48 protein-coding genes (1 of these 48 running past the window's edge) are annotated in these 57,671 nt (G+C 46.6%); 16 read left to right on the forward strand and 32 right to left on the reverse strand.

Annotated features, from left to right (window positions below; all coding sequences use genetic code 11):
* Nucleotides 1-48: 48 nt before the first annotated feature.
* The gene (locus JNUCC31_RS12660) at nucleotides 49-438 is read right to left on the reverse strand and encodes a nuclear transport factor 2 family protein (RefSeq protein ID WP_192271584.1); all 390 of its coding nucleotides are present in this window, start codon (nucleotides 436-438) and stop codon (nucleotides 49-51) included.
* A 168-nt stretch (nucleotides 439-606) separates the two neighbouring features.
* Here JNUCC31_RS12660 and JNUCC31_RS12665 point away from each other — a divergent pair, with 168 nt between their 5' ends.
* The 3 genes from JNUCC31_RS12665 (at nucleotide 607) to JNUCC31_RS12675 (ending at nucleotide 2,887) form a co-directional block, all read left to right on the forward strand.
* Complete coding sequence (locus JNUCC31_RS12665; protein ID WP_228469634.1) at nucleotides 607-924, forward strand: ArsR/SmtB family transcription factor; 318 nt, start codon at nucleotides 607-609, stop codon at nucleotides 922-924.
* A 61-nt stretch (nucleotides 925-985) separates the two neighbouring features.
* Nucleotides 986-1,804 (forward strand): hypothetical protein, encoded by an 819-nt coding sequence (locus JNUCC31_RS12670; RefSeq protein ID WP_192271585.1) that lies wholly within the window; start codon nucleotides 986-988, stop codon nucleotides 1,802-1,804.
* A gap of 123 nt (nucleotides 1,805-1,927) precedes the next feature.
* Nucleotides 1,928-2,887, forward strand: a complete 960-nt coding sequence (locus JNUCC31_RS12675; protein WP_192272963.1) for an MraY family glycosyltransferase — start codon at nucleotides 1,928-1,930, stop codon at nucleotides 2,885-2,887.
* Nucleotides 2,888-3,075: 188 nt separating this feature from the next.
* Here JNUCC31_RS12675 and JNUCC31_RS12680 read toward each other — a convergent pair whose 3' ends face one another.
* The 3 genes from JNUCC31_RS12680 to JNUCC31_RS12690 form a co-directional block, all read right to left on the reverse strand.
* Nucleotides 3,076-3,894 (reverse strand): carbohydrate ABC transporter permease, encoded by an 819-nt coding sequence (locus JNUCC31_RS12680; RefSeq protein ID WP_192271586.1) that lies wholly within the window; start codon nucleotides 3,892-3,894, stop codon nucleotides 3,076-3,078.
* Nucleotides 3,894-4,787, reverse strand: coding sequence for a carbohydrate ABC transporter permease (locus JNUCC31_RS12685; RefSeq protein ID WP_192271588.1), 894 nt, complete (start codon nucleotides 4,785-4,787; stop codon nucleotides 3,894-3,896). Before JNUCC31_RS12685 ends, JNUCC31_RS12680 begins: the two co-directional genes overlap by 1 nt.
* Before the next feature lie 130 nt (nucleotides 4,788-4,917).
* Nucleotides 4,918-6,261 carry an ABC transporter substrate-binding protein gene (locus JNUCC31_RS12690; protein WP_192271590.1) on the reverse strand — a complete coding sequence of 448 codons (1,344 nt, stop codon included), beginning with the start codon at nucleotides 6,259-6,261 and terminating at the stop codon, nucleotides 4,918-4,920.
* Nucleotides 6,262-6,730: 469 nt separating this feature from the next.
* Here JNUCC31_RS12690 and JNUCC31_RS12695 point away from each other — a divergent pair, with 469 nt between their 5' ends.
* On the forward strand, nucleotides 6,731-7,762 hold the full coding sequence (locus JNUCC31_RS12695; RefSeq protein ID WP_192271591.1) for a LacI family DNA-binding transcriptional regulator: 1,032 nt from the start codon (nucleotides 6,731-6,733) through the stop codon (nucleotides 7,760-7,762).
* Nucleotides 7,763-7,910: 148 nt separating this feature from the next.
* Here JNUCC31_RS12695 and cydC read toward each other — a convergent pair whose 3' ends face one another.
* The 4 genes from cydC to JNUCC31_RS12715 are packed head-to-tail and all read right to left on the reverse strand — an operon-like array spanning nucleotide 7,911 to nucleotide 14,153.
* Nucleotides 7,911-9,860, reverse strand: a complete 1,950-nt coding sequence (gene cydC, locus JNUCC31_RS12700; protein WP_192271593.1) for a thiol reductant ABC exporter subunit CydC — start codon at nucleotides 9,858-9,860, stop codon at nucleotides 7,911-7,913.
* Between the two features lies 1 nt (nucleotide 9,861).
* Complete coding sequence (gene cydD / locus JNUCC31_RS12705) at nucleotides 9,862-11,736, reverse strand: thiol reductant ABC exporter subunit CydD (RefSeq protein WP_192271595.1); 1,875 nt, start codon at nucleotides 11,734-11,736, stop codon at nucleotides 9,862-9,864.
* Between the two features lies 1 nt (nucleotide 11,737).
* Nucleotides 11,738-12,754 (reverse strand): cytochrome d ubiquinol oxidase subunit II, encoded by a 1,017-nt coding sequence (gene cydB / locus JNUCC31_RS12710; protein WP_192272965.1) that lies wholly within the window; start codon nucleotides 12,752-12,754, stop codon nucleotides 11,738-11,740.
* Nucleotides 12,738-14,153 (reverse strand): cytochrome ubiquinol oxidase subunit I, encoded by a 1,416-nt coding sequence (locus tag JNUCC31_RS12715; RefSeq protein ID WP_192271597.1) that lies wholly within the window; start codon nucleotides 14,151-14,153, stop codon nucleotides 12,738-12,740. The genes cydB and JNUCC31_RS12715 overlap by 17 nt, the downstream gene beginning before the upstream one ends.
* A gap of 418 nt (nucleotides 14,154-14,571) precedes the next feature.
* Between JNUCC31_RS12715 and JNUCC31_RS33290 the strand changes: the two genes are divergently transcribed.
* From JNUCC31_RS33290 to JNUCC31_RS12730, 4 genes are read left to right on the forward strand one after another with little or no spacing between them, the layout of a single operon-like run.
* Nucleotides 14,572-14,787, forward strand: coding sequence for a hypothetical protein (locus JNUCC31_RS33290; RefSeq protein WP_228469635.1), 216 nt, complete (start codon nucleotides 14,572-14,574; stop codon nucleotides 14,785-14,787).
* A complete protein-coding gene (locus JNUCC31_RS12720; protein ID WP_228469636.1) occupies nucleotides 14,774-15,550 on the forward strand; it encodes a glycosyltransferase in 777 nt (258 codons plus the stop codon). Before JNUCC31_RS33290 ends, JNUCC31_RS12720 begins: the two co-directional genes overlap by 14 nt.
* Nucleotide 15,551: 1 nt before the next feature.
* Nucleotides 15,552-15,878, forward strand: coding sequence for a hypothetical protein (locus tag JNUCC31_RS12725; protein ID WP_192271599.1), 327 nt, complete (start codon nucleotides 15,552-15,554; stop codon nucleotides 15,876-15,878).
* Nucleotides 15,875-16,546: a class I SAM-dependent methyltransferase gene (locus JNUCC31_RS12730; RefSeq protein ID WP_192271601.1), complete on the forward strand. Its 672-nt coding sequence runs from the start codon at nucleotides 15,875-15,877 to the stop codon at nucleotides 16,544-16,546. Before JNUCC31_RS12725 ends, JNUCC31_RS12730 begins: the two co-directional genes overlap by 4 nt.
* A gap of 174 nt (nucleotides 16,547-16,720) precedes the next feature.
* Here JNUCC31_RS12730 and JNUCC31_RS12735 read toward each other — a convergent pair whose 3' ends face one another.
* The 10 genes from JNUCC31_RS12735 to trhO form a co-directional block, all read right to left on the reverse strand.
* Entirely contained in the window at nucleotides 16,721-18,067 is a 1,347-nt protein-coding gene (locus JNUCC31_RS12735) for an MFS transporter (protein ID WP_192271603.1), read from the reverse strand.
* 70 nt (nucleotides 18,068-18,137) lie between these two features.
* Entirely contained in the window at nucleotides 18,138-19,316 is a 1,179-nt protein-coding gene (locus tag JNUCC31_RS12740) for a winged helix-turn-helix domain-containing protein (RefSeq protein ID WP_192271605.1), read from the reverse strand.
* A gap of 143 nt (nucleotides 19,317-19,459) precedes the next feature.
* Nucleotides 19,460-20,254: an ABC transporter ATP-binding protein gene (locus JNUCC31_RS12745; RefSeq protein WP_192271607.1), complete on the reverse strand. Its 795-nt coding sequence runs from the start codon at nucleotides 20,252-20,254 to the stop codon at nucleotides 19,460-19,462.
* A 2-nt stretch (nucleotides 20,255-20,256) separates the two neighbouring features.
* On the reverse strand, nucleotides 20,257-21,177 hold the full coding sequence (locus tag JNUCC31_RS12750; protein ID WP_192271609.1) for an ABC transporter permease: 921 nt from the start codon (nucleotides 21,175-21,177) through the stop codon (nucleotides 20,257-20,259).
* 91 nt (nucleotides 21,178-21,268) lie between these two features.
* On the reverse strand, nucleotides 21,269-22,318 hold the full coding sequence (locus JNUCC31_RS12755) for an ABC transporter substrate-binding protein (protein ID WP_192271611.1): 1,050 nt from the start codon (nucleotides 22,316-22,318) through the stop codon (nucleotides 21,269-21,271).
* A gap of 340 nt (nucleotides 22,319-22,658) precedes the next feature.
* Nucleotides 22,659-23,519: an aminoglycoside phosphotransferase family protein gene (locus JNUCC31_RS12760; protein WP_192271613.1), complete on the reverse strand. Its 861-nt coding sequence runs from the start codon at nucleotides 23,517-23,519 to the stop codon at nucleotides 22,659-22,661.
* A gap of 22 nt (nucleotides 23,520-23,541) precedes the next feature.
* The gene (locus JNUCC31_RS12765; protein ID WP_192271615.1) at nucleotides 23,542-24,114 is read right to left on the reverse strand and encodes a TetR/AcrR family transcriptional regulator; all 573 of its coding nucleotides are present in this window, start codon (nucleotides 24,112-24,114) and stop codon (nucleotides 23,542-23,544) included.
* A gap of 186 nt (nucleotides 24,115-24,300) precedes the next feature.
* The gene (locus tag JNUCC31_RS12770) at nucleotides 24,301-25,218 is read right to left on the reverse strand and encodes an Rpn family recombination-promoting nuclease/putative transposase (RefSeq protein ID WP_192272969.1); all 918 of its coding nucleotides are present in this window, start codon (nucleotides 25,216-25,218) and stop codon (nucleotides 24,301-24,303) included.
* Between the two features lie 188 nt (nucleotides 25,219-25,406).
* Entirely contained in the window at nucleotides 25,407-26,045 is a 639-nt protein-coding gene (locus JNUCC31_RS12775) for a helix-turn-helix transcriptional regulator (RefSeq protein ID WP_416234403.1), read from the reverse strand.
* A gap of 22 nt (nucleotides 26,046-26,067) precedes the next feature.
* The gene (gene trhO / locus JNUCC31_RS12780) at nucleotides 26,068-26,955 is read right to left on the reverse strand and encodes an oxygen-dependent tRNA uridine(34) hydroxylase TrhO (RefSeq protein WP_192271620.1); all 888 of its coding nucleotides are present in this window, start codon (nucleotides 26,953-26,955) and stop codon (nucleotides 26,068-26,070) included.
* Nucleotides 26,956-27,489: 534 nt separating this feature from the next.
* On the opposite strand from trhO, the gene JNUCC31_RS12785 reads away from it, so the two are divergent.
* Nucleotides 27,490-31,116, forward strand: a complete 3,627-nt coding sequence (locus tag JNUCC31_RS12785) for an InlB B-repeat-containing protein (RefSeq protein ID WP_192271622.1) — start codon at nucleotides 27,490-27,492, stop codon at nucleotides 31,114-31,116.
* Nucleotides 31,117-31,222: 106 nt separating this feature from the next.
* Here the strand turns inward: JNUCC31_RS12785 and JNUCC31_RS12790 are convergent, their stop codons facing one another.
* The 6 genes from JNUCC31_RS12790 to JNUCC31_RS12815 form a co-directional block, all read right to left on the reverse strand.
* Nucleotides 31,223-32,692 carry a YfcC family protein gene (locus JNUCC31_RS12790; RefSeq protein WP_192271624.1) on the reverse strand — a complete coding sequence of 490 codons (1,470 nt, stop codon included), beginning with the start codon at nucleotides 32,690-32,692 and terminating at the stop codon, nucleotides 31,223-31,225.
* Entirely contained in the window at nucleotides 32,652-33,824 is a 1,173-nt protein-coding gene (locus tag JNUCC31_RS12795) for a M20 family metallopeptidase (protein WP_228469637.1), read from the reverse strand. Before JNUCC31_RS12795 ends, JNUCC31_RS12790 begins: the two co-directional genes overlap by 41 nt.
* A gap of 393 nt (nucleotides 33,825-34,217) precedes the next feature.
* Nucleotides 34,218-35,126 carry a LysR family transcriptional regulator gene (locus JNUCC31_RS12800; protein WP_192271628.1) on the reverse strand — a complete coding sequence of 303 codons (909 nt, stop codon included), beginning with the start codon at nucleotides 35,124-35,126 and terminating at the stop codon, nucleotides 34,218-34,220.
* A 147-nt stretch (nucleotides 35,127-35,273) separates the two neighbouring features.
* Entirely contained in the window at nucleotides 35,274-36,383 is a 1,110-nt protein-coding gene (locus JNUCC31_RS12805; RefSeq protein WP_192271630.1) for a hypothetical protein, read from the reverse strand.
* A 55-nt stretch (nucleotides 36,384-36,438) separates the two neighbouring features.
* A complete protein-coding gene (locus tag JNUCC31_RS12810; RefSeq protein WP_192271632.1) occupies nucleotides 36,439-37,944 on the reverse strand; it encodes a sensor histidine kinase in 1,506 nt (501 codons plus the stop codon).
* Entirely contained in the window at nucleotides 37,941-38,651 is a 711-nt protein-coding gene (locus tag JNUCC31_RS12815) for a response regulator transcription factor (protein ID WP_192271634.1), read from the reverse strand. Before JNUCC31_RS12815 ends, JNUCC31_RS12810 begins: the two co-directional genes overlap by 4 nt.
* Nucleotides 38,652-39,041: 390 nt before the next feature.
* Between JNUCC31_RS12815 and JNUCC31_RS12820 the strand changes: the two genes are divergently transcribed.
* The 7 genes from JNUCC31_RS12820 (at nucleotide 39,042) to JNUCC31_RS12850 (ending at nucleotide 48,101) form a co-directional block, all read left to right on the forward strand.
* Nucleotides 39,042-39,221 (forward strand): gallidermin family lantibiotic, encoded by a 180-nt coding sequence (locus tag JNUCC31_RS12820; protein WP_192271636.1) that lies wholly within the window; start codon nucleotides 39,042-39,044, stop codon nucleotides 39,219-39,221.
* Between the two features lie 101 nt (nucleotides 39,222-39,322).
* Nucleotides 39,323-40,051: an ABC transporter ATP-binding protein gene (locus JNUCC31_RS12825; RefSeq protein WP_192271638.1), complete on the forward strand. Its 729-nt coding sequence runs from the start codon at nucleotides 39,323-39,325 to the stop codon at nucleotides 40,049-40,051.
* Nucleotides 40,048-40,842: an ABC transporter permease gene (locus JNUCC31_RS12830; RefSeq protein WP_192271640.1), complete on the forward strand. Its 795-nt coding sequence runs from the start codon at nucleotides 40,048-40,050 to the stop codon at nucleotides 40,840-40,842. Before JNUCC31_RS12825 ends, JNUCC31_RS12830 begins: the two co-directional genes overlap by 4 nt.
* Before the next feature lie 9 nt (nucleotides 40,843-40,851).
* A complete protein-coding gene (locus JNUCC31_RS12835) occupies nucleotides 40,852-41,622 on the forward strand; it encodes an ABC transporter permease (RefSeq protein WP_192271642.1) in 771 nt (256 codons plus the stop codon).
* Between the two features lie 37 nt (nucleotides 41,623-41,659).
* On the forward strand, nucleotides 41,660-44,866 hold the full coding sequence (locus JNUCC31_RS12840) for a lantibiotic dehydratase (protein WP_192271644.1): 3,207 nt from the start codon (nucleotides 41,660-41,662) through the stop codon (nucleotides 44,864-44,866).
* A gap of 173 nt (nucleotides 44,867-45,039) precedes the next feature.
* Complete coding sequence (locus tag JNUCC31_RS12845) at nucleotides 45,040-46,722, forward strand: ABC transporter ATP-binding protein (RefSeq protein WP_228469638.1); 1,683 nt, start codon at nucleotides 45,040-45,042, stop codon at nucleotides 46,720-46,722.
* A gap of 5 nt (nucleotides 46,723-46,727) precedes the next feature.
* Nucleotides 46,728-48,101 carry a lanthionine synthetase C family protein gene (locus JNUCC31_RS12850; RefSeq protein ID WP_228469719.1) on the forward strand — a complete coding sequence of 458 codons (1,374 nt, stop codon included), beginning with the start codon at nucleotides 46,728-46,730 and terminating at the stop codon, nucleotides 48,099-48,101.
* Nucleotides 48,102-48,598: 497 nt separating this feature from the next.
* Here JNUCC31_RS12850 and JNUCC31_RS12855 read toward each other — a convergent pair whose 3' ends face one another.
* From JNUCC31_RS12855 to JNUCC31_RS12890, 8 genes are all read right to left on the reverse strand, one after another.
* On the reverse strand, nucleotides 48,599-50,008 hold the full coding sequence (locus tag JNUCC31_RS12855; RefSeq protein ID WP_192271649.1) for an MATE family efflux transporter: 1,410 nt from the start codon (nucleotides 50,006-50,008) through the stop codon (nucleotides 48,599-48,601).
* Between the two features lie 347 nt (nucleotides 50,009-50,355).
* Nucleotides 50,356-51,243 carry a carbohydrate ABC transporter permease gene (locus JNUCC31_RS12860; RefSeq protein WP_379383797.1) on the reverse strand — a complete coding sequence of 296 codons (888 nt, stop codon included), beginning with the start codon at nucleotides 51,241-51,243 and terminating at the stop codon, nucleotides 50,356-50,358.
* 30 nt (nucleotides 51,244-51,273) lie between these two features.
* Nucleotides 51,274-52,155: a carbohydrate ABC transporter permease gene (locus JNUCC31_RS12865; RefSeq protein ID WP_192271650.1), complete on the reverse strand. Its 882-nt coding sequence runs from the start codon at nucleotides 52,153-52,155 to the stop codon at nucleotides 51,274-51,276.
* A gap of 30 nt (nucleotides 52,156-52,185) precedes the next feature.
* Nucleotides 52,186-53,505, reverse strand: a complete 1,320-nt coding sequence (locus JNUCC31_RS12870) for an extracellular solute-binding protein (protein WP_192271651.1) — start codon at nucleotides 53,503-53,505, stop codon at nucleotides 52,186-52,188.
* A gap of 121 nt (nucleotides 53,506-53,626) precedes the next feature.
* On the reverse strand, nucleotides 53,627-54,421 hold the full coding sequence (locus JNUCC31_RS12875) for a response regulator transcription factor (protein ID WP_192271652.1): 795 nt from the start codon (nucleotides 54,419-54,421) through the stop codon (nucleotides 53,627-53,629).
* A complete protein-coding gene (locus JNUCC31_RS12880) occupies nucleotides 54,408-56,177 on the reverse strand; it encodes a cache domain-containing sensor histidine kinase (RefSeq protein WP_228469639.1) in 1,770 nt (589 codons plus the stop codon). Before JNUCC31_RS12880 ends, JNUCC31_RS12875 begins: the two co-directional genes overlap by 14 nt.
* 295 nt (nucleotides 56,178-56,472) lie before the next feature.
* Complete coding sequence (locus JNUCC31_RS12885; protein WP_192271654.1) at nucleotides 56,473-57,300, reverse strand: carbohydrate ABC transporter permease; 828 nt, start codon at nucleotides 57,298-57,300, stop codon at nucleotides 56,473-56,475.
* Nucleotides 57,300-57,671, reverse strand: partial view of a carbohydrate ABC transporter permease gene (locus JNUCC31_RS12890; protein ID WP_192271655.1) — the 3' portion only. It continues 495 nt past the right edge of the window; the window shows 372 of its 867 coding nt (coding positions 496-867); its start codon lies beyond the right edge, outside the window; its stop codon occupies nucleotides 57,300-57,302. Before JNUCC31_RS12890 ends, JNUCC31_RS12885 begins: the two co-directional genes overlap by 1 nt.

Consider the following 57,671-nt stretch of genomic DNA (forward strand, 5'->3'; position numbering starts at 1 on the left):
GCATAAAGCTGCTGTGGAGTTATAGGTTGTCTACAGGTTACCAGTGAATCACTGCTTATATTTGCTGAATGCATCCTGATCTGCCTGCACATTTTCCAAATAAACAATCTGTCCTGCCTCATTCACGCGTGCAATATCGATGCCTGTTTTGGCATAGACCGTTCCATCCGCAGCTTGTCCGCATACCGCCCAGTTCGTTTGATAGCTGCCATCCGGTTGAAACTTCCATTGATCCCACATGTGTTTCACATCGCTATTGTATTCATAGAAAGCCTTCATAAAACCATCGAACCCTGTTCTGCTGTTGCCGTTCAGTACAATCTCTGCATCCGGGGTAAACAGGGACAACAGATCCTGCATCGCGCGTTCGTCTGTACGGGAAGCGTCAAATAAACGGAAATAGTTGTTTAACATTGTTGTAGTGCTGGTTGTGCTCATTCCTATTCCTCCTAGAATATATAATCCGGTTTTTCATTTTATAGTTCGAAAAAATTCAAACTAAATAACTGAGATGAAATGTACCACACTTTCCATCCCCGGAACAACCATCAGTTCGAAAAAAATCAAACATTGAAAGGAATTGTCGAATATGCTACCGTCATAGATATGAAAACTCCAACGATCCCTATGGCTTCGGAATTGAATCTGACCACGGTCTGCAACGCACTCGGTGATCCGATACGGATGAAAATTGCACACTGTCTGGCCAGCACTGGCGAGAAAAACTGCTCCGCCTTCGAAGTAGACCATATTTCCAAATCAACGTTGTCTCATCACATCAAAATCTTACGTGAAGCAGGCCTTATCCGGCCTCGCATTGAAGGCAAACAGCACTTTTATTCTATTCGGAAGGAAGACTTAAACTCCCGTTTTCCCGGTCTTGTGGAACTGATTCTGAATACAACCGAGGAATATGTACATTGAGGAAGCAGGCTTGAATCACGCGATACATCATCTTATGGATTGTATAGAGGAGGCTCATTTTTTGGATAAAAAAGCGGCAAAAATTTTGCTGGGCACCTTCTGGGGTAGCGGCGGCTGGAAAACGGTATCTCTTCCCTTCTCGGGGGATGACTTTGAATATGCCAAAAGCAGAGGTCTGATGTTCGATCCGCTGACCATTACCCATGATGAGATCGTCACCCGTTTACATGAGATTCATCAGGACAACAACTCCATCAAGCAACGGGTAGTATCGGCATTTTTACACAGTTTATCTACCAAAAAAGTATATCTACGCAGCGCGCTTTCCAGCTGGGCTTTAACATCGCAACTGCCTTTGCATACCTACGAGGAACGCCGTGCACTGCATGCCAACACCAGTTCTTGCGGGGATTGCAACTTCCTGCGCCTGCAATCGGACAAGGCGTATGCGGACATCGATCTGAACATATTGAACTTTGAACGGGTGAAATGGGGCGGGGTCCGTCACAACAACCTGTTATACTGCCTGATGGATCTGGATTTATTGCTGAGCAACAAGGAAGCTGTCTATGAAGTGACTGATGCAGATATCGCTATACTGGTCAGCATGCTTGAAGCAGCACAGACTTGTGAACCTCATGAGAGCGCACGCGGGTTGGAGAAACGGTGGAAAGGCCTATTTCCATCCAGCAAACAGGAACGCGACGCGATTCTCGAAATCTGGGGTGCATCCGGTCTGCTTGTTCCGCAGGATACGCCACGAAAAGGCAGAGGCGGGTACAGCGACTTCCACTTCGCCGCAACCTGGCAAGGCGATGACGGTTATAGCGCAGATGCGGCAATTTCCATCTTCGGCTCCTATTTGCCCCAGAAACTCTAAGCTAAATTTGGCTCTCGTACAAGTTTGAAGCAGGCTTAGGTTACAATAATGACATCGACAGATTTCTTGTTTAGCTCGTATAATAGGGAGAAATGGGTAGATAGGAGTGAATCAAGCGAATTTATGGTATACATACTGGCTTTTATGCTGTCTTTTGCTGTCGTAGTTCTGCTTATTCCGCCGCTTGGTCGACTGGCACATCGGCTTGATTTTGTGGACAAGCCCCGAGAAAATGTGGAGCGCAAGCTGCACAGGCAGCCCATTCCACTGACGGCGAGTTACGCGATATTTACCGGATTCTTCCTGACATACATTGTTCTTACGAAAGAAATTTCATGGGAAACCGCCGCTCTGGTCGCTGGCGGTATGCTCCTGTTAACGATCGGTACAGTCGATGACTGGTACAAAACCAAAGGCAAAGACTTCCCTGCCCTGCCCAAAATGATCATTCAGGTCTCGGCTGCAGTACTCGTATTTACTTCCGGTATTGCGTTCACCGGGTTCGTGAATCCCTTGAATTCCGAATATATTATGCTTCCGATCTGGCTGCAATTTATTCTGACGATTCTGTGGATCTTCGGTGTGACAACAGTCATTAACTTCACGGATGGCATGGATGGACTGGCAGGCGGTTTGTCAGCCATCTCAGCGATTACGTTGTTTATCGTCGCCATGACCAAAGGCCAAACCGATTCTGCCCTCATGGCCATTACGCTCGTCGGGGTAACCCTCGGTTATCTGAAATATAACAAAGCTCCCGCCAAGGTGTTCATGGGCGACGCGGGGGCAACGTTTCTTGGCTTTATCCTGGCGGTAATTGCCCTGGACGGTGCATTCAAACAGGCGACCATGCTGTCTATCTTCATCCCGATTTTGGCGCTCGGTGTGCCGATCTTCGACAACATTTTTGTGGTCATCAAACGTTCCATCCAAGGCAAAGCCATCTATCAGGCAGATGCAAGTCAAGCCCATTATCGCTTGCTGCGTGCAGGCCTGAATCACAAACAGGTGGTTGGCGTCCTGTATCTCGTCAGCACCTGCCTTTGCCTCTCTTCCATTATTTTGATGCTGGTGGAGATGTAAATAGTAAAAAAACGAATAGAAATAACAGAAAGCCACCTTCAACTCAATGAAGGTGGCTTTCTTATGATGTTCTTTTTGGACCGCATACCTTTTTTCGTACTCCATTCTGTAACAGGCCCCTCGTTTCCTGCTGCCTACGCGACTCCACCTAAATTACGCACTTTCACTTAAAGTTGCTTGCTTCAAACTTACGATTTAACAGCCCCGGCCATGGCCCCTCCAACAATGAAGCGTTGCAAAGAAACGTACAGGATAGCCAACGGCAATGTAACGATCAGAATGCCACAGGCGAGCAGCGGCCAGTTGTTCATGTATTGTCCATAGAAGGTGAAGAGTCCTTTGGTTACAGGCTGATAATTCGGATCAGACAAATAAATGGTAGGTCCAATAATATCATTCCATACGCCAATCGCCGTAAGAATAATGCCTGTTGCCAGTATAGGCTTCATTAATGGAACAAGGATGGTGAACAGATACCTTGTATACCCGCACCCGTCCATGGCGGCCGCCTCATCCAGTTCACGCGATATTGATTTGATATAACCCACAAACATGAGAAACGCAATGCCCGTCCCCGTCGTCTTCAGTAAGATGTACCCGATTTGGGTGTTGTAGAGACCCAGATTATTGATCAGCGAAAACTGCGGAATGAGCGGGTTGGGAAGATACATGGAGATCAGAAAGAAAATATAAATGAATGTGCTGAACTTCACGTATCTTCGTGCAAGCGGGAATGCAGCAAATACAGACAAAATCAACGTCAGCAGGGTGGACATCCCTGTATAGAGCACACTGTTCCACATATACTGAGAAAAGTTTCCTTTATTCCAAGCTTCGGAAAAGTTCTCAAGCCGGATTCCTTCGGTAAGGGCAACAGGATCAAGCAAATACTCTGTCTGCGTTTTCATGGATACATTGAACAGGTAGAACAGAGGGAAAACGTACAACGCAAGCATAAGCAGGACGATGACGTAGCTGACAACTCTCGACGTTTGACTCTGCTTCATTACGCTTCCACCTCTCTTCTGCGAAGATAAAATAGTGCGACCATCGATATCGTAAATACAAAGAGGAACTGAATCATCGCGACGGCCGAAGCCAATCCGTAATCTGCCGTTCCGGTGCCAAACGCTGTAGCATATACATCAAATGCAAGCGTCGTTGTATTGAACTTACCACCCGTGAGTACATAAATAATGTCAAAGGTTTGCAAAGCTCCGATGATGGACAACAGCATGTTGACCGTGAATGAAGGAGCGATCATCGGGAATGTAATGTTTGTGAATGCTTTCCACCCCGAAGCACCATCCATGTAACCCGCCTCATACAGATCGCTTGGAATGGATTGCAGACCGGCCAGAAAAATCGTCATGGAGTAGCCCATATACATCCAGATCTGAACAAAAATAATCAATTCAAAGGCAATATTATAATCACCAAAAAAATTGGAACTGGTGCCAAAGAAATTCAGAAGCGACTGAGCGGGTCCACCCAGCGGATTCGCCACAAGTTGCCAAATGAGTCCGGATACCGTAACACCCAGCACCACCGGTAAAAAGAATACCGCACGATACAATTTATCGCCTTTAAGCTTCTTATTGATCAAGATCGCCATGAACAAGCCCACTGCATTTTGTATGATCACGACAGCAAACGCAAAATATAGGGATCGCCCAATAGCATCCATTCGGTCTCCCGCATTGGATGCGCCAAAAAATGTTTTATAATTGTCAAAGCCGATAAAGCTCCATTCCTGGCCCCGAACGCCAGTAGCATCCGTAAACGAAAACAGTACCGTCACAAGTGATGGACCGAAGCCAAACACGACATAAAGCAGCAATGGAATGCTCAAATACAGATAAGGAATCAGCCGTGCCTTACCTTTTCCAAACGGATACATCGTCCTCACACCTTTCATGGGGTAAAACTAAGACAAAGGAAAACCGGAATAACAGCCTGGTCGGGCCTGAAGGCTCTGACCCGAGCGCTATTCCGGCTTATGCGGCACATCTTGTGCCATGAACGTTAATTTACTTTGGAGCAGCAGCGTCCCAGTCCGCTTGTGACTTGCCGGCAAGCTCTTCCGGTGTTGCAATCGGTCCGGCAGGCTTGAGCATCTCCGCGTGAACGCTGGCCTCAGCAATGTACTGTCCTACATTCTGACGGTTAATGAACAACTGATCCCAGGAAAGCTTGAAGTCTTCCAGATAGGGCTGAATCCCTTTAATAAACTCACTCGTCATTTCCACATCAGGCTGTGTCGGCAGGAAGCCGGCTGCATTCACAAAGTCCGTGTAGTTCTCTTTCTCCGATAACATTTCGAGCCATTTCATTGCGTAATCCTTGTTCGGTGATTTATCCACCACCATCCAGGTCATATCATATTTACCAGCCAGATTTTGGTTCTTGGCTGCATCGTTGCTACCCGGAATTGGGAAATATCCGAACTTCAGATCAGGGTTTGCCGTTTGAATCGTCGTTGCATCCCAAGTGCCGTCAGCAATCATGGCAACCTTGCCTGTAGCAAACAAACTTGGCAATGTTCCATAGTCAACACCCATGAAGCCAGGCATTGCACTGTTCATCAAAACCTGAGATTTTTGCAAGACTTCAATTTGGACCGGATCAGTCAGCTTGGATTCGCCAGTCCACAGACCTTTGATATAAGCAAGCTGATCATCATGAATAGAAGCCTGAAGACCTTGTACCGCCAAGCCTATTGGCCAAACATCTTTGCCTGCCAGACCCAGGGCTTCGACGCCATTGTCTTTAAACACTTTGATTGCATTTTGCAGTTCATCCCAGGTTTCGGGTATGTCCAGATTGTATTTTGCGAAGAGATCCTTGTTGTAGAACAGTCCTGTGAAAGCCACCTTGCCCATATTTACACCGTACACTTTGTCGTTGTACGTCATTGCGTTCTTTATGTCAGCTTCATTGTAGTTTTTGATAAATGATTGATCAGACAGATCACTGATCAACCCTGCATCAATCCACTGCTTCCACATCGGATCAGCAGCACCCTTGGACCATTCCTGCGGAGCGCCGACAAAACTTGATTTGAGTGGAATGATATCCACGTCTCCGTTGTTACCAGCATTCATCCGTGTTTGCATCAACTGATCGTAAGTCGCGTCTGCCGGAACTGTTGTATATTCCACTTTTACATCCGGATATTTCTCTTCAAATTTCTTATTGAACTCTTTGATGTAGTTGTTAATATTCTCTTGCTGCCAATGAATGATCTTCAAAGTCACTTTTTTACTGCCATCTGCAGTCTGGCTACCTTCTGATTCAGTAGAGCTGCTGCCACAAGCGGCAAGTACGAACAGTAAAGCGGTTACAAGTGAAATGGATAAAATCTTTTTCTTCATATCGCTTTCCCCCAACCATGTAAGATCGATTTACGAAATCAGTTTCGTAATTTACAACCTCATTATGACTCTACCTGATAAATTTGTAAACAGTTTATTTACTTTTTTTCAATTAATTAGATCGAAGTCGCCCTGGACAAGGGTTCTCGCATCTTTTTTTTCATTTATAACCGCACTCACTTTTACGAAACCCGGATGCATTCAATACGGTTTGCTGCGAAATATATACTAATTCCCCTTTTAAAACGGCATGAAATTTCTACAATTGTAAGGTGAGTCAGCTAAAATGTGATAGAATTTTCGCAATATTTATTTCTGAACAACTAAATTCTATTGATGCATATTACTTTAGCTCGGAAACACCCCTGTTCTGTTGACTCTCGGATCGTTGTAGCATAAAATACTTGCAAGAAAACAAAAATGACACAGCCGCAGTTTGCGAAACCAGTTTAGAATCCGAGGGATGTAAATGAATATCAAAACGATAGCCCGTTTAGCCGGCGTGTCTGTAGCAACGGTATCCAAGATCATCAACAACTATCCAGATATCGGCGAGGAGACTCGCCAACGAGTGCTCAAGATTATGGAAGAGACCGGCTATCGTCCTTCTTCTTCAGCCAAAACGCTCGCGACCAAAAAATCCAACCTTGTTGGCGTTGTATTTGCAGGGAAACTGAACGTCGATTTCAGCCACCCTTTCTTTGTAGAAGTCATCAATGCTTTTAAAAAACAGATTGGCTTGCTTGGATATGATCTGCTATTCTTCTCCAATGAGAAATTTCTGGATCAGGGCGAGGACTACTTGGCGCGATCGAAGTATTTTCAAGTAGATGGCTGCATTATTATTGCAGGGGATGAAGTGGAGAGCAGTGTATTCGACCTTGATGCAAGCCCCATTCCTTGTATCGGAATTGACATCGAGCTTACAGGACAGAGCTCCTGTTACATCATGTCGGATAACGAGAAGATCTCAACCAAGGTTGTAGAGCAATTTTATATGAACGGATACCGGCAAATTGGTTTTATCGGACTAGAGCGGGCCTCTCTAGTGATGCAACAGAGGGAGCAGGCCTTCAAACGTTCCCTAAAGCAGTTTAGTCTCGAGGAGAACCCCGAATGGGTGGTATACAGCAAAGATTATGCCGCGGTGGACGGATACGAAGCCGCAAAAAAAATGCTCACCTGTGAAGTCCTGCCACGCGCTGTATTTGCAGCCACGGATCTGCTTGCATTCGGAGCTATCCGCGCCTTTAAGGAAGCGGGGCTGCGCATTCCGGAGGATATTGCCGTTGCCGGTTGCGACGATATCGAGGCCTGCCGTTATACCGATCCGCCGCTAACCACCGTCAAGCAGGATACCGACAAAATTGGACGCCTTGCTGCCATGATTCTGTTCGATCTGATGAACAAACAGATGGATAACCGCTGCATTAAAGTAGAGCCGGAACTGGTTCTGCGTCAATCATGCGGCACAGCGATGTTGTTGGAACAGGAGATTTGAACGATGTAGTTGTATGGTCTGTATCAGAGGGTGTATGTTGCAAAGTAGATGCATGACAAAAACGAGCCTTGGAATGACTTCCATGGCTCGTTTGGTGTTTAGAAAGAATCGACATTCTCTCTAGAATGTTGTTATACCAGGAGTCCTGCTATTTGGAAGTGACAGGAGGCAGCTTCAACTCCGCTGTCAGCAAGTCAGACCACCCCGGTCGATCAAGTTCAACGAGACGGCGGTAACGCTCTTCCCGAGCCAGCAATTGTTCGTGAGAACCTTGCATCGTAATCTGTCCATTTTCCATAAAAACAAGTTCGTCCATTCGTTCCGCTCCCATCAGATGATGGGTGACCCAGATCATTGTTTTGCCCTGCATGCTCTCCAGAATAGTGCGCATGAGCGCTCTTTCCGTCATCGGATCAAGCCCTACCGTTGGTTCATCGAAAATAACGACAGGCGTCTCGCGAAGGAGTACCCGGGCCAGTGCAATCCGCTGTCTTTCTCCACCAGAGAAACGAAGTCCTGTCTCCAGCATCGGGGTATGATAACCCTGCGGCAAGGATTCAATGAGATCGGATAGACCTACTTGCGCAGCCACTCGCTGGATTTCTTCGTCTGTCGCATGCGGACGGCCGATTCTCAGGTTGTTGGCTACCGTTGTATCAAATAGATGCGGACTTTGGTTTAGCACTGCAATGACATCTGTTATATTTTCGCCCATCGATTGTACGGGAAGATCATTGAAGATTACATTCCCGGCGGATGGGAGCAACGCACCCTGAATGAGCTTCAGAAGGGTTGATTTTCCACCACCACTGCGACCGAGAATAGCCAAGCGTTTGCCCTGAGGAAGATGAAGGGATACCTCCTGCACTGCACACGGGGCATCTGGCGTATAACGATAACTCACCTGATCGATCTGAATGTCGGCTCGCAGCCTGGGCGGAATGCGCAAGCGGATACGTTGGGCCAAAGCTCTTTCCGTACGCTCCGGGGAACCCAGTTGCTCTCCAACTACTAGATTGCTGCCTGATAAGCCTGAGGTCTTATCCCCTTTGGCTCTGGCCGCTGCATCCGCTTCTTCGGTTCCAGACTGGTCTGGCTTATGCTCTTCACCTTCCAAGTGCTGCAATCGTTCCATCGATTCACGATACTGCGGGATATGCTCCACGGCATCTCCTACGGGCAGCAGTGCTTCCGTGAGTGGAAACAGCACCAGCACAAATGCAGCAATCATGACCGCAGGCAGCTGCCCGGCAGAAGCCACACTTCCCGCCCATAAGGTCACGGATACCACCATCAGCCCAATCACGCACTGGGCAGCCAGATCACGCCAGCGGGTCCATTGCCGCAAGCGCAGCCGAATCATATCTGTCTGCCCTTCAGCCTCTTCCTGCCGACGCACAAATTCTTCAGCTCGTCCACTCGCTAGCCAATCCCCAAGTCCAAGCACACCATCTGTCAGACGAGTGTACAACTTGGCATTCTCCCGCTTCAGCCGAACCCGTAACTTCCACGTCACTCGGAGGGATATGGCTGGCAGCACAGCGACCAGAAACAGCATATACAGACCCATCCACAGTGCAAAGCCCAGATCGATGCTGCCAAAAGTCACAACCGCGCCTCCGTACATCACAAGTGCGGTAACCGCCGGAAATACCGTACGCAGGTAAATATCCTGCAGTCGTTCTACGTCCTCTGCGAGAGCTCCAAGTACGTCTCCCGTCTGCATGCGGGAGCGCAGGAACAGTGCCTGCGGCTCCAGAATCCGATACAGCTTCACGCGCTGATCCGCGAGTATACGCAGCACCGCATCATGTCCGGCCAATCGTTCGACATACCGGAATACGGCACGGAAAATCCCGAATGCACGAACACCCACGATCGGTACATATACCATCAAAATATTTTCAGGACGGAGCGCCGACTTGGAGATCAGAAATCCGGAGGTGAAGAGCAGGAGGACAGCACATAACGTAGCGCAGATCCCCAGCGCAATGACTGCCACGAGTCTCCAGCGGTACTGAGCCGCATACGGAGTGATCCAGCTATTCTTTTTGTCCCCGCTTCGGGCTGTTTCTGTCTGCTCATATCCGGCTCTCATCTCACACCGCCTCCATCTGGGCCTGAATCATCTGGTAATATACACCTTGTCGGGCCAACAATTCCTCATGCGTTCCTGTCTCTGCAACCGTGCCGCCATCCATCACGATAATCCGGTCCATATGCGGCATCCAGTGCAGTCGATGTGTTGCCAGAAAAACCAGCTTGCCCTCAAATAGCGGCAGCATCGTCTGTTTCAGTTCATACTCCGTTTCCACATCCAGATGCGCAGTCGGCTCATCCAGCAGCAGGATTGGCCGTGCACTAAGCAAAGCCCTCGCCAGAGCCACTCGCTGCTCCTGTCCGCCGCTGAGCTGCCTTCCCCCAGCTCCAATAAACTCCTGCATCCCATTGGGCAAGGAGGAAGCAAGCTTATGCAAACCGGCTGCGTGAATGGCTTCGCCCACCTCCGCATCCGAAGCTTCAGGCATATAGAATCGAACATTATCCGCCAGACTTCCACTGAAGATGTATGGATGCTGCGGGATGGCCGCCGTTTGTTCTCTCCAATCTTCCATCATCTCTGGAGATAAGGACTGACCGTTGTATAAGACTTGGCCTGAAGTAAGCGGCTGAAAACCTGCAAGTACGTCAATCAGGGTTGATTTCCCTGCTCCGCTCGCTCCGATAATCCCTACTTTGCCAAGACCAGAAACCTGAAACGTTACATCATTCAGCGAACATGGCCCGTCTTCCTCATGCCTCACCTGCACATTGGTAAGTGCCAATCTGCTCGTCGCCTCCCATGAGAACGTCGATGAAGGAACGACAACGCCACCCCCTGCATTTTGCTCACCCAATATCACCCGTATCGTGGATGGAGACACATCACTTTGGCCAGAAGAAGGTTTAGTCGAAGAGGATTCTCCGTTCTTTTCTGACACACCATGTAGAACAGCACTCGCATACGCTTCCTTTTGCTTAAGCTCGGCTGCTTTCCCTCGTTCAATCATCTGACTGATCGCTTCCCCGGCCTCCTTACCGTCCAGTGTCGCATGGTAATCTGCACCTACCATTCGTACAGGCAGGAAGTATTCCGGCGCGAGAATCAGTACGGTCAGTGCTGGTCCAAGCAGCATATGCCCTTCCGTCAGACGCAGCCCCAAGCCAACCGCCACCGAAGCCACCGACAGCATGGTGAAGAAATCAAGTGCGAAGGAGGACAGAAAAGCCATGCGAAGGGTAGACATCGTAGCCTTGCGATAGCGCTGACTCACCCGGATAATCGTTTCCGCATGTTTGCCGCTCTGGCCCAGTGTTTTTAGCGTTTCCAGTCCACGCAGCGTATCTACAAAGTGGTTTGCCAGCGCTTTGTAGGACTTGAACTGTCCATCGATCTTGCGCTGTGCGGCCAAACCGACCAAAATCATAAACACGATCAGGATGGGCAGTGTCAGCGTCAAAATAACCCCGGACATCCTATCCAGCTTGAAGACATAGAACAGAATAACCATTGGCGTGAACCCCATCCCCAGCATTCGGGGAATAAACAGTTCCAGATACGTCTTATACTGGGCTGTTCCTTCGCGTGCCAGCGTTACCAGGTGCCCTGTTCCTTCCGTTTTGGCAAAACGCGGCCCCAGCCGGAACCACTGCTGCACCATCTGTCTGCGCAGATCGTTTCCTGTCTTCTCTGCGTACTGCGAAGCAATGAGCTGCAACCAGAAGGATAGGGCATAACGGGCGGCAAAAGCGGCCAGGAACAACAGCAGTACCGGGTACTGCTTCGTTACGGGCGAACCTTCAAACAGTGCCGTGATCGCCTGTGCCAGCCATTTGGCCTGCATGATTATCGTCATCGCCTGCAGCAGTACCAGCGCTGAAGCCAGCGCCAGTACAGGCCGGATGCCCGGCAGCTTCAGCAGCCCCCGTCCCATGTCAGTACTCCAGGTGATGCTGATCGTTCAGACGTTTGCGGAAAATGTAATAACTCCAGATCTGATAGCCGAGTACAAACGGAAGCAGCGTACATGCCACAATCGTCATCACTTTCAGTGAATATGCACCGGATGAAGCATTGTAGACCGTCAGATCAAACGCCGAACCCATTGAACTTACCATGACCCTTGGGAACAAGCCGATGAATACGGAGGCGAACGCGATTGCAATCACGGCTCCCGTCATACCGAAAGCCCAGGCTTCACGTTTCTGACGCACGAAGTAAGTGGCCAAACCCAATGAAGCAGCGCCCAGGACAACCATAATCCAGAGGGCCCAGCCTCGTACGGCGAACACATCAGTCATGAAGTATGTCATCACAGCGTAGACCGCAAGGATCGCGGCCAGCGGCAGCATCAACTTTTTAGCTGTATTCAGGGCACGTTCTCTGAGATCTCCGACGGTCCGCAATGAAGCAAACAGCAATCCATGCACCAGACACAACAACGTCACACTCAAACCACCTACTACCGTATACGGATTGACGATGTCCAGGAAGCCGGGACGAAGCTGCATCTGTGCATCGATAGGTAACCCCTTCATCAGGGTAGCGAAAACAACCCCGAACAGGAACGGCAGTAACGCACTGGAGACTACAATGATGATATCCCATGTTTTGCGCCAGCGTCCCTGTCTCATCTTGCTGCGGAACTCAAAGGCAACTCCGCGACCGATCAAGGCCAGCAGCACCACGACCAGCGGCAGATAAAAACCGCTGAACAGCGTGGCATACCAGTGCGGAAAGGCTGCAAACATGGCACCCCCCGCCGTAATCAGCCAGACCTCATTGCCATCCCAGAACGGACCGATCGAGTTGATCAGGGTACGACGTTCACGATCCGTTTTGCCAATAATGGCAGTGGACATGCCCACACCAAAATCAAAACCCTCCAGAAAGAAAAAACCAACAAACAAGACGGCAATCAGCAAAAACCACAACTCACTTAGTGACAACAGAATAACCCCCATCCACGCCGAACGGATCGGCCGATTCATCATGCTCCTCCGGCTTTTCGACTGCATATGGCCCTGCCTTGATTTCACGAACGAACAGATAGACCATCACAATTCCGAGTACCGTATAAGCTGCTGTAAAAGCAATGGTGGAGAACAAAATCTGTCCTGCGCTTACGTTGGGGGATACCCCGGCTGCAGTCGTCATATAACCAAATACCGTCCACGGCTGCCTTCCCACCTCAGTCATAATCCACCCAGATGTATTGGCGATAAACGGCAGGGAAATGGCGAATACCATCAGACGCATAAACCATTTGCCTGCTCCCTCCAGCTTCCGGCGCATCGCCAGGAATGTACCGTATAGAGCTAGCAAAATCATCAATCCGCCCGCAGCAATCATGATGCGGAAGCTCCAGAACGTCGTCCGTACCGGTGGAATATAGTCCCCTGGTCCATACGTTTGCTCATACTCGGCTTGCAGTTCTTTCATGCCTTTGACACTGCCGGAGAATTTGCTGTAGGACAGGTAACTGAGCAATCCGGGGATTTTGATCTCGCCGGAATTCTCCTGTTTGTCCGGATCGATAGCGGCCACCACCGTCCATGGCGCAGGGTCTTCCGTCGTCGTCCATGTTCCTTCACTGGCTGCCATTTTCATTGGCTGCGTCTCCACCAGATATTGCGCCTGGAAGTGACCCGAGAAGGCAACACCCAGTGAGGAAACCAGGCCAATAAGGATGGCAATGTTAAACGATTTGCGGAAAATCTCCACATCCTGCTTCTTCATCAATTTGAAAGCGCTGATCCCGGTCACTACAAATGCACCCGTCATCAAGGCACCAAAGATCGTGTGCGGGAACTCCACCAGCAGTTGACCATTCGTAATCAGTGCAAAAAAATCGTTCATCTCGGCGCGGCCATTATTAATCTCGAAGCCCACCGGATGCTGCATGAATGAATTGGCTGCCAGAATCCACAGCGCGGACAGGAATGTACCGACAAATACCAGCCAGATACAGGCCAAGTGCACTTTTTTGGACAAGCGATCCCATCCGAAAATCCAGAGTCCGATAAAGGTAGACTCCATAAAGAACGCCAGTAAGGCTTCCACAGCCAGTGGCGCACCAAATACGTCCCCGACAAAACGGGAGTACTCCGACCAGTTCATGCCGAACTGGAATTCTTGCAGAATGCCTGTGACCACACCGACAGCAAAGTTAATCAGGAATAATTTCCCCCAGAATTTGGCCATCGTTTTGTAAACTTCCTTACCTTTCACTACGTACAACGTCTCCATAATGGCTACCAGCAGTACAAGACCGATGGACAGCGGCACAAAAAAGAAATGGAAAATCGTTGTGAGCGCATATTGGATACGCGATAACATGATCGGATCCATACCGTTACCCCTTCTTTCTGTTCATATCGCAGTTTTCGTATTTGACATTGAAGCCCCTTCTTCAGTTTCTGTCAGCCAAACACGTATTGATGAACGTATTGTGCCAGATTGACTATTTTATACATGTGACAATTATCACAAAGCCTGCCATGACAGCGAAAAAAAGTGACGACGGTCACACAATAGATAAAATTAAGCCTAATCTTTGGGCTTGCCAGCTTCGTCTATTCACGGAAGATGCTCATGTTTGGGACGGAATGCCCATATGTTAGTGTCAGGCATTAAATATGCTGTGCAAAGAAGGGCATTACATATTGAGTCATTGGAATCAGTGGATTCATTGATATCATTCAAAGCAGCGCCAATCCGATGTTTATCAGGTGGTGCTGCTTCAATCCATGAACGGACAAAAATGCAAATGAAACGAGGTGATTTGTCGATGGAAGAGCTGTCTCCGATCCCGGACCCGGAGCCTCATCAAGGGGTAGATGCAGAAGAGTCAAGTACGGCTCTGCCTGCCTTTCGTTATATACTTTTCCCTCGGAAAGGAGGATGGTCGGCTTTTCCCTATAGATGGAGCTGCTGGATCATGCCGTCCAGCAACTGCTGGGGGAGATGCCATGATGCTGGATAATCATCAGGAAACAGACCTATGCAGAGAGCTGTTCTCCATTCGTCGTGTTCGTAAAAATCAGGGTAATAAATTGACCGCGATGCTGCAGGTTCGTAACGAGCGTGGGCGATATCTGGAGGAAGTACTGGACGATCTGAGTGAATTCGTGGATGAGATCGTCATTGTGGACGATGCTAGCACAGATGGAACACCCAACATATGCAGAGCCTATCCAAAGGTCGTTCGGCTGGAAGTACTGGAAAAGCCTTTATTTGCTGAGGAATGGCGATTACGCAACGCCCTGTGGCAAGCAGCCGTGGGTACCGATCCGGATTGGCTGCTCTCCGTAGATGCCGATGAGTTGTACAGTAAAGAGGCCAAGAACGCCATACGCGCACTGATTAATCAGGAGCATTCAGACTGGATCGCCTTCCGGTTTTACGATATGTGGGGTGGTCGAACCCACTATCGGGAAGATAACCTTTGGGGGCTGCACAGAAGGCACACCGCTTCGCTTGTCCGTTATATGCCGGGTTATCCCTATTTTTATCCGCAGCAAAATCATCATGTGCCTCGTCTCCCCTTGCCCTGTACCGTCTTGCCCGGAATCCGTACGGAATTGAAGGTTCAGCATCTGGGCTGGGCAGGAAGTCTGGAGGATCGGGTTCGGAAATATTTGCGTTATAAACGAATTGATCCACACGGCGAGTGGGGCAGCCTGGAGCATTATGAATCGATTCTTGATCCGGAGCCCCGGCTGATTCCCTGGAAGGAGGAAAGGTGAGATGGGCGTAGTCAGCATTTTGACACACAGCTTCACCGATGGCTATAACCGGGATTTCAGCCGGGTGTTCGGCGGAGGTTTGGAACGTTATATCCTTGACTTGTGCAGTGTGATCCTCGGATTGGGACATATTCCCGAGGTTCATCAGCTGTCCTATTTCGGAGCGTTTCAGGCGCGGACGGGTTGGCGGGCCGAACGGGAGCGGCTGGGTATCTATGCCCGCGAGACAGCGCTGTCCTACGACATATCCCATTGGCGGTGCAGGTGGAGTACGGTATTGGAATCTTTTCTGGCGGAAGCAGGACTGAAGGAGGGAATTCGGGGATGATGGATATGCCTAATACAACGGAATTCATCGAATCGAGATACATTCGGGAAAGTGATCCCAGAACGGATACGTTGGTCTTCCCACTGCATCCTGCGTGGTGGAGCCGCCCGTACGAATACGAATGGGCACGCCAGTTTGCATGCCAGGAAAACGTCGTACTTGATGCGGCCTGCGGCATATCCCATCCCTTCAAGTTCTGGCTGGCGGAGCACTGCCGGGAAGTTCATGCCTGTGATTGGGATGAGCGCATTTTGTCCAGAGAAGCGATTCGGCTGGATATCGCGTCTAATTTTGGTGATCAGGCAGCCCTTGACCTGCCGGAATCGAGCCTGGATCGACTGCATCTTGCGCAGGCCAATCTGGCTCAGCTACCGTATGAATCCGAGATGTTTGATAGCGTATTCTGCATCTCTGTGTTGGAGCATCTGGATACAGGCACCATGCTGCGGGCCTTTCGCGAATTCGCCAGAGTGCTGAAACCAGACGGACGGCTGATTACCACGTTCGATGTGCCCGAGATGCGTCCGGACCTGCTGGAGACGATTATGGCCGTTACCGGACTGAAGATTGAAGGCAAACTGAACGTACAAGAACCGGAGGATGCCATCTGGTCCGACATGTATGGCCCGCCTATCCGCTGTTTTCGTGCGGTTATCTGTAAACAGTAATTGGAATGGATGAACGGATCATAGATCAAGATCGACTCTATGGCCTCCACTGCCTACTTTGCCTGGTGGGAAGCGTACTTCCACAATCATTTCGCATGAAAATAGCCGCTTCCGAATCATGACCGAAAGCGGCTGTTGCTTGCTTCTATTCTGTTTAGACCATAACCATGCAAATCATGGTTGTCTGACCGATTCCTGCCCAAGTTCTCCTGTCGGCTCCAGCCGTCGGGGTTGTTTTCCCTCCCATAAGATTCGCTGCAGTATGATGCCTGCCAAACCAATAGTCAGTGTTGCCATGCCGATATATTGAAAAGTAAGACTGGCTCCTGTCGCCCGAATCAACGCTCCGCCTGCAAGTGGAGCAACGACCAGCACGACACTGGAAAGGGAGTTTTGAATACCGAATACACGGCCTACATAGGCAGGAGGGGTTTCTTTTTGCAGCAGATAATTCAACGTCACCATAAACAGGCCATTGCCAAGACCAATACACAAGCCCCAAATTATAACCCAAATCTCGGACGTTTGAGGACCGATCCAGCCCAGTGCAGCAATTCCCACACCAATCAGCAAATACCCTCCGCCCAGCCCCCAGCCATACCCGATTCGCGGCAGCCGATTTAATAGAAGAATGATCACAACTGCACCTGCTCCCGCCGATGATCCCATCCAGCCGATCAGGGCTTCGTTACCCGGCTTAATCTCCCGAAACAGCGTCGTAAACTGGTAATCAATCATGAGAATAGCCATTAAACCAACGCAGCCGAACAGGATCGTACTCAGTAGAGTACGGCTGCTTAGAATAAAGCGCCAGCCTTTCTGCCACTGGGTGAATAGGGGTTCCTTGGACTCCTCCCCCAAAGGACTCCCCTCCAGGGTAGAGGATTTAGAAGGTTCCCTCTTTTCTGTCAAACGCCGTAAAGGCCACAACACGGCTCCGGATATCAGGCGTGTGCAAGCGTTAATGAGAATGCAGACTTGCGGAGAAAATACGGCCAGAGTGACTGCACCTAGCAGCGGTCCCGCAACTTTGGAGCATTGGCTCACAAAACCGTTCAGTGACGATGCCTGGAACAGATGCTCCTCTGGTACCACCTGACGTGTCAGGGCTTGTTGTGCCGGCACGTGGAATACACCCATCATGGCTCGTAAAGCAAGCAGCGGAAGCAGCCATGCCGCACTCGGCGCGAACAGAACGGCAATCGTTAACAAAACGGTGACCACATCACATATCATCATCATTTTGACCTTATGCAAACGATCCGCCAATGCACCTGCTACTGAGCCAAGTACGATACCCGGAACAGCCATACATACCGGAATAAGGGCAATGATCAGCGGATCAGCCCCCCAACGATAAGCGACCATCACCTGGATGGCGAGCGCGTCAAACCAATCTCCAAAGGTCGCAAGTGCATATGCAATAAACATCCGCATGAAGCGGTTGTTGGTCCACAGGCTTTTGGATGAACCATTGGACGAATTCGAAGAGAGCGTGGATTCATTAGAGACGGTGTTCATTTTTGCGGTTCCTCCCCAGATTACAGCCTTGTTGGCTTATATATATTCCTTGGCTGTAATCATAAGGGCGTTATATCAGAGGAAGATCAGAGGACGAGGTAAAAGGAGATAAAAATGTGCGGATTTCACTCACGATTCGCTGTCCATAAGCAGGCACACCGTAATTTTTGGAGATTTCCGCATACAATCGACGGTATTTCCTTTGCAGGCGCCCTTCTATCCGATGGTGTGCCATGAACAGCAATATCTGGTATGCAGAATTCAAATATAGCGGAGCGTTCAGTGTCATTTTCAATACATCCAGACCATCGTCCATCCTCGGCTCTGCCTCACGTGTTCGGCCCTGTCTGAGCAGCCATAGTCCCTCCATCACCTGAAAGCGTCCGATTTCTCGCAGATAAGGCGCATCTCTCAACCCGGAGCGCAGGACAACCAACTGTTCCTCTACCGCTTCGCCGCTGCCACCCCACAGTTCCACATACAACTCTGAGAGCTTTACCGGAATTTTAAAATTGATCAGCTTATCCGACTCCATGATTTCATACGTCTCCAAGAGCTGCAGTTTGGCTCGTTCATACTGGCCCACCTCTGCATAGACTTCAACAATATTCAGAATACGAAGTTCACGATGCTGATCCGCAGACAATGCCGATGAATTCAGAGCCTTTTCGTACAATGGCAGACTCTCCGATGGTTCAATCAGGGCATGTGTAAAAATCAGCAGACAGTACAATCGTTCCTTGAATGGGATTTCCGTCGTTGTACTCAGCCATTCCAGATCCCCCTGGATAAAGTGGATGTATAGCTTATAAAATGGATCAATCTCAATGCCCAGCACTTCTTGCTGATCGAGCAGCGTGAGCATCGATTTCCCCTGCCCATACAGATGATATTTGCGGAACAGGCCATGAATCGCTTCTCGCATCTCCTGATCTTGAGCGGAAGGGTTAGAGGGCATTAACGCTATATTGGAGCGAATGGTAAGCCGGTACCCATAACCACGCACGGTATCCAGCACAATTTCTTCCCAATGTCTCAGTTTCTTGCGCAAACGGTATACATGATCATCCACAGTCCGTTCTACCGGATACTCCAGGGGCCACACCCGGTCTAGCAGTTGACTGCGAGTGAAGGCTTTTTCCTTGTTTTTGTACAGAAAATACAGCAGCGCAAATTCCTTCGCCAGTAGGCGAACGGAATCCGTACGCCGGATTACGGTATATGTCCCTTCATCAAATTGTAACGACATGCTTGGCCCCTCCTGTGTATGCTTGCTAATTTGTGGTCCTTATCCTGTCCAACATACCACAAAAACCCTTTGCGAGAACGCAAAAGGTTTTGTGAGAAAGGGGGACTTGGTCTTTTTTTGCTGAGCGCTAGGCACCCCCGGATTTAACCCAGCACCACGCGATCATCGGCCATTTTTTTACCACTGATGCGTTCAAATTCACCAAGCAGTTCGGATACAGTCAACGTGCGCTTGCGTTCTTCACTGACGTCCAGAATAATCCGGCCTTTGTCCATCATAATTAGACGATTGCCCAGACGAATGGCCTGTTCCATATTGTGTGTGACCATCAGGGTTGTGAGTCTCATCTCTCGTACAAGCGTTTCGGTCAGCTCTGTGATCAGCTCCGCACGAGAAGGATCAAGCGCAGCCGTATGCTCGTCCAGCAGCAAAATTTGCGGCTGGGTGAACGTTGCCATCAGCAGGCTAAGTGCCTGGCGTTCACCGCCGGACAGAAGGCCCACTTTGGCATTGGGGCGTTTATCAAGTCCGATACCGAGCTTCTCCAATTGGGCGTTGAAAATCTCCCGTCTTGCACGGGTAACTCCAAAGCCCAGCCCACGGCCCTTGCCGCGTTTGTACGCCATCGCCATATTCTCCTCAATGGACATATGCGGTGCCGTACCCGCCATCGGGTCCTGAAAGACGCGGCCAATCCAGCTGCTTCGCTTATGCTCAGGCAGGTTTTTGATGGAACGGTCATTGATCAGCACATCACCCATATCGGGCTTCATAACACCTGAGATAATGTTCATCAACGTTGATTTGCCCGCGCCGTTACTGCCAATCACCGTCACAAAATCTCCCGGATTCATCGTCAGGTTTACGCCGACCAGAGCAGTCTTCTCATCGGTTGTTCCCGGATTAAACAGTTTGGTTACTTGTGTAATCTCAAGCATGATCACATGCCTCCCTTCGCCTGTTGGCCCGACGAACGCATAAGCTCTTCGGTCCGTTTGCGAGCGAGACTTTTCTGCTTCATGGAACGCTGCATGGTTGGGAAAACCAGTGCGATAATAACAATCACCGCAGTGATCAGCTTCAGATCAGATGTGTCGAACCATTCAACCTGAAGTGCCAAAGCAACCACAATTCGGTAAATAATTGAACCGACAACGGCCGCAAGTGTAGCCCAGAATACGGTTCTTGCACCCAGAATGGCTTCCCCGATAATAACGGAAGCAAGTCCGATAACGATCATCCCAATTCCCATCGTGATATCTGCAAAGCCGGATTGCTGCGCGATAAATGCTCCAGACAGGGCGACAAGTCCGTTGGACAGACTGACACCAACAATGGTGGTCACATCCGTATTCGCTCCGAAGCTGCGGATCATGCGTTTGTTGTCCCCTGTTGCACGCAGTGCCAGACCGATATCTGTTTTCATGAACAGATCCAGCATGATTTTGAATACCAGCACGACCACGATAATGATGATCATGACATGCTCACCCGAGAAGGGGTTGTCCATACCCATTATGGATTTGTTCGGTGCGCCAAGAATACGCATATTGATCGAATACAGGGCAATCATCATCAAAATACCGGATAAGAGCCCGTTAATTTTGCCTTTGGTGTGCAGCAGACCTGTACAGGCTCCAGCCAACATGCCTCCAGCCATTGCTGCCAAGCAAGCGAGCCAAGGAGAGAAGTCGTTGGATATCATGACCGCCGCGATTGCGCCTCCTGTTGTAAAACTTCCGTCTACGGTGAGATCGGGGAAGTCCAGTATGCGGAATGTAATATATACACCCAGTGCCATCAGTGCATACAACAATCCAAGCTCGATTGCCCCTTCAATTGAACCCCAAGTCAAATTCACATTGCTTCCTCCCTGTCTATCGAAAAGAATGAGGCGAACCCGTCTGCACGTCCGCCTCGAATCCGTACTGCCGGAGATTCGTCCGGTCAGATTATTGAATAATGTTGGTATCCTGGTCCTTCACTTCTGCCTTCATCTCATCCGTAACGGTGATGCCTTGGGCTTCAGCCGCTTTCAGGTTCAGAATCAGATCCAGCTTGTCCGGCACGGTGACTTTCATGTCACCGGGTTTTGTACCATTTTTCAAAATGTCCGCAGCCATTTCACCCACTTGGTATCCGTGATCGTAGTATTTGAAGCCTACAGTTGCGAAAGCCCCTTTTTCCACGGTATCCCGGTCACTGGAGAAGAACGGAATTTTATTTTTATTCGCGGTCTGGATGATTGTATCCACTGCGCTAACTACCGAGTTATCCAGCGTGATATAGAAGGCATCCACTTTGCCAACCAGAGAATCGGTTGCCTGTTTGACTTCGGATGTATTCGTAACGGGTGCTTTGACCAGCTTGATATTATGTGTCGCCAGTGCTTTTTCCGCATTGTTCGCCATCACAACCGCATTCGGTTCGCCCTCGTTAATAACCAGACCCACCGTCTTCACATCCGGCAAATATTTGGCGATAAAATCAGCCAATTGCACAATTGCCTCGGGGTTCGTATCCGATGCACCTGTTACATTGCCGCCTGGCTTGTCCATGTCACTCACCAGTTTGGCACCCAGTGGATCTGTCACCGCCGCGAACAACAGTGGCTTGTCCTTTACTTGCTGAGCCAGGGCCAGTGCGGATGGTGTTGCAATCCCAAGGATCAAATCATTTTTGGAATCCCCGGCAATCTTCTGGGCAATGGACAGGTTGTTCGTTGAATCGCCCTGCGCGTTATTGTAGTCAATCGTCAGATTCTTGTTCTCTTCAAGACCAGCATCCTTCAGCGCTGCAATGAATCCTTCACGTGTGGCATCCAGCGATGGATGCTCAACGATTTGCGAGATCGCGATGCGATACGATTTTTCTGTTGTGCCTTCACCTGTTGTGCTGCCCGATCCCTCGGTCGTTGTGCTACCGCCGCTATTATTTCCGCAACCTGCTGCTACGATCATAGATGCAACCATCATCAGAGACATTAAGAATTTCTTTTTCATGTGTGAGAACCCCTCTCCATCTTCTAAAATGTTGATACCCTCATCGTTATCCAAGTGACACGATAGGGCGGGACAAAACGAACGCTTCAACGCATTGTTGCTTTGATCGACAAAAGCAGACAAATATAGACTTTTCTCATGCGACTGAAGTCCATGACTCGTGTTGGTATTTTATTGTTTCCCTAATATTAAGGTGCGACCTGTTTCCCGTCAATGGTTGAACCGCTTCCAATTTTCATTCATTGCAGATACGTGAGAGAAAACATTACATAAAATAAAAAAACCACCCACAACGTTCTGTAGATGGTACCGTTGGCAAAGCTAATAGATAGGCTATTATTCATGGATATGGAATATCGAGTCTTCTTCTAATTTCATCTATGAGCATTTTTTTCTCCTCATCCGATATCCCATCCGCAATCAGTTTACGCGCTGCAACAGGAACAATCCAGGGTTCAATGTCTGCGTAACCAATACCGGAAAGATTCTCATATTCTTCCATAAATATGTGGATACTTGCCTCTCTCGTAGCATCAAGAGCAACCATCGCCTCATGTGGCAGGTAAGGTGGCAGTATGGCATATCGAATCATAATGATATATTCGGCCAAGTCAGCTTCAGGATTTCCGGTAGAGGCATTGTTCCAGTCAATAACGACTGCATCATTGTCCCTAAGAAGTATGTTACCGGGATTGGGATCACCGTGACATAGCTGCTGCTTCATCGGTAATCGATCCAATTGGTCAATCACGGCAGCCTTCTCCGTTTCAGTCAGATATTGTGCTGCTAGAATATTATGCTTGAAAATTTCCCGCTGACTCGGCATATGGGCAACCGAATGCGAATGAATCTGGTGAAAGAGCTGTGCTGTAATTCGGGCATTTACAAAGTCCTCCCTGATATCCAAAGGCTGCTGCATACGGTACTGCTCTACTGATCTGTCTACAAAGCGCTTCATGATCGTCTCGCCATCAATCCGTTCAAATACAATACCTGATCGCCCCTCAACAGTCACCAGGTCATATGGCTGGGGAACCGGCAGCCCACACGCGGAAGCTATTCGACAGTGATGAAGTTCGGCCTCCAATGCAGCCGTAACGGTATTGGGCTTCGCCAGCTTGACGATCTTGCTTCCATCTTCCCATTCGAACACCTCCGCACATCCGCCTTCACCAATTTTGTGGCCAAGCCTATGGACCATGCTGCTCACTCCTTCAATGGATTTAATAAGTGAGACCTTCCTTATGCAGCAACATCTCGTACATTTCCCTGATCATTTCAATCGCTTCCTTTATATCCAGCTCCAAGGTGTGCGAGTACAGAAGTGTTCCGATGCCGATTAAATAGATCATGAGCTTTAAGAAAATGCGCTTGAGTTGCTCGACAGATACATTCTGTAACCGTTTGCTATATCGCATATAGAACGTAGTTAACTCTTCGCCCAGAAACTGATCTGTGTGAGGGTTATATTGCCGATAACCTGATAGATACAAGGCTCGAAATAGCTGCTTCTCGTTCTGTGCAAAGTACAGAAAACCGATGGTCAGGTTCAACGCAGGGGAATTGGCATCATCCTTATACTCCACCATACTGTGACGGGCAAATTCGGCAGCCTTGTCATACACGTTTGATTTCAACTCTTCGATGTTATTATAGAGACTATAGATCGGTTGGGTGGAACAATGGAGCGCCTGAGCAACGTTTCGTGCAGTTAGCGCCTCCAAGCCTTGGGTCCGTACAAGCTCAAAGGCGGCAGATAATACTTTGTCCTGCGTAATGTCGGATTTGGGTGGCATATACTGCTCCTTCCGTTGTTAATAACACGTGTTATATAACATATGTTATTATGAGTGGATTCATGTGTCAAGCGTACATACAAGATGAGATTTTTCATATTTAAAATTTTCAAAAAAAGAGGCGTCCCTCCCAATGTACTTTGGGTATGGTCGCCTTATATCAATCAAAAGATAGCTCCAGAGTGCTTATTCCTTTTCTTTTTGCAGTTCCTCTAATTCAGATGAGATTAGCCCGGTAGCCTTAATAATAGTAGCATGATCAAGACCCAAATTGAGCATATTCATTGCGATTTTCCGCTTGCTCTCAGCTTCACCTTCTTTAATTCCTTCTTTGATGCCTTCTTCGATTCCTTTTTGGATACCTTCCTCCATGCCTTTCTTGAGCCCCTCTTCTCGCGCGCCCTCAATCATGGAAACTTCATCCCACAGAAATTTCTGACGGTCAATATATTGTTGACGTGCTTGCTCATCCTGGCTCAGAAACTCCAATACACTCATGGCTTTTTTCAACGCCGGTTCCGGTTCGTGCATCAATAACGCCTCCCAGCTTGATCTAGTCATTCCTTTCAAAAATAACAGCCAGCGCACCAATCCATTCTTCATTTGAATATTTTCATCATTCAGCTTAGGTATTTCCATAAAATGAATCTCTATAACATCCGTCAAAGGAATATTGGTATGGTCTTCTCTTAAATGAAATACGTTGTGGTACTGGTCATTAGCAAGCATTTTGAAATTAACAATGTTTATTGCAACGCATTTTTTGAGTTGGCTATATCTCTGTCCCTCAAGTAATTGTCCGGAGTATTGTTTACCCCAATAGAACAAAGTCCTCTTCTCTAAATCATACTGATTAAACAACTGCATTTCAACATTAATTAGCTCACCTTGATCTGTTTTGGCCCGTATGTCCAGAATGGACTGTTTATCTCTCGGGGTATCCTTGTCCAAATAAGGGTTGATCAACACAATGTCGGTCAGTAAGGATTCACCTGCATTTTTGAAGGTGTGATTCAGAAAAGCCAAAAGCACATCCTTATTCTCTTCACTTCCAAAAATTCGTTTGAATACATAATCGTTCTTGGGATCAAGCAACTCTGTCATCATTATTCACTCCTACGTGCAAAATGAACAGGATATATCTGCTGAAGTATTAGCAAATATAAGGATGCGAACATAAACTAGATGTTAGCTCATTATAGCACGCATCGCCATATAAAAATAGCGTATCTGCGTAATTTTGGTCAAAAAAAAGAGACTGTTCCGAGTGATCGAAACAATCTCCATACATGCTAATTCCCAGCGGCCTCGCGAATCTGGTACGTGCATTTTTTGCCGCCATCAGCATAACATTCGGTGCGCTCCACATCAGCCTGCAGCAATGAACGGAACAGCTCCAGTTCACAGCGACAAGCCTGTTTATAGACACTGGCTACCTGCACAATGGGGCAGTTCAGCTCGGTAAGCACATAAGTGCCATCCTCTTCCTTGGAGGCATCGGCCATATAGCCGTTTGCATTCTGTATACGCGCAAGTTCCTCGACACGTCCGGCCAGATCCTGACCTTCCATCTGTGGCTGTCCGCTGCGAAGCAGCTTGTCCCGGCGGCTCTCGAACAATGCATCCACGACACCGCTGCCCGCTGAATCCGACAGTTCCTCCAGCAGCTCCAGGGTTAGTGATGAATATGATTTTGGGAAAAAGCTATCCCCGCGTACCGTCAGATGGTACACGGCAGATGGACGTCCAGCTGTCGCTCTGGCTTCTCTAACTTCAATCCATCCATCCTGCTCCAGTGCCGTGAGGTGACGGCGAATCGCCATGCCGGTCAGGCCAAGCTCAGCTGTCATTTCCCTTGCGGTCATTGTGCCTTGCTGCTTCAGCATGAACAAAATCCGTTCACGCGTCGTTCGTTCCTCTTCGCGCTTCACGCTCAGCACCTGCTCTCCCTGCTTATGCGGTTACCGGCGCTGCCTCCCGGCAGGCATCCGAGCAAAAGCGGTTATGCGTCTCTTCGCAATCCTCACAGCATACATGCTGCAGGTTGCAGGTTGGACAGTTAATATAACGGTCATGTGTCGTTCCACAGTGATAACAGCTGGCAATCACGATATCTTCATCCGTCCGGTTAATAGGCACGGAAATACGCTCGTCAAACACATAACATTTACCATCAAACAGACGACCTTGTACTTCTTCGTCCTTGCCATAGGTTACGATTCCGCCATCAAGTTGTGCCACGTCCTGGAAACCTTCATTAATCATGAACCCGGTCAGCTTCTCACAACGGATGCCACCAGTACAGTAGGTAATGATCTTTTTGTCCTTCATGTCGCCCAGGTTCTCCCGAATCCATTCCGGGAACTCGCGGAACGACTCAACGTCCGGACGAATCGCACCTCGGAAATGACCAATCTCGTACTCGTAGTCATTGCGGCCGTCAATTACAATGACATCCTCCTGTTGAAGATGCTCGTAAAATTCTTTCGGGGACAACCGTTTACCGCTAATTACGTTAGGGTCCAAATCGTCTTCCACGCGGAACGTAACCAGCTCGGCTTTGTGACGAACAAATATTTTTTTGAACGCATGCTCTTCGACATCATCAATCTTGAACACCATATCGCTGAACAGCGGATTGGCGTGCATATCCTTCATATACTGCTCGGTTTGCTCCGGTGTACCGGATACAGTACCGTTGATGCCTTCCGCGGCAATCAAAATACGTCCTTTCACACCAAGATCCTTGCAGTATTGCAAATGCTCCTGGGTGAATGTCTCAGGATCCTCAATCTTTACGAACTTATAATATAAAAGCACGCGGTACGCGCTGTTACACATGTGTATCACCTGTTCCTATTCCATGTTGTTATTGGCCGGATCATCCGGCAAGACTACAGCATTGCAACTTTGCTCATTAAAAGGCAATTCGCAAAATCCAAGGAGCGACTTCCAATCAGCAAGATATAGATCGAAATGATTCTATTCGTCTACATCTTGTACACGGAAGCGATCAATCGAATTATGCAATATGCTAAAAAAGAAAATAAACAGCCGCCCGAAACATGGTCTCGAACTGCTGCCCAACATTCGACTTTTATTCCTGCATTCTAGTTTATCGGAATTAGAATACCTTAGTCAATATAAATGTATAGAAAGGGATGAAAGTTATGGAACATTTCAACTATTAATGATGTATCTTTGGAAAATTCAAAAAAATATTTCAAATCCGAACTAAAATCGTATTCATTTTTGCTTTCATATCCATTAAACTATGCTCATCATTATATGACTTCCCCCTGTGAATTAGAAAGATAAGGTGGATCAGGAATAAGCATAACGTAACATATTTAAATGGAAAATGGGGATGAGATCGTGAGTTTAACACTATTCAGGAAAGTAAGCATCATATGGTTGGTATTCCTGATCGGACTAAGTGGTCTATGGAATAATTTCAGTATTGTACAGCAAGCCCATGCCGCAGCCGCAGAGCCCTACCTTGGTGAGATCAGATTATTCCCCTACAGTGCCATCCCTACAGGATGGATGCCCGCCAGAGGACAGACGCTCCCTTTAACCCAAAATACAGCCCTCTACGCGTTGCTAGGCAATAAATATGGCGGTGACGGAAAATCAACATTTGCCTTACCTAACCTTACCAATGCTGCACCAGAAGGGATGGGCTATTACATAGCTATGAATGGTATATTCCCTCCCCGAGATGCAGATACTCTGTACACCCGAAATGCTGTGTTAGGCGAGGTTCGCCTTTTTCCATATTTCTTCTCTCCCACGGGGTGGTTAACTGCTGAAGGGCAGAGCGTTAATAGATCCGAATATTCGGATCTATATGAAATGATTGGTACAACCTACGGATCAGACACACCGAATGATTTCAAGTTGCCTAACTTCCCAGAGATTAATGGTGTACATTACGCTATATTTACAAACCCAGCCAACCATGCCGAGAATGGTACAGGTAACGAGTACATTGGTGAGATCATTCCCATGTTAGTCAGTCTTTCGACAAAAAACTGGATATTGGCGGATGGTTCCACTCTTGCCACCAACGATAACCAACCCTTATTCAGCCTATTGGGCACCAAGTTTGGCGGCAATGGTTCGACCGAATTTAAAGTACCTAATTTGAACAGCAGCCAATCCGACCTGGTTTATTATGTTGCTAACGCAGGAGCATTTCCCAGCTTGGACGGTGGGCAGCTTCCAGAAGCAATCGAAGACACCTATACTACGAACCAAAACTCCACTTTGACTGAGTCTGCGCCAGGCGTGCTTTCCAATGATAGCGACGGTTCTACCGCTATTTTGAAAAGTGGGCCGATGAACGGAACCTTGGTATTGAATGCTAACGGGGCATTTACGTATACTCCGAACGCCAATTATGTGGGAAGTGACAGCTTTACCTATAGCGCCAACAATCCATGGGGTACAAGTATTCCGGTGTTAGTAACCATAATGATTGGGCAAACCACCCCTCCCATAGTCAACGGCGTATCTGACGGTGGAATATATAATCAAACGGTAACACCTACATTTAATAGTGGTACCGCATTTCTGAATGGTGCTGCATTTGCAAACGGCACTCCGGTTACGGCTGACGGGGTTTATACATTGGTGGTAACCAACAGTATTGGCAGTACAACGTTGAATTTTTCCATTGATACAGCACCTCCTGTTGTATTGGGGGTCACTGATAATGGAAAGTACAATGAAAACCCAACAATCACTTTTAATGAAGGAACAGCCACTCTGAACGGTTCACCCTTCAGCAGCGGAGAAACGGTTCAATCTGAAGGAGAATATGCACTGATTGTTACCGATCGTGCGGGCAATACCACAACCCTGCATTTCAGCTTTTATACGCCGCGAACGATCAACTTTAACAGTAACGGCGGTTCTGAAGTAAACGAACAAACGGTGTCTTACGGTGACAAGGTTATTGTTCCAGCAGTTCCAACTAGAGCAGGATACACCTTTGCTGGATGGTATACCGATTCAGGTCTGAGTCAGGCTTTTGATTTCGGCAATACCACCGTTACCGCTGATATCACTCTGTATGCGAAATGGACGGTTAACTCCTATACTGTTAATTTCGATCCTAATGGTGGTTCAGTCGTTGCGGATCAGACGGTCCCATATGGTGAGTTGGCGACAGCTCCTGACGTTCCAACCAAAGCAGGGTACACCTTCGGTGGATGGTATACCGATTCAGGATTGCGTCAGGCTTTCGATTTTGACAATACAACTGTAACCAACGATATCACTCTGTATGCAAAATGGACGGTCAACTCCTATACGGTTCACTTCGCATCTAATGGTGGTTCAGTCGTTGCGGATCAATCTATTCAACATGGTGACTTGGCGGCTGCACCTGACATTCCAACCAAAACAGGACACACTTTCGGTGGATGGTATACCGATTCAGGATTGAGTCAGGCTTTTGATTTCGACAATACCACCGTTACCACTGATATCACTCTGTATGCAAAATGGACGGTCAACTCCTATACCGTTAATTTCGATTCTAATGGTGGTACAGTCGTTGCGGATCAGACAGTTCAGTATGGTGAGTTGGCGACAGCTCCTGATGATCCAATCAAAGCAGGACACACTTTTGCCGGCTGGTATCATGAACCTGAACTGAGTACGCCATTTGACCTGAATACTGCATCGATTGTCCAGGACACCACATTGTATGCAAAATGGGCGCCAAACACATATACAGTAACTTTCAATACACTTGGAGGATCAGCAGTCTCCGATGCAGCTGTAGAATACGAAAAGAAACTTTCAGCACCTGCTTCGCCAAGCCGTTCCGGCTATACGTTTGCAGGTTGGTATACAGACCCCGAGTTGAAGACGCCATTCAACTTTGCTCAAACAGTGATTACAGCCGATCTGACCTTATATGCCAAATGGGGTGTTAATTCCACGCCACCGTCAGGTGGGAGTGGTGGTAACAGCAGCGGCGGCTCCGGTAACCAGAATAACAACGGGTCGAGCGGTAATCCTTCGCCACCTAACACAACGAATTCATCCAATAATGGCCGTTTAACACTTACAGCGGGGCAGGCAGGGCAAGTAAGTTTGGGAGGTAGCATCGCTGTAAGTATCCCTGCCGGGGCGATGAACCAGGAACTCCGGGTCACTATCGAACAGATTGCAGATCCTTCTGCCTTGCTGACCCATCAGATCCAACTGCTCAGCCCGGTATATGAACTGCTCAAAAATGTTCCGCAAAACTTCAATGTACCCGTCACATTAACGCTGACATTTGATTTATCAAGCTTGCAGCGCAATCAGCGGGCTGAACTATTTTACTTTGATGAACAAGATAAGGCTTGGCTCTCCGCCGGTAAATCATCTGTGAATGGAAATCAAATTCGGGTAGACGTAGACCATTTCACCAAATTTGCCGTATTGGCGGTTGATCAGCCCAAGGAGCCGACAGAAATTTTATTTAATGATGTCGAAGGTCACTGGGCGAAAGAAGTCATCCAACAGGCTATTCGTAAAGGCATAGTGAAAGGATATGTCGATGGAACATTCAAGCCGAATGCATCCATTACACGTGCAGAGTTTACGGTGATGCTGATGAATGCATTGCAAACAGAGTACACGGAAGCGAATTTATCTTTTACCGATCGTTCAAAAATAGGAGACTGGGCACAGTCTGCTATAGCACGTGCCGTGCAAGCGGGATTCATCCAGGGAGACACCGACGGGGCCTTTCGCCCTAACGAGGCTGTAACTCGTGCAGAGATGGCTGTCATGGTAGCTAGCGCCTTGCAATTGAAGGCAGAATCCGGCACCGGCTCACCCTTTGCAGACGATGAACTGATTCCGTTGTGGGCCAGAGCATCTGTCGCCGGCTTGCAAAAGTCCGGGCTATTGAACGGCAAAGGACTGAACAATTTTGCTCCCAGAGACAACACTACACGTGCAGAAGCGGTGAAGTTACTGCTGAGCATGCCAAAATAACAAGCCATAAAAAAAGCCTGCGTTCTGGCAGCGCCCTCTCGAAACTGGATATAACAGTTTGAGAGGGACTACCATAGAACACAGGCTTTTTATGCTTTTTACTTTTTTAAGAATACTGAATTGCATTTGCAATAAGCATAAATATAATCCCCATGGCGATCCACATCACCATCAGCGGCCAGAAGAATCTCACCCATTTCTGATACGGAATGCCGGATACCGCGAGACTGCCCATTAAGGCAGAGGACGTTGGCAGAATCATGTTGGTGAATCCGTCTCCGAACTGGAAGGCCAGGACGGCCGTCTGACGGGTAACGCCAAGCAGATCCGATAATGGAACCATGATCGGCATCGTCGTCACGGCCATGCCTGTACCGGACGTGATGAACACGTTCATGATATTTTGGAAGAAGTACATACCCAATACCTGTACGGAAGATGGCAATTCGCCAACCAGTGTAGACATTCCGTAGACAACGGAATCAATCACGTTACCCTGATCGAGGACAACCATGATGCCTCTCGCCAGACCGATGATAAAGGCACCATAAGCGATGCTGCTTGCGCCTTTGACGAATTCACTGGCTATGCGGCTAGGACCGAAACCGGATACGAGACCAGAGATCACACCCATGCTAAGGAAGAGAGCCGCCAACTCCTCCATCCACCAGCCTTCTTTGGATACTCCCCAGATCAGCAGGGCAAAGCCAGCTACAATCGTAATGATAGTCAGAATATGTGTGATGCGAATCGTTGGCAGTTGGTTCAGGTCCACCGCAGTTGTATCTGCTGCCTGCTCCTGTTCCAGCTCATGCACCAAACCGCGGGTTGGATCAGATTTCACTCTGGACGCGTACCGCATAATATAGATACTTGTCACGGCGATGAGGCACACCAGTATAATGGCGCGCAGCCACATGCCCGAGAAGATCGGCACTTCTGCAATGGCCTGAGCCAGTCCCACATTGAACGGATTAAGCAATCCCGCGGTAAAACCACACGAGGCCCCCAGCGAGATCATCGCCGTACCCGTTAAAGCGTCATACCCCAGCGCACGCGCAATGGCGATCCCGATTGGTACAAAGACCATGACCTCTGTGGACATACCCATCGTAAAGCCACCAACTGAGAACAAGGTGATGAATACCGGGATGACCCATAATCCTTTATTCGCGAACGAACGGGCTACCCTGCCCGTAAGAGCTTCAATGGTTCCTGTGCTCGTAATAATCTGAAATGCTCCACCGATGATGAAAATAAAGAATACAACGTCAGCGGAATCCACCAGTCCGCGGACGATAGACTTGGGAATATCCCACAATCCCGTTGGATTGGCCTCTACATGATGATATGAACCTGGGACGAGCAAGGATTTGCCGGTCGCCTCATCCTTGACCCGATCGAATTCCCCTGCGGGAATAATGTAAGTCAGCACGGTCGCTACCAGCACCAGAATGAACAAGATGACAAAGGTGTGAGGCATCCTGAACCATTTACGCCGTTGTTGTGGTTGTTTGGTTATGTTCTCCAATGCATCATCCCTCGTCCTTCTGTTGTTTCCACGCTTCAAACTCATTCCGTACCTGCTCCAATGCTGCCTTGTCTGCATACAAATCGAACGCTGTAAGTGCGAGTGCCTTCGCCGCACGATTCAGCTCAATCATGCCCTCTTCTGCTCCGGCAAGCCGGGCAAATTCAGGGGTATGTGTTGTCGCTTCACCTAACCGAATATACGGATGGATCGCGGCTGTAACTTGGCTTACGTTTCCGATATCCGAGGAACCAACACCGCCTGTTTGCGGTGGATCATGCACTTCAATGCCCATATCCTCCAGGTTCTGCCGGAACAGACCCGCCAGAGCCTTGTTGTTATTCCGCTCGGCATAGATGAGGCCTTCCGTAATATCTACCGTAGCCCCAACACCTTCCGCAGCATGGCGTACGACGCGGTATACTTTGTCCATGACCACCTTCAGTTCCTCGACTGTCTTGGCCCGGATGATGTATACCGCTTCAGCCAGTTCAGGCACCACGTTGGGCGCATCTCCGCCTTTGGTGATGATTCCGTTCACCCGAACGTCATCCTTCAAATATGGACGCAGCGAGTTAATCCCCGCATACGCGTTGACCAAGGCATCGAGTGCACTAATGCCTTTCTCGGGAGACGAGGCAGCATGAGCCTGTCTGCCGTGGAACGTAAAGGTCGCGTCCACACAAGCCAGCGCACCTCTCAGCACCATCGTTTTTTGCTGCGGGTGACACATCATAACGGCATCGATCTCATTGAATACGCCATCGTTTACCATAATGATTTTACCGCCACCCTCTTCTTCAGCCGGTGTGCCAAGAACGATGATCCGTCCTGGAAGATCAGGGCAAGCTTCCTTGAGTACCAGTGCTGCACCAACAGCAGCGGTTCCGATCAGATTGTGTCCGCAGGCATGTCCAATGCGGGGCAGTGCATCATATTCAGCGAGTAGTGCAATCGTAGGTCCTCCAGGCTGGCCTTCCCATACGGCACGAAACGAGGTGTCGAGGCCGGAAATGCCCTTTTCCACCTGAAATCCGGCGGCTTCCAACGGTTCGGTTAACCATTGTTGTGCTTGAACTTCCTGAAAACTAAGCTCAGGGTTAGCGTGAATGCGCAGGGATAATTCCCGCAAGTCGGGGTCCAGCCGATCTACGGTTTCTTTGATCTTTTGCTTCATATGAGCAGGGTCAGTATACATATTTTTGCCGCCTTTCTCCAAACACAGCATTTCTATATTCAATTTAATCGAATAAATATACAATCAGATTGGATATATTGTATGTGTGACCAAGCCATAAGTAAATTCAAAAAAATTAAGGAATAGCCCATAAAAAATTTTATGGGCTCGTTTGGTATTTACATATGGATATCATGAGATGTCAGCATATTACTGGTTCATTTATACTTTTATCAAGACAGCGTCAATATACATTTTGATCTTATGTACATCCTTTGAATGGATAATCCTTATGAAAAGGATACCGCCCAATAGCCATAAAATACTCTTGTTGGCAAGAAAACAGCGGATAATTATGCATAAAGCAATGCATCTAGTCCACTGCGTCTGTATCTAGCCTCTACCCACAACATGCTGTGTTCCTGCCGTTTTCATCAAATCAACAAAGCGCCCCACCGTTGCCTGTTGCAGCACACTCTCCTTATAGACAAGCCACGTATTCCGCCTTACTCCCTGTCCATTCTGTCGGATCAGTTCCTGCTGATGGAGGCCATCCGAAGCAGATACAAAGATACCCGGAATAATCGCATAGCCCAGGCCATACCGCACCATTTCCTTACAGGTCTCATAGCTGTCCACACGCATCGCTACGGTTGGTGAACGTTCAAAACGCTCATACCACCAGGCAGCTACTCCCTCCCGGAAGGGGCTTACGGGCGAACCACCCGCTTTCGTCAAAGGCTCCTGAAATGCAATTTGCGGATGATTCGGAAGTTGATCCAGGTCAATGGGTTCACGGGATACAATGCAGACCGGCTCATCGTGAAGCAGATGTTTCCCCTCATACCATGGATGCTCACCCCGTATGACACCCACCTGAATTTCATCCCGCATCAACAGCTCCATAACCTCTACGCTCAGAGCACAGGTCACAGCAAACTGAACCTCTGGGTACAGCTCCTTGAACTGTTTTAACAACGGAGGAAGCTTGTACAACGAATAATGATTGGCAATCCCAAGGCGCAATGTTCCCTTAACTTCATTACGAATGTTCGACAGCTGTTCCTTGACTTGATTGAGTTCATTCAACATTTTACGGGCATACATTGCCAGATGCTCTCCCTCAGTAGTGAATCTGGCACCCTTTAACGTTTTATCGATCAGCGGTACGCCAAATTCCTTCTCCAATTGCTGCAAACGGTATGTCAAAGCCGGCTGGGTCATAAACATGCGCTCCGCAGCCTTGGTCAGACTGCTTTCCTCGGAAACGCTCAGCAGCAAACGGCAGTCCTTTTCATCCATGATCATGTTCCCCTTTCACTTCTCGTCTCTTCAGTATAACCCAGAAAACCTGCGTTAAAGGTACAGAAAAAGCCCAACTCGATATGAGTCGGGCCCACCCTGCTGATTTACTTCTTCTTTCTCTTCTTATACTTCTTCGATGACGATTTACTGCGAGATTGTAATAACCGAAGTTACGAAATGATACGATTCATTTTCCTGCACGGACTGTGACAACAAAATCCGGTTACCTTCCGGACTCCAGCTCAGCGGATCGGAGGCGTTATCCATATCGGCCGAGATCTGGAACTGCTCCGCAGATTCCGTATTGGAGACAAAAAGTCCCTTCTCATCGTCACGTTCCGAATTAATGGTATAGGCGATTTTGGAATCGTCACCAGACCAGCTTGTTCCGAAGATTTGCGTGCCTCTGGCAAGCGTTGCTTTTTCATTTCCTTCCAGATCGGTCAGCACCAGGGCCCGTTTGGTATCAGCTGTTTTTTTCACAATCGCCAGTCTCGAACCATCATTGGACGGAATCACCCACTCTACACTTTTTAGCACCTGCTTCACCTCGCCGGTCTTCGTACTGTAAGCATTCAGCTGCCCGTCCGTACCTGTGATGTAGTAGATTACATCGCCAGAAACGCTGACGCTGCTTACATTGAAGTTACCCGTCTTGACCAGCACTTTGGTCGTTCCATCCACACTCGCTGATACGATATCCCCTTTCATATTCGGGAAGACAACATGTTTCTCGTCCAGCCAAGCCCCTTCAAAGACGAAACCGTCGTCCTTGCCAGCAGGAGCTACTTCCCCGTTGTGCAGGTTCAGAATAAAGCCTTTGCCTGTTGATTCCTCTGGTTCTCTGTAGAAAATATACTGACTATCCGGCGACACGAGTGGAGAGCCCAGACTCACTTCACTTTCCTTCACAGGTGTATCTGTGCCCTTCGTCAGATCATACATGTATAAGTTATGCGGATAACGCTTCACACCCTCAACCGTGACAGGCTTCATGGACATGTTCTCTTTATCCGACAAAATCCAGTCATTGCTCAACCATGCTACCCCGCGCATATTCGGCAGTTTATCGATTTTCTCCAGCTTAAAGCTCTGGTACACCGACGTATTGGTGTTATCCTTTACCGTAATATCCGTACCGGTTTTTCCGTTCTGTGTATCGCCCCCTGGTTCCGTTGTTCCCCCGCATGCTGTTGCCGATAATAGGACGATTGCCCCGAACGTACCCAAAACCGCCTGTTTCCAATTCATCATGGTCCCCCCTGATTGCTTTCTATAGACCAAGCATACCCATCGCATACTTCCAAAGTTATTCAGACTTGTTTCCAACTTGTAAACTCAAATCAGCCAGAGGGAAAATCAGCTGGAACGTTGTTCCTTCCACATGATTCCTCTCATTAAGCAACAGTGTAATCGTACCGCCTTGTTTCTCTACAAATTGCTTGACGAGCGATAGCCCCAGCCCGGTTCCCCCGGTTTTTCTGGCCCTGTCTTTGTTAACGGTGTAAAAAGGTTCAAAAATCTTCTCCTGTGCTTCTGCCGGAATCGGCGTACCCGAGTTGAAGATGCAAATGACTGCTTGACACTCCTGCCTTCGCAGTTCATTGCTAACCCGGATGACACCTCCCGGCACGTTATATTTAATGGCATTATCCAGCATATTGATGAAAATATGCATCAGGCTCTCGCGATCACTGCGGATCACCGCAGGCTGCAGATTCAGTTCCATGTTCAGCGCAAACTTCTCAGCCTTTCCTCGCATTCGGCCACAGGCATCCTCCAGCAGGGCTCGTACCTCGACATCCTCCGCCTGATTCTCGAAATCATATTTCTCCAGGGCAGACAAATGCAGTACCTTCTCAACCATCTCGTACAGCCGCTCGGTTTCCTTGCCGATATTGCTCGTGGCATCATCGAGCAATTGGGGATCATCCTTATACATGTCCAGCAGCTCCACATATGCCTTAATGGACGTAAGCGGCGTCTTAAACTCATGGCTGATGTTGCCAATATATTGTTTCTGCTGCTGCTCCAGGGCCTGAAGCTTCTCGATGGCGAGTTGGAGCTTCTTCTGTTCCGCATGCATGGCTTCAATATTGTGCTGAATGGATGTGCTCATATAATAAATGCCCTGTCCCAGCTCACCCAATTCATCCTTGCTTCTCACAGGTGATTCGGTAATATAATGCCCTTCACGGATGGAATCAGCCGACTGCTTCAAGCGGGTTATGGCAACAGCAAAACGGTTGTAAAAGAGATATCCCAGAATGAAGCTTAGTCCAACAACTGCAATCCCCGCCCACATAAACAACTGAAGGATACGGGCATAGAATTCATGATAGCTCTGAACCGGGTACTGCATTCGTACAACACCCATCTGTCCATCCGGCCCATCCAGCGGTGCCATATATAGCAGGGTATCTCCCTGTTCGTGGTAAGCAATTTTATTTTGCAGCGCATAGTTGAGCGTATTCTGAATATCTGCACTTTCTTCAGACGTGATTGAGGAGCCGACCTGCCGCCCGTTCATATCATAAAGCGCAATGGGCAGACCTGTAGAGCTCGCAAGCTCCTGAGCCAGCCGGCGGCCATTTTGCTGTAAAAAAACCTCCTGCTCCAGACGAACAGCTTCGGTATAGTAAGACTGCCGTACATTCAGATTGACTAGACGGGTCTGCTGGGACAGAATGGTCTCAATCTGCGTCTGCTGGTTGCGCTCAATACCGCGCAGTACAAGGGAACTGAGCACTACGACGGTCAGAATCAGTAATGCGGCCAGAAAAACGCTGAACTTCAGCTTGATGCTGACTCTCATACCGAGCCGCCCGGTTCAGGGGCTGACGCCTTGTATCCAATTCCGTATACCGTCTGCAATTTTTGCTGATCGGTATCGCCAATTTTTTTACGAAGCCGCTGAATATGAATATCCACCGTACGTGTTCCCCCCGCATATTCCATGCCCCACACCCGGTCCAACAGATCATCCCGCGTGTATACCCGCTCCGGATTGGACATGAGGATGGTGAGCAGATCGAATTCCTTTGGCGTCAGATCCAGCTTCTCCTCATTCACCGTCACGGTGCGGTGAGCGATATGGATGCGTATTGTTCCATTAACAATAGCCTGATTATTGGAATCTTTAGATGGTGGGCTGCTTTTCTCCACACGCCGCATTAACGCCTTTACCCGGGCGAGCAGTTCTCGGATCTCAAACGGTTTGGTCATGTAATCATCCGCGCCCATTTCCAGGCCGACGATTTTGTCCACGATATCATTTTTGACGGTCAGCAAAATAATGCCGATATCCTCCCGGTCCTCCAGCCTGCGGCATACGCCATATCCGTCCAGTTTGGGCATCATGACGTCCAGAATCATGACCTGCGGGTGGAATGACGCCACCTTGACTAGCGCTTCCTCGCCGTCATTTGCTGTTTCTACTTCATATCCTTCGCGCCGCAGCGCGTAAGCAATAGCACTGACGATGCTTGACTCGTCATCCACGACCAGCACTTTTTTATTCATCGAGTTCATCCTCTTTATCTATGTCATCAAACGCTTCCTGCATCTATGTTAACAAGGAGTGACGGATTCGCCAACATCATCAATATGTAAAATATTTGATTATAAGAATATATATTTATTATAATTATAATATTGTATTAGATGTAGAATAAATACTTCGATACCCTATTTTATTTTTTTGAAATAATTATATTAAATTTTATATAAATTCATAATTTGGAATTATATTCTTTACCTTCTTTTTTCATTATGTTATATTAATTTATGTAGTTTTTTTATTTTTATGGAATATATAGAAAGGTGACGATCTTTTTTATATTTTTTCATACAGCTGACACCTAGATTCTTACATAATTCGATTTTATAAAAAATTAGAGGAGTGTAACGAAAATGGAAAAAGGAATTTTTGATCTTGATGTACAAATTAAAAAATCAGAAGGTTCAGTTCAACCACAAGCTTTAAGTATTTGGAACTGCACTGGTGGTTGCGGAGAGCAAACAAGAACTGCCAATACTTGTGCGCCTACTGCAGGAGTGAAATGTTTCTCTAATATTGGTGCTCTTTGTTAATTTTTTCACAATCATATTTTTTTCATTTTAACTACTTGAAGAGACTGAATAAGTCTCTTCTTGTTATTTTGAACAACATTTCTATTAGAAGGAGGGTTATAATGCCTGATATTGTTATGGAAGTGAATAATCTAACTAAAGTAATAGGCAAACGTGAGATCATTCAAGAAACTTCGTTCAATTTGGAAAAAGGAAAGATTTATGGTTTTATTGGCCCGAATGGTGCTGGCAAAACTACAATGATGCGTATGATGACAGGGTTGATGCATCCAAGTAATGGCCATGTAAAGATAGATTCATACGAAATAAACAAAAACCGAAAAAATGCATTGGCACAGGTGGGAGCAATTATAGAATCGCCCATTTTTTTCGAGTATATGACAGGTAGACAAGTATTGCGCAATTTGGCACGACTTCATCCTGATCTTCCTAAATCTGATAGGGAAAATCATATTCAAGAGTTGCTTGAAAGGGTTGGGTTGGGAGATAGAGCGAATGATCGAGTTAAGGGGTACTCGCTTGGAATGAAGCAACGTTTGGGAATTGCTCAGGCACTGCTAGGAAACCCGAAACTTCTACTTTTAGATGAGCCCTCTAACGGTCTTGATCCCATGGGGATGAGAGCATTAAGAGATATCATCCTTAGTTTGAGAAACGAATTTAACTACGCTTTTTTTATCTCAAGCCATTTACTGGATGAGCTCCAGCAAATGTGTGATGAATTAATAATTATAAAAAGCGGAAAGGTTATTTGGAAAGGTCCCACTGCCGAGTTGATCCGTGATGGCGAAAGGTTAGAAGATGCTTTCGTGGAGTTAATGAGAGCATGATTACGTTATTCAATAGTGAGTGGGAGCGACTTTGGTCCAAACGTTGGACATGGCTATTGGTTTTGGCTATCCCTGGTCTTGCTTATATGACAGCCAGTTTTTTTGAAACGCTTCAAGTTGATCATGATACGCTATCTCAGCTATTTGTTCTTACAGGCTTGCGGAATAACTTGTATTTTCCCGTTGATATCATTATGGCTGTATTTGCAGCTTCTATATTCACCGAGGAATATAGAGGCGGTCAGTTGAGATATGTTTTTCTTCGTCAATTTACCCGCAGGCAAATCTTTTTTAGCAAACTATTGTTGATTTGTGTTTGTATTGTTCTGATGCTCATCTTGTTTGCATTTTGTTTGATAGTTACTGGTTATTTTTTTCAGTTCAATGAACATGGTTTGCTGAATTATTCTCTTGAGGCTCTTAGCTACACTTTTGTATATTACGGGTTTGCATTTGTTTCACTCTTGGGGATATCCAGTTTGTTTATTTGTATTTCGATGTACAGCAAAAATGTCACATACGCTATCGGAGGCTGTATGCTTTACATTTTAGCATCATTGTTACTGGACGGCACAGTTATTCAACTTGCTGCATTATTCAGTGACATTCCTCTATTAGAACTCAGTATTACCTATTCCTTGATACCTTTTCTACAACATACCGGTTTAAATGAAGTTATAGACGGAAATACGAATGTAATTGTGGCTATATTATCCGTTGTCGTTGCACATCTTATTGTTTTCCTGTGGGGAGCCTACCATCGCTTTGTGAAAAGTGACTACTTATATTAGGGGGTAAACATGTTAGGCATATGGATTAGTGAATTGGAACGAGACTGGAAAAAAAAGTCTAAGATTGTACTATTCTCTGCTTTTTTAATTGTGATTATTTCCAACATTTGGGGTTTAAGCTCATCACAAATGGGAGTATTTCGTTTTGGAGAAGGCAGTATTTTGCTAAATAATCTTAATGCTCCCTGGTTTATGATGGATGGAATGTCATTATTAATGATGGCGGCACTGCTGCCTATTTTTTATATTGATCAGTTAAGTGGCGAATTGAACTCTGGCGCATACAGATTGTATGCACTTCGTCCATACCGACGGTTCGAACTTTGGCTGGGAAAACTGTTGGCGTTAGCTGCAACGACTGTTGTTGGGATCGGAATTGTTTACATTATTTCTATGATTGGATCAAAATTCTTTTTTTCCAGCAGCGATACAGCGGCACTTTACGGTTTTAAGGACGACGTAGGAAGGTTACCCGCAGAATTGTATACGATCAAATTTTATGGTGTTTTTCTACTTACCTGTCTTGCTAAGTTGCTATTTTGCAGTGCTATCTGTGTGTTTATCTCAAGACCAATCATAGCTTTTCTCGTGATTTTTGGATTATCTATTGTACTTTATCATTATATAGCAACAGAATTAGTTTTTTTATTTGACCCTTTTCGTCCAATTTTGGTTTCTCTTCAGTCAGGAGGTTCAATCAGTTTTTGGCTATATTTAACTGGAGCCAGCATTCTTTTTGGGGCAATCAGTTTTTGGGGTTGGCAAAGGAAAGTAATATGACAAGGGGCTCATGTCTGGCATCTAGTGGGAGGAGAATATGATGGAACGTTATTCGTATAAAACACTGGATTTTTTCATGTTGAGAACTCCAGTTTTACCCTTAAATGAATTTTTTTCTTGTTTCCCCGAGCAACATTCTCTTATTGAGAATGTTGCTAGTTATTCTTTGGAAAGTTTGATGCAATTATCTCGTAAACCTGAGATCAGGGAAGCGATCCTTGTTGCAAGCCCTAGCCTATACAGATCGCTTTCTAAAATTGATGAACTCAAAAGTAAGCCTAATGTGATTGAAGCGCAAGTTGTATCAAGCGTAATGAAGTATGTAATCCGGATGATGAGTAGACCTACTCCTTTTGGATTATTCTCAGGCATTACTGTTGGCAGGTTCTCAGCCAAATCTCAACTTGATATTAAGGAGCTATCTCATTATCGTAAACGAGCACGACCTGATATGGGATGGATTCTCAAACTAATAGAACAACTCGAAAACGATCCACTGATATTGGAACAACTAACGATTTACCCGAATGCATTAATATACAAACAAGGTAATAGGGCTAAGCTACCCTACTTAACGAGATATGGAAAAATGAAGAGTGGAGCCAATGACAGCATCTCTGTTAAAGCAACCATTGTATTTGACTGGATTATGAATTATTTATCTACACCCCAAAAGTTTTCCAAGGTATTAAACCAAATGGAGCTGGAGTTTCCGGGAACAGATCGGGAAATTATCAATAATTACTTGCAACAACTCATAAAAGAAGAGTTCCTCATTACTGAACTGCGACCGTCCACTGTAGATAAAGATCCATTCCATCATGTTTTCAGCCTTGTGGATGGATTGCAGGGAGTATATGATATCGGAAAAAAATTGTATGAGATTCACGAAACAATAATGTTTTATAACGAGACTCCTGTTGGAAAAGGAATAGAGACTTTCGAACAACTTAGTAGAATGACTAATGATCTAATTCCGATGGAAACACCCACTATGCAAGTGGATTTGTCACTTGCAGATCAGTCTATCAGACTCAATGAGCATATTCGCAAGGAAGTGGAAGAGGCAGCATACATCCTTAATATGCTTTCACACTATACAGAAGAGCACTTGAAAAAGTATGTAGAAGATTTCTTAGAAAAGTATGGTGATCATAAAGAAATCCCCGTTTTAGAATTGATTGATGATGAGCTTGGATTGGGTGCTCCAGAGACGTACCGTTATCCTGAAAATCGTAAGAACTCATATGCGTTAAAGCGCAGGGATTCTCAAGGTAAAATCAAACAGGAACAATTATTTATGGAACTGTTGGTATCTGCAATACATAAAGGTCAACATACAGTTGAGTTGGATGAAAACGTTATACAACAACTGGAGGAATTCAATGATACCCAATTGCCACCGTTACCATCTATGGAATTGTATTTTTCCCTTCACACGATGGATCAAAACAGTCTTGATCATGGGGAGTACAAACTGGTGTTGGCACCCAATCCTGGTTCAAACGGAGCGGGGAAAACTTTTGGTCGTTTTTTAGATATCCTTGAACCCAATCTCCAAAAAGATTTAACACTGATTTCAAAAAAAGAAAAAGACTTGTACCCTGATGTAATGTGGGCTGAAACATCTTTTCTTCCCACTTCAGGTAAATCTGCGAATGTAATGCTTACGAAGAACTACCGTGACCATGAAATTTCGCTTAGTCATGGTTCGATAACTCCAAACGAACAGATCATAGCTATCTCTGATCTTGTCGTAGGTGCGAAAGAAGGAAGGTTATATATTAGGTCCGTATCCCAAAACAAAGAAGTAATTCCAATGGCAGGTCATATGTTCAATTATCATCATGCGCCGAACATCTATAGATTCCTGATAGAGGTTGGCTTGATGAGATTTGATCAATGGTCCGCCCCAGACTTTGGGTATTTAATGCATGCTCCATTTATGCCACGAATTCAATACAAAAAAATTGTGTTGTCTCCCGCAAAATGGAATCTTCGTTACCCAAATAGTAATTTGAAAGAAAGTATTAATGCTGATAAATTGAAAAATTGGGTTTTAATATTCTTGAGAGAATGGAATGTTCCAAGATATGTTTATTTAATTGATTCGGATAATCGCATTTTGCTCGATTTGGACCATCCGCTACATCTAAATGAATTATTAAAAAATTTAAAAACAACACGACATATCAATTTAATTGAACACGTCAGTGGGTTTGAAAATTCGCCTATCCATCGTAGTGATGGTTGTTTAGCTGCTGAAATTGTGTTTCCACTCACTATAGATGATGCTATACCGAAAGGCAGTTCATCCGTTTTCCCTTTCAAAACGCTATCGGACAGAGGCGTTTTAGGGAAAGATATCTACCTTCCTGGAAATGAGTGGTTTTATGCTAAATTATACGGATTGGATAGCAGACAGAATGAATTCCTTGCTCTTTATTGGGAGGAATGTGTGAACACAGCTAAAGATACTGGTTTAATAGAACATGCTTATTTTATACGCTACGCTGATCCTGATCCACATGTTAGGGTAAGGTTCAAGTTCAAATCCAATGATAAATCTCAGCTCTTCGCTCAATTATTTCAAAAATGGAGTGACGAGTGGTTTAAGGATGGTTATATAACTAAATTCACATTAGAAACTTATGAACCTGAAATAGAAAGATATGGCGGAATTGAGCTAATGAAGTTAGCAGAATCTCTGTTCTCCGAAGATAGTTATGTGGTAGCAGGATTAATTCGTCTAAACCGTTTCGAGAGACGCGAGCTTGAGATTGAACAAATAGGTGTACTTAGTGTAATTCATCTTCTTACTCATCTAGGGTACAACAAAAGTGAATGTTTCGAAACTTTAAATGAAAAGTTTGATGTTAAGGATTACCTTCAAGATTTTCGTAAGATCCGCAGCACATATATGGATATGCTTAATGCTTTTTTTGGTTTGAATACTTCCCAAACCTCTTCAGGAAGCTTTTCACAAGAATTATTGCCCTTTTTCGAATCAAGAGCAAACAGCAGCTTAACATACTATCAAAAGCTGGAGCAACATCGTTCAGAAGTTCTATTAACGAATAGCAAAGATGACATCGTGTTTAGCATTATTCACATGCACTTGAATCGACTAATTGGAACTGATCGAAAGCTGGAACAGAAAATAATGATATTGACACGCCACGCGATGAACAGCTTGATACAATACCATAAAAGAAAAAGAACAGAAAACTTGAGCAGGATATGAATTTTTTTGTAAATAAAAAATTATAAACGGAAAATGGAGTCTTTATGTGGAATTCAGCGAAAAGCAGCATGAAGTTATTTTCACTAATTTTTCAGACTAATAAAGTATTGTTCGTAATTAGTGCATTATTGCATATCCTGCAAGGTTTGATTCCCTTTTTTAGTTTGGTTGTAATGCAAAATATGTTGAATGGGATTTCATATGCTTTGATGGATGGAGCGGATCTAGTACGCATACCTTTTATCTTGTTTGTTATTGTGTACGCAGTAAAATTAATCATTAATTCAGGACAAACCTATGTGGAGGGGAATTTAGAAGCATCATTAGCGAAGTCTTTAAATATCATGATCGGGAAAAAATCAACACAACTTGGACTTGCTGACTTCGAAAATTCGTCTATCAACGATCAATTAAAACGGGCAACTCAGGAAGCAGCATTTCGGCCATATCAGCTATATAGCCAATTAGCGGGTATTATCTCTGGTCTTATCACTGTAATTTCATCCTCAACTTGGTTGTTTTTATGGAAATGGTGGACTGTACCGATCATCCTCATAGTCTCTTTGACATCATTGTATTCTTTATTCAAATTAAACAAACAACAATTCGATATCTATATGAAAAGGACCCCTTTATATCGTCAATCATGGTATCTGACGCATTTGCTTACAAATGATCGAGCAGTTAAGGAAGTCAAGGTTTTTCAATTAAGCACTCATTTACTTAACCGTTACTCTGAATTGCTCGAAAGCTTTTATAAAGTAGACAAGAAAATGTTAGGAAAGCTAACTAAATACACATTTATTTACAATTTATTCGAGCTTGCAGTAATGCTTTGGTTGGTTTGGTTTGTCATTCAAGAAACATTGTTAAGTACCCTGATGATTGGCAGTTTGTATGGGTATATTCAGGCAATAGTACTTACACAAAGTCAAATACAATCGATAATGAGGAGTTTGTTGCAGTTTTCCCAAAACCATCTCTATATGGAGCAATTGTTCCTGTTCTTTGAGTTACCTACATCTGACCCTGTTTCTCGATCTTCTCTACAAAACAAACAACGTGATTTTAGCTTAGAACGCCTGGAGCTCAAGAATGTTTCTTTTCAGTACACTGGGAATGACAAAATAGCGTTGAAGAACATCTCCCTATCGTTACAAAGGGGACAGACCATAGCAATAGTTGGGAAAAATGGATCGGGAAAAACAACATTAATGAAGGTATTAATGCAACTTTATGACAATTACGAAGGTGAAATTATTATAAACGGAAAAAATATAACCGATTACGATCTCAATATGTATCAAAAAAAAATCGGTACTGTTTTTCAAGATTTCGTTCATTATGAAATGTCGGCCAGAAATAACATAGGTTTTGGTTCATTGGATCAGTTGGACCAAGACGAAATGATACTAAATGCAGCCAAGTACGCATCTATTGATGATGTAATCCATTCTTTGCCCCAAGGCCTTGATACGCAGTTGGGTAAATGGTTTGAAGAAGGTCAGCAATTATCTGGTGGTCAATGGCAGAGGTTAGCCATAGCTAGAGCTTTCATGCGCAATGCCGATTTGTACATTTTAGATGAACCTAGCGCGTTTTTAGACCCGGTTGCAGAACGAGATTTGTTGGAGTTATTTCTTGATTTAATGAAAGATAAGATCGGTGTGTTCATTACTCATCGACTATCTTCTGCACGCCTTGCTCATCAAATAATTGTCATGGAGAACGGTGAGATTATCGAACAGGGGACACATGAGAAATTGCTTAATGATAATGGTACGTATGCAGAGATGTATCGTATACAAGCTAAGACCTTTCAGGAAAACAACATTGAGGAGGTATATCAGCATTGAGTATTGTGATAAACCCTAATCTGGATAGATGGTTGAGCTTAGAAGGCGACCTAAGAAACAGCGTTGCAAGCACATTAGCTTCTGTTGCAAAACGATATAAAACTCCAAGTGAAATTTCAATGAAATCTCAACATTCTATATTAGCAGTTGATGGATTCGAAGTAGAACGGTGGACGGAAGAAAGTCTGAGTAACGGATATTCCGGAATTTGCCTATTAATGGGTGAATTGGATTATCTCCAACCGGATGCTGGTTGGGATTATGTAGGGCATCAGTATTTAAAGGAATTGCAGAATAAGCTGGAACAAACGGGGTTGCATGATTTGTCATTATACGGCGGCTTACCTGGTGTTCTAGCGGCCATACGTTCCCTATCCCGGAGAGGCACCCGTTACCAGTCGATGACAAAGGGTATTGCAGCTTGGATGGAAGAACTAGCACTTAAAAAAGTTAATGAACTAGTTAAGAATTGGGGAAGTTCTGATCTAAAAATCAGAGATTATGATACGATTCTTGGTCTGAGTGGGCTTGGAAGAGTTGTTTTATCATATTATGATCGCCCGGGAATGAAAAAGGTATGGGAACAGATTGTAAATTGGTTCAAATTATATTGTGCAAAAAAGGAAATAGGAGAAGAAACCGTCCCAGGATGGCATATTTCTGCTCGTAGCCAATTTCATGCTAGTGAGACGAAACAGTATCCTTCTGGAAACTTCAATTTAGGACTTTCCCATGGAATAGCTGGGCCCATTGCACTTATGAGCATCGCGATTCTTAAAGGACTACCTGCCGAAGCCTTTAAGGATGAATTAAGTAAGCTAACTGATTGGCTTGTTCAGTGGAAAGTCAATGGTGAAGATGGAACATACTGGCCTGGCAGGGTTTCTTATGAAGAATGGAAATTAGGTAATCTGTATGTCGAAAATAAAATGCATCCAAGAGATTCGTGGTGCTACGGAACTCCTGGTATTGCACGCGCAATATGGTTGGCAGGCAATGCTTTGGAAAATAAAGAATTATCTAACCTTGCGCTTGAATCATATCTGGATATGGAAAAACGCATAGATAGGGACGGAGGGCTGATTTCACCAACCGTTTGTCATGGCCTTTCAGGCTGGCTTCTACTCATCCAACGGATGTACTCCGAAACCGGGGAAGAACGTTTAAGAATGATGCGTGACCGCCTTGTAGAAAAGACTCTGGACTTCTACAAGCCGGACTCTATATTTGGATATTGCGACATAAACTGGATTGATAATAAACTTCAATACATTGATGAAGCAGGCCTTTTGAACGGAGCAGCTGGGGTTTCTCTGGTTTTGGCATCATTATTATCGGACAAAAGTCCTGAATGGGATCAGGTATTATTGATAAAATAAATGAAAAAACGATCATTAACTGATCTCATATGCATTCAGGATTCGTTCTCATCAAGCTCTGCAATATAATTGGTTACCACCGCTGTGAAAGCAACGTAACGTCCCACGTATTAGTAGCATGAAGGAGTCAAGGTCCTCGGCACGATCACTTATTACCACCAAACAGGCCAAGTTCATCACCGGAAAGGTGAATAAGCTGACGTAGCCCTTTATTCGGTTACTTCGGGACCGGCTCTCCGTTTATTCGGATGGAAAAATTGCTTTCATACTTGACGATTCAACAAACAACTGTTTGAAACAATCGATCTCTTAGGGGTCAGGTTATGATCTTATTGCGGTCTGTAGAAATGTCCAGTATGCCCGTGTCTGTACTTCTCAGCAACGTAGATGTATGGCTCATTTGGCGATGGCGAATGTGAACTAACCATAAAACCGAGCAAAGGAACGTTGCTCCCTTGCTCGGTGATGGTTAATCGATTATTTTAGCGTTCGCTGTCCTAAATGGCAGGAACAATCTGCGGAACGGTCTCTTCCTCATCATGCTCCACCAGGTCATGTTTCTCCCAAGCCCGGCTCTTCCAGCGGAAATACATAATGACAGCTCGTGTCCACTCGTCTGCGGCAATCGCAATCCAGACGCCAGCGAGACCCATGTGAAGCTTGAACACCAGCAGGTAGCCCAGCGGCAGACTCATGCAGACCATCGAGATCAACCCCATGTATACCGGGAATTTCGCATCACCTGCGGCACGAAGGGAACCAATAATCACAATATTGCAGGTTCGCCCGGTCTCCAGCAGAAGACTGAGCAGGATCACCTGCGCACCCAATTTGATAATTTCCGGATTATCCGTGAATATACTCATCAGCGGCACACGGAACAGAATAATAATCACGTCGATTACAATCGTGGCGAGCAACGCCCACTTCACACTGTCAAATACACGTTTGTATGCATCATTCTTGCGTCGCGCACCAACCAACCGGCCAACAATAATGGATGTCCCCATGCCGATCGCCATGCTGAATAGATAGATGTAACTTGAAATGTTACCTGCATATTGCCGGGTAGCCATCGCTTCCGCACCCAGATAGGTCACGTACAATGTGAAGACGAGCTGGCAGGACTGATATACAACGGATTCCAGCGCAGAAGGAATACCGATTCGCAATATTTTGCTGATAAACTTCTTCGAAAGATTGATGTAATAGCCGAACTCCACCCTTACATCCATAACCCGATAAAGCAGCCAGAAGAAAATAATCAAGCAGATCAGGCGGCTTCCAACCGTCGAGATCGCTGCCCCTTCCACACCGAGCTTCGGCAGGCCAAAATGGCCAAAAATAAGGGCGTAGTTACCTATGACGTGAATCACGTTCATCAGAACGGAAACATACATCGTTTCCTTGGTGTAACCATGCGTACGAATCGTCGCGGCCAGCGCGTTAATCAGCGCCTGAAGAAAGATTCCGCCTCCGACGATACTTATATAAGAACGGGCAAAATCATATATTTCACCTTGAATATGAAGCAGTGTAAGCAGATGTCCTCCGAACAGAAGAAAGCCTCCGCTTAGGACCAGTCCGACAATCAGATTCAGTGTAATCGCATTACCCGTAACCTGTGCCGCCTCACTCAATTTCTTCGAACCAATATATTGTGCCACAACAATAGCAGCGCCATGTCCAATGACTTCCAGCACAAGAATCGCAATGGAAATAATCTGGTTGGCTGCTCCGACCCCGGATACTGCATTATCGGACACCGAACTGAGCATGAACGTATCCACGCTCCCCATCAACATAAACAAGAAGAGTTCCAGGAAAATAGGCCATGTTAGCCGAATCAGATTCAGATCCTTGGCATCCGAACGCAGGGACTCTTGGGTTGAGGATATTGCTGTCATTTTCTCACCTTTCCCGTGTGGGCTTTAATTCTTAGGGTATGTTAGCACAGGTAGTTTGAAAATGCAGTAGTTTTGCAAAAAAAACTGAAAGTTTTTTGAAATACCATAAAAAGGAACTTTCATCTTTTCATTTAGATTGTTTACATCACCTCCACATACCCGCTTTTTGTATTGTTTGGTTCAATGCATGGAATACTCCACGCATATTCCCATTGCAATGGAATCAGCTCGCGACAATGGCCCCATCCACTTCCCTTTTGTATGGGGAGGTGGATGGGGCCAGAATCGACTTTTTCAATGACGCAAATGCGCCTGTATGCTTCATATGAGTTCTATCTTTTACCCTTTTACCCTTTGACCGATCCGGCAGCAATGCCCTCCACAATTCGATTGCTCAAGACGAGGAAGGCGATCAGGATGGGCAGGATGCTAATCATCAGTGTCGCACCAATGGCTCCCCAATCCGTTGTGTACTGTCCAATAAAATTCTGCACCCCAACGGTCAGTGTTTTGTACGCATCTGTACTGATGAACGTATTCACGAAGATGAATTCATTCCAGTCATAGATCATGTTAATAATCGCCGTCGTGGCGATCACCGAAGATGTCATCGGCAGGACGATACGGAAGAAAATTCGATGAACGGAGCACCCGTCCATCACCGCTGCTTCCTCTACTTCCCGTGGAAGGGCGTAGTAGAATCCAAGCAGGATCATAATGGTGATCGGCATATTAAACGCGATGTAGGACAGAATCACCGACAATGGATGATCCGTTAGGTGAAGCTTCAGAAACAGGCTGAACAGCGGGATCAGCGTAGAGTGCACAGGGATCATCATACCCACCATGAACAATCCAAGCACCAGAGAACGCCCTTTCCAGCGCATGCGGGTTATGGCGAAGGTGACCAGACTCGCGAACAGCACGGTGAACACGACAGATACCACCGTGATCCAGACACTATTGAAGAAATATAAACTGATGTTGCCTTCCGTCCACACCTTCACATAGTTCTCCCAACGCGGAGTCGCAGGAAGGGCAAACGGTGCCATATCGAATACTTCCTGATTATTTTTGAGCGAGAACAGCAGCAGCCAGATCAAGGGCAGAATCTGCAGCAGCGCCACCAGAATCAGCAGGATGTAGAGCAGGACATATCCGAGCCTTCTCAGCACGGTCGGTCCCGTGCCTGTTCCCGGATAGGCTGGCAACCGAACCGCGGTATCGGTCTTCACAGGGATGGACCTCCTTTCATTTCACTTCACTCAAGAATACTGAATGGTGTCCTTGGATGCCGTAGCCTTTCGAAGCAGCCAGGTGACGACCAGACATATCACGAGCAGGAAGAAGCCGACGGCACTCCCGTAACCAAAGTCGAATCCTCGGAAAGCCTGATGATACATATAGGAAGCCATCACTTCACTGGAGCCGTTCGGTCCACCGTCCGTCATTACATAAATGAGGTCAAAGTACTTCAGCGAGCCGACGACAGCCAGTACAATGGTCACTTTGATCACTTCCGTAATCAGGGGCAGCTTGATTCGGAAGGCAATCTGCCAAGGGCTCGCTCCATCAATCCGAGCTGCTTCAACCAGCGACTCCGGGATATTCTTGAGCGCTGCGTAGTAGATCAGGATGTAAAATCCGGCATACTGCCACAGAATGGGTACAAAAAGGGCATACAGCACCAGGGATGGCTCCGCCAGCCAGGCTGGCGGATTGGCAATCCCGATTGCTTCCAGAAAGGAGTTAAGCACACCATTGCTGGGATGATAAATCTTTAGCCATAACTGGGCAATGGCGACGGAGGACAACAGCATCGGAATCAGATATATTTTCCGAAAGAGGTTGGCTCCCTTAATTTTGCCTGACAGTACAAGTGCAATCATCAGATAACCGATCAGGCTCAGTGCAGAGAACAAGGCTAGCAGAAAGGTATGATAAGCACTCTGCCAGAATGCAGCGTCATGAAGCAATCTTGCATAGTTTTCGAAACCGATAAAGGTCATTGCGCCGATCCCGTCCCACTGCATCAATCCGTAATATCCGGTCAGCACGATCGGGATATAGATTAATACCAATAACAGCAGCAGTGCGGGAAGCACGTACAACGCAGCGACTAAACGGTTGGACATGACTTTATCCATCACAATATCCTCCCTATGAGCGTTGTACGGTTAGTTGCCTTTATCAATGGCTGCCTGATGATTCTTCACAAAATCCTCAGGAGTGACCGCTTTTCCGAACAGCGCCTGAATCATGTCCAGATGAACCTGGGCTGCCGTCGGTTTCATCTGCACGTCGGCGAATAATGTCAGGCTGCTGGCCTGATTCAACTCGTTCAACAGGTCCGTGTAGAGCTGCGGCAGTTGTACCTCGGCTGTGTCCACTTTGGTTGCCGGAATGACACCCGCTTCGGTTACAGAGCTTTCGCCCCATTTCTCCACAAAATATTGAACGAATTTCTGAGCCTCATCCTTCACCTTGGAGTTCTGTGCGACGAACAGGCCTACACCCGGACCGCCGACCCAACTGTTAATATCACTTTTGCCGCCATCCATCGTCGGGAATTTGAAAAATCCGATTTTATCCTTGAACTCCTGCGGCACATCCGGGTTGGTCGTATAGTTCGGCAATTCCCAGGTGCCCATCAGGTACATAGCTGCTTTTTCATTCATGAATTCCGATTTGCCTTCATCATTGGACAGGCCATTATAGCCTTTGTTAAAGGCGTTCATATCCACCAGCTTCTGTACTTCCGTTGCCGCCTGGATCAAGGCAGGATCATCAAACTTGCCTGTTCCATTGATGGCCTTCTCCAATGCATCACCGCCCAGACGATTGGCCAGATACATATACCAGAGGGAGCCGGTCCAACGGTCCTTATTACCGAGAGCGATGGGTACTACGCCATTGTCTGTCAGCGTTTTTATAACATTCAGAAATTCATCATATGTGGCCGGGGGTTGCAGATTATACTTGGCAAAAATGTCTTTGTTGTAATAGATCGGAGATATATTCAACTCAATGGGGAGCGCATAGGTTTTGCCGTCAACCGCATATGCTTCCGTCGTTCCGGCAATGAACTTCCCTTCCAGTGAACCACTCAGGAGGTCATCCACCGGGGCAAACAGATTGCCCTTCACATAAGGCTCCAGGAAACCGGCAGCCCAGGTGACGCCAACATCAGGGAGTTCATTGGAAGCGGACAGGATTTTCAGTTTGTTCTTATACTGTTCATTCTCCAGTACTTCCTGTTTGATGGTCACATTCGGATGATCGGTCTGATACTGTTTGATGATCTCATTGACCAGCTTATTCTGCTGTGCTGAGCTGCCCGCTGGCCAGAGATGCATAAACTTCAGAGTTACTTTTCCGTCAGAGCTACTACCGCTCGCTTCACCCTCTCCATCCGAACCTGAATTGCTGCATCCGGATAAAAACATTGCGAGGATAAGTGTCAAGGATAGCAGCATTGCTATTGGCTTTTTTCTCATATTCCCAACCCCCTGTAATGGTTATTCGGTTGATGTAACCGCTTTAATAAAATTGTAGCATGGGTACATCTCCCTCATAAGACCAGGATGATTTGGAAAAACTCCACTATTTTGTGGTTATTTATTCCTCTTTTTGAGCCGTAATGGAATGTCTGTATTTGCTAGGACTGAGCCCTTCGAGGCTTTTGAATACCTTAATAAAATATTTATCGGTCTGATAGCCGACCTGTTCGGCAATCTCCGAGATTGGCAAATGCGTCTGAACGAGCATCTCTTTGGCCCGCTGAATTCGTGTACGTGTCAGATATTCGCTAAAATTGATTCCGGTCTGCTCCTTGAACAGCACGCTAAAATAACTTGAGTTCACGTGCAGCATACCTGCAATTTCCCGCAGGGTGACATGTTCGCTCAGATGCGATTCCACATAAGCAACAGCTTCACTGATCTGGGGACTAAGTCTCTGGTCTCCCCGTTCCTTGGCATCCAGCAGCTTGGGATCAACCAGCTTCTGCATGGTCTGAATACGCCGCTGCTCATCACCGAGCTGCAGCGCCTTCTCTACCGTCTGTATCAGCTGCTCTTTCTCAATTGGTTTAAGCAAATAATCTACCACGCCGAGCTTGATGGCCTGCTGTGCATACTGAAAATCGGCGTGCCCTGACATAATCAACACGACAGGCTTGCTTGGAAAGTGCTGTACGGCTTCAACAAGAGACAGGCCGGAGAATTCAGGCATCCGAACATCTGTAATCAAAAGATCTGCCGTCCGGTCCTGGAGCCATGCCACCGCCTCGACTCCACTTGCAGCTGTTCGGATCTCATTCCGACCGGTTGACCAACCTTCCAGCGTCTTGCGAATCCCTTCTCGTGTACGTGGCTCATCATCAACGATAAGAATGGTTCTACCTTGAATCATATACACCCTCCGTATCCTTCGGAATCTCAAAGCATATGACGGTCCCTTCACCGACCTCGCTCGTAATGGAAAGCCTGCACAATTCCCCAAGCTGACTGCCAAAATAGAGCTTCAACCGACGATGGACGTTGATCAAGCCCACCCCTGTTCCCTTGTCGGAAACAGCAGGTCCACCGTTCAATGCGCAAATAACAGATTGAAGCCGAGCATCATCCATGCCAGGTCCATTATCTTGTACCTCGATGCGAACCAGCCCCTCCTTCGTGGAAGAATCAACTAGAACGCTTACCTTTCCTGGTCCAATTTTGCTCTCAATCCCATGAAGAATGGCATTCTCCACCAATGGCTGTATGAGCAGTTTGGGAATTCTGACCCTACGCATCGCATCGCTTAGATTAATCTCCCATTGCAGCCTTTCTCCCAGCCTCATCTCCATAATTCGAAGATAACGTTCCGCGTGTTCCAGTTCATCCGCAATCGTAACCCATTCATCCTGATTGGGGCTGGAGATGATGTAGCGAAATAATCGGGACATCGCCACAACCATACGAGCCATTTCCTCGTCTCCTTTGTCCTCAAGCGACCAATAGAACGCCTCAAGTGTGTTAAACAGGAAATGGGGATTGATCTGCGACTGTAGCGCCTTCAATTCCGTTCGGGACTGCATGATTTCCTTTTCGTACACCTCTTGGGTCAATTCGTTCAGTCGGTAGACCATCTGGTTGTATACTTCATTGAGCTTGTGAATCTCCATCGTCGAGCTGACCATTAGGTTGGGCTTCATGGCTCCTGGGCGTGCACTGCGCATGGCCCTCATCAGTCGGGTGATGGGACGTGTAATCATTGTAGACAAGAGGAAGGACATAATGAGGAACAATACAACCCCAAACAGACCGGAAATAAGCAGCGCCATACGAAGAATGGATACCCCCTCCGTCGTCTCGCTCACAGGAGTAAGGACAGCGAGTGTCCACCCCGTCATTTCGGAATGCTGTTTGACAACGATGTAGGGCTCTTCCCGGGTCTGGACTACTGAGCTCTCACTGCTCAGCAATGCCTCCACATCCAGACTTGTATCCAGATTGGAAGTAACTACACTTCCGGTCGCATCCACCAGCAGAATAGAGTCCTGTACATCGTCCTCTGCATCCAGATCATTCAGTTGAAAAAAACTGCGCTGCATCCGCACCACAACATATCCCACATGATCGAATGCCCGGTCCATCAGGTTGATTCGCCGAATCGCCATAATGACTCCCGGATCTTCCGGATCGGGACCTGTCCAGACCAACCGACCTTTCTCCTCATCTGCCTCTGCAATCCAGTGCTGCCCGATCCTTTTATCCAAAGATCGGTCATCCATGGGAAATATTCTGCTGTAATTTGTCGTGTAAATTTCCAAGCTCTGCACACCGCTCATAAAGGATTGGTAGCTGCTCACAATCTGCAAGAGCGCTTGACGTTGATTAAACATAGCCGGTTCTGCACCTTTCTCATTGCTCAGCAGACGCTGAACATAAGGATCATCCGCTACTTGGGCTGTCAGAGAATTAACCTGTGCGATTAAGGCATCCAGTCTGCCATTAGCCTGAACAGCGGTCTGATGGATATGCTTCTCTGCATTAGTCTTCAGCAAACCGGATACTCGATCGTAGGCGACAATTCCCGCAATAAACAACACCACCAGCATGACCAATACAAATCCAACAAAAATCTGATTGCGCAACGAGTTCCATCTGCCCAAATTCCCTCGCAAACCCCATTCTCCTCCCCGCATGTAAAAGAAATCGCCACCCGTTTCTCATGTTGGGTAGCGATTGAGTACAAGTATGCCGGAATCCATCATCGCCAATGGTTGAAGCGTTTACATATTGGCTTGTTGATCTCTTTCACCGTTCTTTGTTTAGCGATTAAACTAACGACTAAAAAATAGCACAGATTTCCATCTTAATCAATCTTTTAAATACAGGGCTGCTCCACAAACCAGAAGCTCACGAAAACAAAAAAAAGGAACAAAAAAAGGCTGACACATTGAGTCAGCCTTTTCTTCATTATTTCACCGAACCTTGTGTCACACCGTTAATGATCCACTTCTGTGCAAATAGATAAATGATGATCATCGGCAGCAAAGCCAGCAGGTACGACGCAAACGCCAGGTTGAAGTCGGTATTGAATTGACCCTGGAACACATATTGTACCAGCGGCAGTGTATATTGTGACGGATCACTAATAATAATGAGCGGCAGCAGGAAGTCATTGTACGTGGACAGACAGGTCAGAATACCAACCGTGGCACTGATCGGCGCCATCAACGGGAAAATGATTTTCCAGAACGTTCCCCAGGTTGTTGCTCCATCTACGAAGGCTGCTTCTTCCAGCGCTACCGGAATGGACCGAATGTAACCTACATACACAAATACGTTAAAAGCGAGACCATACACCGTATGCAGCAGGATAAGACCGAGCAGATTGGTCATTTCCAGTGAAGCGGTCAGCTTAACAATCGGCAGCATGATGATTGGAAATGGAATGAACATCGCGCTGACAAAGTAGTAGTACAGCCCTTTGAAAAACTTCCGTTTCTCCATATTCCGTGCAATCGCGTAAGCAACCATGGAGTTACTGAGCAGGGTCAGGATGACTGTTGATGCAGTCACAATGGCACTGTTACGGAACGATTGGAAGAAGTTTGTCATGTCTATGGCACTTGCAAAGTTCTCCCAGTGGAGTATTGTCGGAATGGCAAATACGGATTGGGCCATTTGCTCCGGATTTTTCAATGCAATCGTAACCGTCATATATAAAGGGAACAGAATGAACAAAGTGCCCAGAACAATCAACAGCATGACGGGCCAGTTCGTACGTAAACGGCTTCTCATTACAGATCCATCTCCCTTCGTTGCAGGAACCGGATTTGCAGAATCGAAATCACCGCAATAACGATGAAATAGATAACCGAGTTCGCAGATTGATACGCATATTCGCCGCCTTCAAATCCACCCGTGTAGATCAGATGGGAGATGGACTGCGTTGCTCGCCCTGGTCCACCATTCGTCAAGGCCACGATCTGGTCAAAGACCATCAGTGAATTTTTCATCGCCAGCACCATATTAATGGTGAAGAATGGGGCAATGAGGGGAAACGTAATACTCCAGAATTCACGCCATTTGCCTGCACCGTCCAGATTTGAAGCCTCATATAATGTGGTCGGAATGGTTTGCAAGCCTGCCAAATATAGAATCGTATTCAA

This window comes from Paenibacillus sp. JNUCC-31 (assembly GCF_014844075.1).
Taxonomy (GTDB): Bacteria; Bacillota; Bacilli; order Paenibacillales; family Paenibacillaceae; genus Paenibacillus.

What these genes read in the sequence shown, in the direction of transcription:
- JNUCC31_RS12875 (WP_192271652.1), bottom strand. Translation starts at nt 54,421, where the DNA reads ATGATTCAAGGTAGAACCATTCTTATCGTTGATGATGAGCCACGTACA.
- JNUCC31_RS12835 (WP_192271642.1), top strand. Translation starts at nt 40,852, where the DNA reads ATGTTAGGCATATGGATTAGTGAATTGGAACGAGACTGGAAAAAAAAG.
- JNUCC31_RS12665 (WP_228469634.1), top strand. Translation starts at nt 607, where the DNA reads ATGAAAACTCCAACGATCCCTATGGCTTCGGAATTGAATCTGACCACG.
- cydD (WP_192271595.1), bottom strand. Translation starts at nt 11,736, where the DNA reads ATGGGACGGGGGCTGCTGAAGCTGCCGGGCATCCGGCCTGTACTGGCG.
- JNUCC31_RS12690 (WP_192271590.1), bottom strand. Translation starts at nt 6,261, where the DNA reads ATGAAGAAAAAGATTTTATCCATTTCACTTGTAACCGCTTTACTGTTC.
- JNUCC31_RS12810 (WP_192271632.1), bottom strand. Translation starts at nt 37,944, where the DNA reads ATGAGAGTCAGCATCAAGCTGAAGTTCAGCGTTTTTCTGGCCGCATTA.
- JNUCC31_RS12660 (WP_192271584.1), bottom strand. Translation starts at nt 438, where the DNA reads ATGAGCACAACCAGCACTACAACAATGTTAAACAACTATTTCCGTTTA.
- JNUCC31_RS12745 (WP_192271607.1), bottom strand. Translation starts at nt 20,254, where the DNA reads ATGCTTGAGATTACACAAGTAACCAAACTGTTTAATCCGGGAACAACC.
- JNUCC31_RS12795 (WP_228469637.1), bottom strand. Translation starts at nt 33,824, where the DNA reads ATGAAGCAAAAGATCAAAGAAACCGTAGATCGGCTGGACCCCGACTTG.
- JNUCC31_RS12820 (WP_192271636.1), top strand. Translation starts at nt 39,042, where the DNA reads ATGGAAAAAGGAATTTTTGATCTTGATGTACAAATTAAAAAATCAGAA.
- JNUCC31_RS12805 (WP_192271630.1), bottom strand. Translation starts at nt 36,383, where the DNA reads ATGATGAATTGGAAACAGGCGGTTTTGGGTACGTTCGGGGCAATCGTC.
- JNUCC31_RS12765 (WP_192271615.1), bottom strand. Translation starts at nt 24,114, where the DNA reads ATGCCACCCAAATCCGACATTACGCAGGACAAAGTATTATCTGCCGCC.
- JNUCC31_RS12865 (WP_192271650.1), bottom strand. Translation starts at nt 52,155, where the DNA reads ATGGATAAAGTCATGTCCAACCGTTTAGTCGCTGCGTTGTACGTGCTT.
- JNUCC31_RS12790 (WP_192271624.1), bottom strand. Translation starts at nt 32,692, where the DNA reads ATGAGTTTGAAGCGTGGAAACAACAGAAGGACGAGGGATGATGCATTG.
- JNUCC31_RS12845 (WP_228469638.1), top strand. Translation starts at nt 45,040, where the DNA reads ATGCAAAATATGTTGAATGGGATTTCATATGCTTTGATGGATGGAGCG.
- JNUCC31_RS33290 (WP_228469635.1), top strand. Translation starts at nt 14,572, where the DNA reads ATGAAACGAGGTGATTTGTCGATGGAAGAGCTGTCTCCGATCCCGGAC.
- JNUCC31_RS12730 (WP_192271601.1), top strand. Translation starts at nt 15,875, where the DNA reads ATGATGGATATGCCTAATACAACGGAATTCATCGAATCGAGATACATT.
- JNUCC31_RS12870 (WP_192271651.1), bottom strand. Translation starts at nt 53,505, where the DNA reads ATGAGAAAAAAGCCAATAGCAATGCTGCTATCCTTGACACTTATCCTC.
- JNUCC31_RS12720 (WP_228469636.1), top strand. Translation starts at nt 14,774, where the DNA reads ATGATGCTGGATAATCATCAGGAAACAGACCTATGCAGAGAGCTGTTC.
- JNUCC31_RS12685 (WP_192271588.1), bottom strand. Translation starts at nt 4,787, where the DNA reads ATGTATCCGTTTGGAAAAGGTAAGGCACGGCTGATTCCTTATCTGTAT.
- JNUCC31_RS12680 (WP_192271586.1), bottom strand. Translation starts at nt 3,894, where the DNA reads ATGAAGCAGAGTCAAACGTCGAGAGTTGTCAGCTACGTCATCGTCCTG.
- JNUCC31_RS12855 (WP_192271649.1), bottom strand. Translation starts at nt 50,008, where the DNA reads ATGACAGCAATATCCTCAACCCAAGAGTCCCTGCGTTCGGATGCCAAG.
- cydC (WP_192271593.1), bottom strand. Translation starts at nt 9,860, where the DNA reads ATGAGAGCCGGATATGAGCAGACAGAAACAGCCCGAAGCGGGGACAAA.
- JNUCC31_RS12800 (WP_192271628.1), bottom strand. Translation starts at nt 35,126, where the DNA reads ATGGATGAAAAGGACTGCCGTTTGCTGCTGAGCGTTTCCGAGGAAAGC.
- JNUCC31_RS12755 (WP_192271611.1), bottom strand. Translation starts at nt 22,318, where the DNA reads ATGAAAAAGAAATTCTTAATGTCTCTGATGATGGTTGCATCTATGATC.
- JNUCC31_RS12695 (WP_192271591.1), top strand. Translation starts at nt 6,731, where the DNA reads ATGAATATCAAAACGATAGCCCGTTTAGCCGGCGTGTCTGTAGCAACG.
- trhO (WP_192271620.1), bottom strand. Translation starts at nt 26,955, where the DNA reads ATGTGTAACAGCGCGTACCGCGTGCTTTTATATTATAAGTTCGTAAAG.
- JNUCC31_RS12840 (WP_192271644.1), top strand. Translation starts at nt 41,660, where the DNA reads ATGATGGAACGTTATTCGTATAAAACACTGGATTTTTTCATGTTGAGA.
- JNUCC31_RS12885 (WP_192271654.1), bottom strand. Translation starts at nt 57,300, where the DNA reads ATGAGAAGCCGTTTACGTACGAACTGGCCCGTCATGCTGTTGATTGTT.
- JNUCC31_RS12825 (WP_192271638.1), top strand. Translation starts at nt 39,323, where the DNA reads ATGCCTGATATTGTTATGGAAGTGAATAATCTAACTAAAGTAATAGGC.
- JNUCC31_RS12740 (WP_192271605.1), bottom strand. Translation starts at nt 19,316, where the DNA reads ATGTCGTTACAATTTGATGAAGGGACATATACCGTAATCCGGCGTACG.
- JNUCC31_RS12725 (WP_192271599.1), top strand. Translation starts at nt 15,552, where the DNA reads ATGGGCGTAGTCAGCATTTTGACACACAGCTTCACCGATGGCTATAAC.
- JNUCC31_RS12815 (WP_192271634.1), bottom strand. Translation starts at nt 38,651, where the DNA reads ATGAATAAAAAAGTGCTGGTCGTGGATGACGAGTCAAGCATCGTCAGT.
- JNUCC31_RS12715 (WP_192271597.1), bottom strand. Translation starts at nt 14,153, where the DNA reads ATGGATCCGATCATGTTATCGCGTATCCAATATGCGCTCACAACGATT.
- JNUCC31_RS12770 (WP_192272969.1), bottom strand. Translation starts at nt 25,218, where the DNA reads ATGACAGAGTTGCTTGATCCCAAGAACGATTATGTATTCAAACGAATT.
- JNUCC31_RS12735 (WP_192271603.1), bottom strand. Translation starts at nt 18,067, where the DNA reads ATGAACACCGTCTCTAATGAATCCACGCTCTCTTCGAATTCGTCCAAT.
- JNUCC31_RS12760 (WP_192271613.1), bottom strand. Translation starts at nt 23,519, where the DNA reads ATGGTCCATAGGCTTGGCCACAAAATTGGTGAAGGCGGATGTGCGGAG.
- JNUCC31_RS12830 (WP_192271640.1), top strand. Translation starts at nt 40,048, where the DNA reads ATGATTACGTTATTCAATAGTGAGTGGGAGCGACTTTGGTCCAAACGT.
- JNUCC31_RS12675 (WP_192272963.1), top strand. Translation starts at nt 1,928, where the DNA reads ATGGTATACATACTGGCTTTTATGCTGTCTTTTGCTGTCGTAGTTCTG.